Genomic DNA, 56,618 nt, shown 5'->3' with positions numbered 1-56,618 from the left:
AAATACTCGCGCACCCATTCGCGAACGGCGTCCGCGTCGTCCGACTCGATCGCCGCTTTGCACCGCTCGATCACGTTGAGGGCGTCGTGGTAGGCGGTTCTGCCCAGGACGTCGAAGATCTCGCGCTTGTCCTTGAAGTAGGTGTAGAAGCCAGCCCGGGAGATGCCGCACGCCTCGGTGATCGCGTTGATCGGGGTGCCGTTGAAGCCCCGCTGCAGGAACAGGTCGCGGCTGGCCTGCAGGATCGCCGAACGCGTCCGTTCACCGCGGCTCATCTCCAGCGCGTTCACCGTCATATTTGCACCGTAGCTGACACAGTCGTCGACAACCAGTGTTCCCTGCTCAAATAGTTCTTCAAAGGATTCTAGGCTAGCTACTTGACACTTCTGTCAAGTTACGAGAGGCTCGTGTTACGACCGAGATGGAGGCGTGATGACACAGTTCACCGAGGCACCGATCTTCGATGCTGACCAGCACATGTACGAGACGCCGGATGCGCTCACCACGTTCCTGCCCGACGAGTTCAAGTCCAAGGTGCAGTTCGTGCAGATGGGCCGCCACACACGGGTCGCGATCCTGGGCAAGATCAACGACTACATGCCGAACCCGACGTTCGAGCGGGTCGCCGCGCCCGGCGCGCACGAGAAGTTCTATTCCGGCCAGAACCCGGAGGGGCTGTCGATGCGGGAGATGTCCGGACGCGGCATCGACTGCCCGCCGGGGGCCCGCAATCCCGAGGACCGCGTCGCCGAACTCGACCGTCAGGGCGTCGAGACGTGCCTGAACTATCCGACGCTGGCCAATCTCGTCGAGCACTCTTCAGCCGAGGACCCAGACCTGACCGCTGCGATCATCCACGCGCTGAACCAGTGGATGCTGGAGAACTGGGGCTTCGTCCATGCCGGGCGGGTGTATTCGACGCCGGTGCTCAACCTCGGCCTGGTCGACGAGGCCCGCCGCGAACTCGAGTGGATTCTCGACAACGGCGCGAAGGTCGCGCTGATCAAGCCGGCCCCGGTGAAGGGTTACAAGGGATGGCGCTCCCCCGCGCTGCCGGAGTTCGACCCGTTCTGGCGCGACGTCGAAAGCGCCGGTCTGCCCATCGTTCTGCACGCCAGCCAGCCGCCGCTGCAGGAGTACATCGACAAGTGGGAGCCGCCGTCGACGGCAAACGCGTTCGAGATGTCGGCGTTCAAGTGGACCGCGCTGGGCCACCGCGAGATCGCCGACATGCTGACCAGCCTGATCTGCCACGGCACGCTGACCCGGTTCCCGAAGCTGCGGATCGCCAGCGTCGAGAACGGAAGCGCCTGGATCAAGCCGCTTTTCGACGATCTGCAGTCGACCTACAGCAAGATGCCGCAGAACTTCGAGGAGCATCCGCACGACGTGTTCCGCCGCAACGTGTGGGTCAGCCCGTTCTGGGAGGGCTCGGTTGCCGACGTCGTGCAGACCGTCGGCTGGGACAAGGTGATGTTCGGGTCGGATTGGCCGCACCCCGAGGGTCTGGCCGAACCGAAGCGGTACTGGCACTACGCCGAGGGTATGGACCGCAGGCGCACCTACGACTTCATGGGTGACAACGCGCGGCGGTTCATGGGCCTGCCGCTGGCCAACCCCGACCCCGACGCGGTGAACCCGCCGGTGCTGGAGACCGCGAGCGCCTAGCCCAGTTTGCGCCGAGATCTGCGCCAGGGTCGTGAACCCCGCGGTTTCATAGCCCTGGCGCAGATTTCGGCGCGCGGCGGAGTGCCGACAGTTGTCCGCGGGCGACCTTCCCGATCGCATTGCGCGGTAGCACCGCGACGACGAACTCGTCGGGCACCTCGCCGTGGGCCACCATTGCACGCGCCCGTTCCCGAAGAACGCTGATCCCGGTGCGGGCCCCACGAACGCCACGATGCGTTGGCCCAGCCGGTCATCCGCCTCGCCGATCACCGCGACATCGCGAACCTCCGCCAGTTGTCCGAGCACGCTTCCCTCCTCGGCGTCGGTACGAGCAGCAGAAGGCGCGTCGCCCCGGAATCGTGTACTGCCAGTACACCGGGTACGGCGCAACCGGTCCGTACGCGACGATCCCGACCCACGGTCAGATGATGGGGGCCGCAGAACTTCAACGGAATCGCTTCCGGTGGTGAGGGAACAGCCGCCGGAGCGTCTATGCCGCTATGCACATCGCGGCCGCGCTCGTGCAGCAGCAGCGCACCGGTGAAGGCTGCTATATCGACGTCTCGGCGTCGGAAGCCGTCGTCTCCTCCGCGTGGATCGCCGCGACCTACATCCTCAACGACACCCGGATCACCGACCGGCGCTCGCTGCCCGCCCCGATCGCCCCCGACGGAACGACGAGCGCCAAGTATCAGTTCTATCGCACCGCCGACGACAAGTTCGTGTTGTTCTGCTGCATCGAACCGGCGTTCTGGAAGACTTTCTGCACAGTTGCAGGCCGCGAAGATCTGATCGGTGACTCCAGTCTGGGTCCAGTCGATTTCGCGGTCACCGACGACCCCGAACAGACGCTGCGCCGCGAGATCCAGGGCATCATCGAAACGCGCACTCAGGCGGAGTGGACACGGTTGGCCGCCGAGCACGACCTGGCCATCGGCCCGGCCGTACAGCAGGACGAACTGCGGACCGATCCCCAGCTGGCCGCGCGCGGCGCGTTCGTCGACACCGTGCACCCCGTGGCCGGACCGTTCACGAATGTCACGCTTCCCGCCCTGGTCGACGGGCGCAGGTCGACGGAGATCCGCCATCACGCGCCGGCACTCGGCGAGCAGACGCTCGACATCCTCGCCGAGCTCTGGCTGTCCCCCGACGAGGTCGCCTCACTGCGTCAGTCCGGTGTCATCGGCAGCCCAGAAGCCTGAATCCGCTACCGTCAGCGGAAGACGTAATGGAGGTCCCGATGGCTGAGCAGATTCCGCTGGTCGACTACCTCGTGCTCGACGAGGGCGACCCGCACCTCGTCGCGCAGGAATGCACCAGCTGTGGAGCGCGGTTCTTCGACCGGCGTAACGCCTGCGCGGGGTGCTTCGCGACCGAGTTCACGAGCGTTCCGATCGCGACCGAGGGCACGGTGCGGGCATTCACCATCGTCACGTTCGCGGCACCCGGGATCCCGGTGCCGTTCGTGGCCTCGGTGGTGGACTGCGACGGCACCCACGTGCGGGCCAACCTCGTCAACGTCGCTCCTGACCCGGAGCACGTGCACACCGGCATGAAGGTGCGCCTCGCGACCTACCCGATCGGCAGCGACTCCAACGGCACCCAGGCCGTGGGTTTCGGCTTCGAGCCCGCTGCGTAACCAACCCGACAAGGAGCGACGATGAGCGCGAGTGACGACATCTGGATCGTCGGCATCCGGATGACCAAGTTCGGCAAGCACCCTAACCTCGACACCGTCGACTTGGCGGCCGAGGCTGCGCTGGGGGCCCTCGCCGACGCCGGCCTGACCATGGGCGACATCGGCGTGCTGGCTGCAGGCAACCTGATGAACGCCAGCGCGAGCATCGGCCAGCAGCTGCAGAAGCAGATCGGCCAGACCGGGATCCCGGTGTACAACGTGGCCAACGCCTGCGCCACGGGAGCGACCGCACTGCGCACCGCGATCATGGCGGTCAAGGCGGGCGAGGTCGACTACGGTATGGCGGTCGGCGTTGAAAAGCTGTCCGGCGCAGGCCTTCTCGCCGGTGGCGGCAAGGCCGACGACGGTGACGAGTGGAAGCCTTCAGGCCGCTACGGTGCCGTGGCACCCGTGGACGGGCGGATCGGCACCGAGACCATGCCGGGTGTGTTCGCCCAGATCGGGATGGAGTACGGCCACAAGTACGGTGGCACGAGTTTCGAGCTGTTCGCCAAGATCAGCGAGAAGAACCACGCCCACTCCACGCTCAATCCGCTTGCGGCATATCAGAAGCGGTTCACGCTCGAGCAGATCATGAACGACGTCATGATCGCCTACCCGAACACCCGGCCGATGTGCTCGGCCAACTGTGACGGTGCGGCGGCCGCGATCGTCTGCAACGGTGAGACGCTCAAATCGCTGTCCGCAGAACAGCGTCGGCGTGCGGTGAAGGTGTCGGCCTCGGTGCTGACCACCGACCCGTACGAAGAGGGATGCCAGGTGTTGCCCAACGTGAACACCCTGACCCGCAAGGCCGCCGCGCTCGCCTACGAGCAGGCCGGCGTCGGTCCTTCAGATCTGAACCTGGTGGAGCTGCACGACTGCTTCGCCACGGCCGAGCTGGTGCACTACGACAACCTGATGCTGTGCGACGAGGGCGGCGCCGCCGACTTTTTCAACTCCGGCGCTACCTGGCGCGACGGCTCGACACCGGTCAACGTATCCGGCGGGCTGCAGTCCAAGGGCCATCCGATCGCGGCCACCGGGATCGCCAACATCTGGGAGGTCTGCCACCACCTGCGCGGTGAGGCCGGTGACCGGCAGATCGAGAACGCGAAGGTCGGTCTGGCCCACGTGATCGGCCTCGGCTCGGCGTGCGGCGTGCACATTCTCGAGAAGTCGGCGGCCTGACCTCTTCACCGTCCCGCCGAGTGTGAAGCTGTGGCAAGAAATCGCCCGTTTCATCGCCACAGCTTCACACTCGGCGCAGCGAGTCAGCCCGCTTAAACTTACGACTGCGCCTTCAGCAGTTCGCCGTGGCGTTCGAACATCCGCACGGCGTCACGCTGCAGATCCTTCGGGACGTCCGGCAACAGTGCCGCACCCTTGTCGCGGCTGGGCAGGCTGATCGACGCCGACGCCTGCGCGGTGGTCTCGCCGCGTTGGTTCCGCACCTCCACGGCGACGTCGACGAGCGCCATGCCGTCTTCGTCGCGCTTACCGTCGACCCTTCCGGTCAGATACTGAATATCGCCCTGATAGTTGAACTTTCGAATCTCGTCGTGCTGACGCACCACGAATGCACCGTCACCCATCCAGTCGGTCAGGAAGTGGTGGATCCAGCACTCCCGCAGCACCCCGTAGTCATAGGCCCGCGGGTTGCCGATCGCCTTGGCCCACTCGGAATCCCAGTGCACCCGCTGAGCCACGTCGGGCACGCCGTACTCGTTGTCGATGAAGAAGGCGGGAATGCGCTGGCGGTTCTTCCACGCGAGCCGTCCGGTCTTCAGCCCGTAGGGCACGAACCCGTAGCCGCCGGCGTGGAACACCACCATGTCGGTCGTGGTGAGTGGTCCCTTGGCCATTTTGCCCATATCGTCGCCGACAACGACGTCTTCCCAGAACTGAGGCTCTGCGCCCCGGACTTTTTCGGCCGCGTAGATCTCGTCGAGTGCAGCGATGTCCTCTTTGGTGTAGGACGGATCTTCGATCGTGCTGTACTTGCCCTTCTCCCTGGCCTTTTTGCGCTCGGTGTAGATCACCAGCGTCCGGTAGACCCCGACCACCTCAGCGCGCTGATTCATCTTCACGTCGCGCAGCACCCGGATCACCGAGCGGCCGGCGAACTCGGACTCCTTCTCTTCCACCGACTCCAGCCCCGAGAAGCTGTACAGCGTGTCACCCGGATAGATCGGCCGGTACCAGTCCCACGTCCCCCCGGACACGAACGCGTGGATGCCGCGGTAACTGCCGCCGCGCAACTCCTTGGGAAGCTTGTCGCCGCGCAGCGGCGCATTCAGCACCGCGGCCATGATCTGGGGAGCGACCTGGCCGCCCCAGCGGGTGGCCTGACCGTACGCCGGATCGGTGTAGAGCGGGTTGTCGTCACCGTAGCCGTGGGCGAAGTTGCGAATCGCTTCCGGAGTCGCGGTGGAGAGCAACTCCTGGCTGCGTGACGCCGCCCAGACGCCGAGCGCGGCTCGATCCTTGGCGATGTCAGCATCGTCGATCTCCGAGGACGTCGCCTCCTTGAAGCGGTCCTCGGTCTTGGTTTCGGTCATAGCCTGCTCCTTCTCGGGAGGACCTGCTATCACAGCAGGACCACCGGACCTCGGTCACTTAGTTATACACGTCGGCGCGGTGAGAAGAAACGCCGAGTGTGAAGCCGCGGCGAAGAAAGACCCATTTCACCGCGACAGGTTCACACTCGGCGCGTCGGTGGAGCGTCAACACATCGCCGAAACCTGCGCCAGGGTCGCCAATCTCGCGATTTCACAGCCCTGCCGTGGAACTCGGCGCGCGAAGGCTACGAGCCGAACAACTTCAGCCGCGAGCGCACCCGGCGCTCGAGGAAGTCGTCGAGCACGTCCTCGAAGACCGCATTGTCGTCGCCGGCGACCATGTGGTGCGCGCCGGCGACCGAGGCGAACTCGGCGTGCGGCACCAGCTCCAGGAACCGCTTGGCGTCGTCGACCGACAGCACGTCGGACTCCCCGCCGCGCACCAAAAGCGTCGGCGTGCGCAGGTCGCGAGCGGCCGCACCCAGGCGGGCGGGGTCGATCAGCGGATCACGCTGAACGGCCTGGTCCGTCGGCAAGGCCATGAACTTCGGGTCCCAGTGCCAGTACCAGCGGCCGTCGCGGTGCCGCAGGTTCTTCTTCAGCCCCTCGAGATTGCGCGGCCGCGGCCGGTGCGGCACATAGGCCGCGACCGCGTCGGCGGCCTCTTCCAGTGTGGCGAAACCGGTTTCGGCGTGCGAGACCATGAAATCGCGGATCCGGCTGGTGCCGGCGGGCTGCAGGAACGGCGAGACGTCGACCAGCACCAGACCCAGCGCCAGGTCGGGCCGCACGCTGATTGCCGCCAGCGACGAGTTCCCGCCCAGCGAGGCGCCGACGTACACCGGTGGGCGCCCGAGGTAGTCGGCCACCTTGATCACATCGGCAGCGAACCGGTCCAGGCCGTAGTACCCGTCCGGAGACCAGGTGCTGTCGCCGTGGCCGCGCAGGTCGACGGTGACGGCGTACCAGTTCTTGGCGCCCAGATCGGCCGCCGTCGAGCCCCACGAATGCCGGGTCTGCCCGCCACCGTGCAGCAGCACCACCGGCGGATCGGACGGATCTCCGTAGGCGTCGGCGACCATCGTCACGTCGCCCGCCGGAATCTCCAGCGTTTCGCTCCGCTGTCCGGTCCCGTGCGTACCCTGATCGGCCATCGTCCTGGACTCCCGTCGACGTCAGATTCGATAGCTATAGGTTTACGCCATCACGTTGAAGGACGAGTCGGTAGGTCCCGCGTCGATTATTCTGCGTCACTCCCCCACGCAGAACAGGAACCGATGTGAACCTCACCGTGTTCGGCGCCAGTGGCCAGATCGGCCGTCTCGTCGTCACCGATCTGTTGGCCGGTGATCATGAAGTCACCGCGTACGTCCGCAATCCCGGCAAGCTCGAGATCACGCATCCGCGCCTCACCGTCGTCACCGGGGAGTTGTCCGATGCCCAGCGCGTTCGAGAAGCCGTTCGCGGTGCAGACGCCGTCATCAGCGCGCTCGGACCCTCGCTGAGCCGCAGCGTGAAAGGCACCCCGGTCACCGACGGCACCAGGAATATCGTCGCGGCGATGGAGGCCGAGGGCGTCCGCCGTTACATCGGCCTCGCCACCCCCTCAGTGCCCGACGTGCGCGACAAACCGACTTTGAAGGGCAAAGTCGTGCCGAAGATCGCACGGCTCCTGTTCCCCAATGGGCTCACGGAAATCGTCGGCATGACAAGGGCCGTCACCGAATCCGGCCTCGACTGGACGATCGCCCGCATCACCAGCCCGAGGAACGGGAAAGCCAAAGGCACTGTGCGCGTGGGCTTCCTCGGCCGCGACAAAGTGGGCTCGGCGATAAGGCGCGCCGACATCGCGCACTTCCTCGTCGCTCAACTCAGCGACGACACATATTTGCGCGCGGCACCGGCGATCTCCAACTGAAGCCGCCGCAGGACCGTCAGTCGCTGGCGGGCAGCGGCTTGGCCTCCTTGAGCGAAATCGGGGTTCCGCCGATGCTCAGCGTGCCGGCGCCGGCCTTGGTGACCAGCACCTCGGCGCCGCTGTCGTCGACGTAGCGCTTGCCCATCGCGCTGCCACCGGCCAGCGCCGGGTCCATATCGGCGTGCGGCGACTTCTCGGTGTCCAGCGTCACCATCGGCTCGCCGCCGCAGCGCAGGTCGTCGAGGGCGTCGGTGGACCGCACGACGATCACCTGGGTGTCGCAGACCTGGCTCTGCAGGCGGGTTCCGTTCTTGATCATGTTGCACTCCTGATGTTTTCGGACAGTCCTCGGATGATGTCGCGGCGCAGCACCTTGCCGGTGTCGGTGGTCGGCAACTGGTCGACGATCTCGACGCGGTCGGGGGTGCGCGAGCCGCGCAACGCCTTGTGCGCGAAGGCGCGCAGGTCCTCGGCGTCGACTTCGGAACCCGGTTCGGGTACCACGACCGCGACGATGATCTGACCCCACTGCGGGTCCTCGAGCCCCACCACCGCGACGTCACGCACCGCGGGATGTTCGATCAGCACGTCCTCGATCTCGGCGGGGGCGATGTTCTCCCCGCCGCGGATGATGGTGTCGTCGGATCGCCCGCCGATGAACAGGTATCCCTCGTCGTCGACCATCGCCAGATCCCTTGTGGGGAACCAGCCCTCTGCGTCGAGCACGGACCCGATATCGGTGTAGCGGCCGGAGACCTGCGGTCCGCGCACGAACAGCTCACCGGTCTCGCCGGGCCCGAGCACGGTGCCGTCCTCGGCGCGGATCTGAACCTCGATGCCGGGCACCGGCTGACCCACCGACCCGAGCCGTCGCGTCGCCGCCGGATCGTCGGCGGCGTATGCGGCCCGGTGGTCGTCAGGGGTCAGCACAGCGATCGTCGAGCTGGTCTCGGTCAGCCCGTACGCGTTGACCAGCCCCACCGACGGCAGCAGCTCGATGGTCTTGCGAACCAGGGGCAGGCCGACTTTCGAGCCGCCGTAGGCCAGGTTGCGCAGCGACGGCAGTTCGGTCGGCGTGGCTTCCAACTCGGCGACGATGCGGTCCAACATGGTCGGCACCACGGTCGCCGTCGTCACCTTCTCGTCGCGGACCAGCCGGACCCATTCGCGCGGGTCGAACCTGGGTAGGTACACGATCTTTCGGCCCGCGTAGAGGTTCGACAGCGCCGCTCCCACACCCGCGATGTGGTACGGCGGGACGCACACCAACGCCGCATCCTCGGGGTCGGCGGCCGCGAACTCGACCGTGCCGGTGACGTAGCTGGTCAGGTTGTTGTGGGTGAGTTCGACGGCCTTCGGGCGCGACGTCGTACCGGAGGTGAACAGCACGATCCCGACGGCGTCGGGGTCGGCGAACTCCTCGACCGGGTCAGCCGCGCGGGCGGCGGCGAGGAACTCGGCCGAGCTCATCACCTGTTTGCCCGCGCCGGCGACCATGTCGACGTACTCGTCGTCGACGACGACCAGCGGGTACGGCAGCCGGGCAAGCAGTTGCCGCAGCCCGTCGGCGCTGAGCCGGTAGTTCAGCGGGGTGAACGGCACCGCCGCCCGCGCCGAGGCGAAGATCAACAGGGGCAGCATCGCCCCGCCGGTGCCGACGTAGGCCACGTGCTGACCGCCGGATTCCGCGACGACGGCAGCGCCACCGCTGGCCAACGCGCTCAGTTCGGTGGTGGTGAACCGGTCGGCACCGTCGACGACCGCCGTCCGGTCAGGATCACCCGAGACCGCCATCTCGAGCAGCAGTGCAATGCTCAACGACTCAACCCTTCGCTAATCCGCTATATAGTTATATCCTTAGCAACCGGCCCGAGTCCACTTCACCCTAGGAGCCCCATGAGTACACCCGACATCGCGATCATCGGCGTCGGAATCCACCCGTTCGGCCGGTACGCAGACCGCTCGGCACTCGAGATGGGTGCGGTCGCGATCGGGCGCGCGCTCAAGGACGCCGGCGTGGACTGGTCCGACATCGGCAGCCTGTACGCGGGCAGCCTCGAGGTCGCCAACCCCGAGGCGATCACCGGCCTGGTCGGGATGACCGGCATCCCCGCGCGGGCCACGCTGAGCGGCTGCGCGACCGGCAACTCGCTGCTCACGCTGGCCGCGCGCGACGTCCAGCTCGGCGAAGCCGAGATCGCGGTGGGCGTCGGCCTGGACAAGCATCCGCGCGGCGCGTTCGGTGCGGATCCGGCGGTGGCGGGGCTGCCGCAGTGGTACGGCGATCAGGGAATGTTTCTGACCACCCACTACTTCGGCACCAAGATCATGCGTTACATGCACGATCACAACATCAGCGAGGAGACGCTGGCCCGGGTCGCGGCCAAGAACTTCTCCAACGGCGCGCTGGCCGACCACGCCTGGCGGCGCAAGGCCATGAGCGTGGAGGCGATCCTGGGCTCCCCGATCGTCAACGCCCCGCTGCGCCAGTTCATGTACTGCAACCCCAACGAGGGCGCCGCCGCGGTGGTCGTGTGCCGCGCCGACGTCGCCAAGAAATACACCGACACCCCGATCTACATCCGGGCCAGCGAGCTGCGCAGTCGCCGCGACGGCGCTTATGAGTTGCTGCGCACCTCGGTCGAACTGCCGATCCAGCCCGGCACCACCGCCGAGACCGCCAAGGCCGCCTACGAGCAGGCCGGGCTCGGGCCCGAGGACATCGACGTCGCGCAACTGCAGGACACCGACGCCGGCTCGGAGATCATCCACATGGCCGAAACCGGGCTCTGCAAGGACGGTGAGCAGGAGGCGCTGCTGGCCGACGGCGCGACCGGGATCGGCGGGCGGCTGCCGATCAACACCGACGGCGGTCTGCTGGCCAACGGCGAACCGGTCGGCGCGTCGGGCCTGCGTCAGGTGTACGAGCTCGTCCACCAACTGCGCGGCACCGCCGGTGACCGCCAGGTACCCAACAATCCGCGCGTCGCGCTGGCCCAGCTCTACGGGTCACCGGGATCAGCGGCCGTGGCGATCCTGTCGAGGTGACCACCGCGACCGTCGTCCTCGACGACGCGAGGATCGAGTACACGGACACCGGGGCGGGCAGCCCGGTGGTGTTCGTGCACGGTGCCTACGTCACCGGCGCTCTGTGGGACGACGTCATCGCGTCGCTGGCCCCACACCACCGGTGCATCGCGCCGACGTGGCCGTTCGGCGCGCAGCGGCAGCCCGTCGGCGACGGCGTCGATGTCGGGGTGGTCGCGGCGGGACGACGGATCATCGCGCTGCTCGACGAGCTGGACCTGCGTGACGTGACGCTGGTCGCCAACGACTCGGGTGGTGGAATTGTGTTGTCCGCCTTGGGAATTCTCGGCCTGGACTGGTCGAGGGTGTCGCGGCTCGTGTTCACCAACTGCGACAGTTTCGAGCATTTCCCGCCGAAGTCGTTCGCACCTCTGGTCAAACTGTGCCGGGCCAGCGGAACAGCCGGCGCCCTCGCGCTGCGGGCGCTGGCGACACCGCCGGGCCTGGCGTTCTTCAAGCGGGCCGTGACCGAGAACGGCATCGCCTCCGAACGTGATCCCGCGATCTTCGGCGGCTTCCTGCGCTCCGGCGAGGTGCGCCGTGACGCCGTCCGATTCAGCGCGGCACTGAACCCCCGCCACACTGCCGCCGCCGCCCCCGCCATCGAGAAGTGGTCCAAGCCGGTGCTGCTGGTGTGGGGAACCGAGGACGACCTGTTCCCCGTCAGCCACGCCGAACGCCTCGCCGGCGCCTTTCCTCACGCGACCCTGCGGCTCGTCGAAGGCAGCTCGACTTACGTCATGCTGGATCGTCCCGCCGAAACCGCCTCGGCCATCGCGGCATTCATTGCAGGACCATCGTGACGGGCACCATCGCCGAACTGCTCGACGACGCCGCGGCGACCCGGCCGGGTGACGGACTGCTGATCGACGTCGACGGCCGAGTGCTCACCGTGGCCGAGGTGGCGCGGCTTTCGGCGGCGGCGACGCGGTGGCTTGCGGACCGCGGGGTCCGCCCCGGTATGACCGTGGCGTGGCAGCTGCCGTCGCACAGCGCGGCCGCGGTGCTCATGCTGGCACTGGCACGCACAGCGACCGTGCAGGCGCCGGTGTTGCATCTGTACCGGCAGCGCGAGGTCCAGGCGGCCCTCGAGATCGCGACGGCCGACGTGCTGATCGTCGACGAATCCACCGTGGCCAACACCCCGCCCGGCATCCCGGTGGTGGAACTGCCCGACGACTTTCTCGAGGTGCTGCAGCGCATTCCGGGCGACATTGCGGTGGCCGGCACACGATCGCCGGACGACGCACACTGGATCTACTTCACCTCCGGGAGCACAGGGCAACCCAAAGGCGTCCGCCACACCGACGCCACCCTGCTCGCCGCGGCGCGCGGATTCACGGCGCATCTCGGACTAGGCGATCACGCCCGTGAGGTCGGCACCATCACGTTCCCGATCGCTCACATCGGCGGAATGGTGTATCTGGCCTGCGCCCTGATAGCCGGTCTGCCGGTGCTGATGGTGCCCAAGGTCGACGCCGCTCGACTGCCTCACCTGCTGGCCGAACACCGAGTGACGGTCACGGGGGGCAGCACCGCGTTCTACCAGATGCTGCTCTCAGCGCAGCTGGCATCCGGACAAAGTGAACCGCTCATCCCGACGCTTCGCATGTTGATCGGCGGTGGCGCACCGTGCCCACCCGAGTTGCATCAGAAGGTGCGTACGCACATGGGTGTACCCGTCGTGCATGCGTACGGCATGACCGAGGCGCCCATGATCTGCGTCAGCGAAGCCACCGACACCACTGAACAGCAGTCACACAGCTGCGGGCGGCCGATACCGGGCACATCCGTCCGCATCGGGGCGACCGGCGAGATCGAACTGTGTGGCGCCAACCTGACACCGGGCTATCTCGATGCCGAACAGTGGTCGAAGGTAACGACACCCGACGGCTGGTTTCGAACCGGCGACCGCGGGCATCTGCGGCCCGACGGACGCATCGTGATCACCGGTCGGATCAAGGACCTGATCATCCGTAAGGGCGAGAACATCTCTCCCGATGAGATCGAGAACGAACTGCTGGCCCACCCGCTGATCGACGAGGTCGCGGTGATCGGCCAGCCCGATGCGGAGCGCGGCGAAATGGTATGCGCGGTCGTGCGCCGGTCGCCGGGCCGCCGCGAGGTCACGCTCGGCGAGGTGTGCGAATTCCTCGACCAGCGGGGGCTGATGAAACAGAAGTGGCCCGAGCGCCTGGTGGTCGTCGACGAGTTCCCGTTGACCGGCCTCGGCAAGGTCGCGAAAAACGAGCTTGCAGAACAGATCACAGGAGGTTCACGGTGACCGTGCTGAGTGTCGACGAACGCCAGCAGCTTGCCCAGTCGGTGCGTGCGGCCTGCGAGCGGCTCTCCCCCGAGGACCGGGTGCGTTCGGTCGCCTACGACGGACGCCAGCAGGACCGAGGCTTCGACGCCGAGCTCTGGAAGGTGCTGTGTACCCAGGTCGGAGTGACCGCGATCGGCCTCCCGGAAGAACTCGGCGGGGCGGGATACGGCGCCTCGGCGCTGGCCGTCGTCGCCCATGAACTCGGACGGTCCCTGGCCCCGGTGCCGTTCGTCGCGTCGGCGGTGCTGGCAACCGGGTTGCTGCTGGAGACCGACGGCGCCGACGCTCGGCTGTCGGCGCTCATCGAGGGTGAGCGCACCGCCGCGGCGGTCCTCACCGATGACGGCGGGCTGTGGCGACCCGAGAACGTGGCGGTGTCCGCTGATGGCGACGCGCTGACCGGTGTCGCGCGCCACGTACTGCACGGCGCCGCGGCTGACGATCTGGTGGTAATCGCGAGCGCCGGCGGTGAGCTTGCGGTGTATGCCGTGGACGCCGGCGCGCCAGGCGTGTCGATTGTCGAGGAACGCGTGCTGGACGGGACACGCCCGATGGCCACCGTCACGTTCACGGATGCGCACGCGACCCGCCTGCCCACCGAGGCGCCGGTCTCCGAATTGGTCTCGCGCACAGTCGACGTCGCAATATCGGTGCTCTCCGCCGAGCAGGTCGGCGCGTGCGAGCGCGTGCTGGAGATCGCGACCGACTACGCGCGCACCCGCGAACAGTTCAACCGGCCGATCGGCAGCTTCCAGGCCGTCAAGCACAAGTGCGCCGACATGCTGCTGGACCTGGAGTGGGCCCGGTCGGCGTCGCAGGCCGCACTGGAAGCCGTCGACGACACCGACGAGTCGGCATGGCGGGCCAGCATGGCCAAGGCTGTGTGTTCGGAGTCGCTGCGCAACGCCGCCCACGCCAACGTGCAGATCCACGGCGGCATCGGCTTCACGTGGGAGGACTCAGCGCATCTGTATCTGCGCCGAGCCCGCACCGACGAGGTGCTGTTCGGTAAGCCCGCCGAGCACTGGGACCGACTCGGGGCGAAGGCAGACATACTGTGTCATGCCCACCCGTGACATGCCTTCAGAGCCCCCTGCCCTCGAAAACCTGATCGCCAAAGACGAGATCCGTGACCTCGTCCAGCAGTACTGCCGCGCGGTCGACCGCGGGGATCTGGCGCTGGCCGCAGCGCTGTACACCGACGACGCGCTCGACGAACACGGCTTCAACACCAGCAACACAGTCCGGGAGTTCCTCGACTCGCTCGAGGCGATGTTCTCCGGTCTGGCCGCGACCCAGCACAACATCACCAACCACCTGATCCGCCTCACCGGCGCCGACACGGCCGAGGGCGAGGCGTACCTGGTGGCCTACCACCGCGCCGAACGCAAGGGTGTCGCGCACGTGTTGGTCACCGGTGGCCGGTATCTCGACCGCTACGCCCGACGCGACGGGCAGTGGCGGATCGCGCACCGCAAGTGCGTCGCGGACTGGTCACACGAGTTCAAGGCACCTCTGAGGGCTCACGGTGACGATCCGGTGATCGGCAACCTCGCCGAGGGGCGGATGGACGGCGACGACCCGTCGTACGCGTTTCTCTCTGCGCTGCCGCGGGGACGCCGAGTGTGAAACCACGGCGAAATCTCGCATCGGATTTCGCACTGGCTTCACACTCGCGAGCCCATCATGCCGAAGTGCGAGGCGAAGCGCGTCATGTAGGTCTCTGCTGCCGAGGCCGACGCGGCGTCCACGTGCGCGAGGATCCGGGTGGCTCCCGCGTCACCGACAGCTGAGACGAATCCATCGAGCGCGCCGACTGCGGCGGTATCGTCGAAATCGACTGCGGGCACCGCTACCTGGACCTCGACCTCCGCGGGGTTACGGCCCGCCTCGGCGAGCAGCATCCGCAGCTTGTCCACCGCCCGCGCGAGATCGTCGACCGTCTCGATCGCCGTGGTGCGTACTGATGAGGCGACGGCGGCGGGGTTGACCATCGGGCACCATCCGCTGCCGTGCTCGGCTACGCGGCGCAGCGTGGCCAGGCTGTTGCCGCCGATCCACAGCGGCGGATGCGGCTTCTGCACTGGTGCGCTGACCGCCAGTTCCCCGGGCGCCGCGAATGTGCTTCCGGTGACCGGTTGTTCGGGATACAGCCAGATCGACCGCAGCGCCGCGAGGTGCTCGTCGAAAAGCGCCACCCGCTCATCGAAATCCACGCCGAGTGCGGCGAACTCCGAGCGCAGATAGCCGGCCCCGACGCCGGCGATCAGTCGCCCACCGGACACCTCGTCCAGTGAGGTCAGGGTTTTGGCGGTCAGGTACGGATTTCGGAACGGCAGCACCCACAGGTGCGTCATCAACCGGACCGCGGTTGTCGCTCCCGCGAAGAAGGCCAGCGCCACCGCCGGGTCGAACGTGTTGTGACCACCTGCACTACGCCACTTCGCCGACGGCGCAGGGTGATCGGCGAGCGCAATGGCGTCGAATCCGACCGCCTCGGCGTGCACCGCCAGCGAACGCATGACACCAGGCTCGCGGAGCTCGGGGGTGGCGGTGGGAACGTCGCTCGGATACTCGAGGGTGAACTTCACGTCAGTAGATCGATTGGGTAGCGCCACCGTCGAGGTGGAGGTTGATGCCGTTGAAGAAGTCGGCTCGCGGGCTCACCAGGAAGGCGACGGCATAGGCGACGTCGCTGATCTGCCCGATTCGGTGCACGGTCTGTCCGGTGCCCTTGAGCACGTATTCGGCGGCCTTGTCGATGTCGTCGCCCCAGCCACGCCGCTCGGCAAAGGTCCGCAGGAAGTCCTTGAGCCCCTCGGTCATGATCATGCCCGGCATCACCGTGTTCACCGTGATTCCGGTTCCTGCCAGCGCTTTCGACAGCCCCATCGACATGTTGATCATCGCGGCCTTGGACGGCCCATAGTCCGGCTGGCCGGAGGTCGGGATTATGCCTGCCGCGGACGCGATCTGCACGATGCGTCCCCACCCGTTCTCCTTCATTCCGGGCACCAGCGCATGGATCAGATATCCGGCGGACATGACGTTGCGTTGGTAGGTCACGCCCCACTCGGACACCGGCAGTTTGAACCACGACTGGACGTTGGTCTCCGAGGCGCCGCCGGCATTGTTGACCAGGATGTCGACGCCGCCGAACGCATTCGCCGCAGCCTCGGCGACCTGCGCCGCGCCGTCCTCGGTGGCCAGATCGCCGATCGCGGTAGCCGCCTTGGCGCCACGAGCCCGGATCCGGTCGGCCACCGATTCGGCCCGGTCTGCGTTGCGCCCGTGCACCACCACCGATGCGCCCTCGTCGGCCAGTAACGAGGCGATTCCCGCGCCGATACCCGAACTGCTGCCGGTGACGAGAGCACGCTTTCCGGTCAAATCGAAACTCATCGCAAGCCTTTGGTCGTCGGACGACCTCACCCTAGCGCGAATCAGATAAATGTTTGCCGCTTTGGTTCAGGAACTCCTCGAAGTCGCCGAACAGCGAACGCTCGACAATTTCGATCCGGATACCCGCCGAGTCAACGTGATACGCGAATGCCGCCGGCGAGCCGTCGTCGCCCAGTGCACAGGCCTCGCGCGCGAACCCCGCCTCGGTCAACCGACCGGACACCGCAGCCACGTCGTCAACGAAATAGCCGAGGTGATGCGCGGCGTTGCGGGGCGCGGGCGTCCAGATCGAGTCGGGAATCTCCTGCACCAGTTCCAGCCGCGGCGCCTGCAGTGAGTACGCGAACCGGAAATCCACTGTCCGGTCGTGGTCTCCGATGCGAACGGGAAGACTGAACGCCATCGGTGTCGTCCACTGGTAGCCGGCGACGGCGGAAAGCCGTTCCATCGCCGCGTCGAGGTCGGCGACAACGATCCCGGTGTGGTAGAGGTCTGATGCTCGAAGGGCGGTCACCTCGCCACCAGCCCCGCATCGACCGGCAGCGTGATGCCGGTGACGTAGCGCCCGTCCTCCGAGCACAGGTAGAGCATCGCGCCACGCAGCCCACCGCCGGCGAGGTGGACTACCTTGTTTCGTTCTGCCTGAAGGCAATCGACCCGGAGGTCCCACCGAGCGGCGTGACCCGCCCACGCCGCACCGGTTCCCGGGCACGCCGCCCGGCCGGGACGAAGCCGTAACCGGTACTTGTCGGACGTTTGCGCTGTGAGTAGACTCACATGCGAGAGAAATGGGTATATGTTTTTCTATTTAGCCCCACGAAGGAGCCACTGTGCCACTGCAGCCCCACATGCAGCTGATCTCTGTCGATGATCACCTGATCGAGCATCCGAAGGTCTGGAGTGACCGGCTGCCGCAGAAGTACCTGGAGGCCGGTCCCAAGATCATCGAGTGGGAGCGCCCCGACAACGGGCAGATGTGCCAGGTGTGGCAGTACGAAGGCCGCATCTACCCCTACATCGGGCTCAACGCGGTGGCCGGCAAGAAGCCCGAGGAGTACGGCATCGAACCGGTGCGCTACGACGACATGATTCCCGGCTGCTACGACCCCAAGGCTCGCGTGGCCGACATGGACATCGACGGGGTGCAGGCGATGACGTGCTTCCCGTCGTTCCCCCGCTTCGCCGGCGCGGTGTTCGCCGAAGGCGAGGACAAGGAACTGGCGCTGCTGTGCTCGCAGGCCTGGAACGACTTCCACCTCGACGAGTGGGCCGCGACCGCCCCGGACCGGTTCGTGCCGGTTTCCATGTTGCCGTTCTGGGATCTCGACGCCAGCATCAAAGAGCTTCACCGCGTCGCCGCGAAGGGCTCGAAATGCGTAACCTTCCCCGATCTGCCTGACCGCCTCGGACTGCCGTCCCTGCACAGCGACCACTGGGATCCGCTGTGGTCGGCGTTCGAAGAAACCGATCTGGTGCTGGCCCAGCACTTCGGTTCCGGCGGGTTCCCGCCGCCGATCGCCTCGGACGCCCCGTTCGCGGTGTTCATCGTGCTGATGGGCACGATCAGCATGGGCGCGCTGACCGACTGGCTGTTCTCCCCCGCCCTGCATAAGCACCCGAAGCTCAAGATCGGGCTGTCCGAAGGCGGGATCGGCTGGATCCCCTACATCCTCGAACGCTGCGACAGCGTCTGGCGCAAGCACCGCTTCTACCAGAACATCAACCAGGAAGTGCTGCCGAGCGACCTGTTCCGCAAGCACTTTCACGGCTGCTTCATCGAGGACGACTTCGGTGTCGAGGCCCGCGACAAGATCGGCATCGAGAACATCACCTGGGAGTGCGACTACCCGCACTCGGACTCGTACTGGCCGCAGAGCCGCGAGCGCGCCGCCAAGGCATTCGAGAACGTCCCCGACGACGAGGTGCACCAGATGGTCGAGTTGAACACGCGCAAGCTGTACAACTTCCCTCGAGCCTCATGACCCCTGAGGACGGCGGCCCGGTCGAACAGCTCCCGCTGGACGACTGGGCCGACCAGGATCTGTTGACCAAAGACGAAGCGCACGAACGCCTTCTGATCGAGATCGACCGCACCAAGGCACGGCTGGCCGAACTCGACGAGAACTCCCCCGACGACGATGCGGAAATCACCTTGCTGACACGGCGACTCAACGCGATGGAGTCCACCCGCGACGAGTACGACTCCTACCTGCGCGAGAAGTGACCGTGGGTGATCGTCGCAACCTCGTAATCGGCGCCAGCGGCTTTCTCGGATCGCACGTCACGCAACGTCTGGTCGAGCGTGGCGAATCGGTGCGGGTGATGCTGCGGCGGACCAGCTCGACAAAGGCGATCGAGGGTCTGGATGTCGAGAAGCACTACGGAGACATCTTCGACACCGAGGCGCTGCGCGCCGCAATGGACGGGTGCGACAACGTTTTCTACTGCGTGGTGGACACCCGCGCGTGGTTGCGCGATCCACAGCCGGTGTACCGCACCAACGTCGACGGGTTGCGCAACGTTCTGGATGTGGCGAAAACGGCGGATCTGAACAAGTTCGTGTTCACCAGCACGATCGGCACCATCGGAATCCCCCATGACCGGCCCGCGACCGAGGACGATGCAAACGAATGGCAGGACCTCGGCGGCGGCTACATTCGCTCCCGGGTCGAAGCCGAGCGATTGGTGCTTCGTCACGCCGAAGAGGACGGACTTCCCGCCGTTGCGATGTGCGTCGCGAACACCTACGGCGCCGGTGACTGGCAACCGACACCGCACGGGTCTCTGGTCGCGGCGGCGGCAGCCGGACGAATGCCCTTCTACGTCAACGGGTTGGCTACCGAATCCGTGGGCATCGACGACGCTGCCGAGGCGTTGATCCTCGCCTCCGAGAAGGGGCGACCGGGACAGCGCTACATCATCTCCGAGCGCTATCTGAGCCTTCGCGATCTGCTGACCACGGCGGCCGAAGCCGTCGGAGCCCGGCCACCGAAGGTAGGCCTGCCCCTGCCCCTGGTGTACCGACTCTGCGCGCTCGGTGACGTCGCGGCTCGTGTGCTGCGACGGGACCTGTTGCTCTCGACAACCAGCGTGAGACTGCTGGACGTGTTACCACCGATGGACCACACGAAGGCCGTTCAGGAGTTGGGCTGGAGCCCAGGGTCGACACTGGCCGCGGTGGAGCAGGCCGCGCGATTCTTCCGGGACCGGGATTCGTCCCGGGCATAGCCGGCGTCGCGCACGAGATCCGCGGTCGATCTACAAGCGACCATCGATCCTCAGATCGGGGTGCACCCAGTTCGGCGAACGCTTCTCCTTGAACGCAACGAAGCCCTCGATCGCTTCCGGACCGTCAAGACTCACCTTCATGCCGATGCGGTCGTAAAGCCCGATGTAGTTGTCGAGGCTGGCCTTGACGAGCGCGCGCGCCTGGGGTGCGGTACGACAGCATTGGGCGAGGACCTCACGCGCCGCCGACATCAGTTCGTCGTGGGGTACCACCCGTGAGACGAGGCCCCACTCGAGCGCCTCCTCAGCTGACAACACGCGACCCGTGAACATCAGGTCGCGGGTTCGCACGGGACCGATCAACCTCGCGAGCATATGGCTGTAATACGTGTCGGCGATACCGCGGTAGAGCTCCGGCACCCGAAACGTCGCCCGCTCGCTGACGACGGCCATGTCACTACAGATGGCGATCTGCAGTCCGCCGCCCTGAGCGAGTCCGTTGACGGCCGCCACCACCGGCTTGGCCGACTGGCGCAGCGTGTCGAACGGAGTCACGTCCATGCCCATCGTGGTGGCGAAATCCATCCAGTTGTCCGCCGCGCGTTGACCCAGATCCCCGCCGGGCGCGAATACATCACCGGTACCGGTGATCAACAGGCCGGCAAGGCTTTCATCGGAATTCACCCGTTGGATCGCGTACCGAATCCCGAAGTACATCGCGGGCGTCATCGCGTTGCGCGCCTCCGGGCGGTCGAGCACCAGTACGGCGATCGCGCCGTTCCGCTCGAACCTCAGATACGGAGTGCCCAGCCAATCTCCGTCGGGCGGTCGTGGGCTGACGTCATTCGGTTGGGCCGACATGGCACTCCTTGATCTGGCCCGGGAGCCGATGGGGTAAGGGAAGGGCGGATCGCACGATCCCAGAGGACGGACCGCCCAAATATGGCAGTTCACTGTCGTAATTGTCAACCGAGTTGAGCCAGGGCGAATCCGGGTTGAACCGCTATGGCGAATGGCCGGACTTCACGCGAGAAGATCTGGCAGAGCCGCGAATTCGTCGCGAATGAGTTCGTCGAGACCGTGGCCGGTGGTGGCCAACCACGCCCGGATCGCGCGGTCGAGCAACATCATGCCGACGGCCGCGAGCAGCCGGCAGGCGTTGTCGGGCGCATCCGAGCCGCGCCGCCGGGCAATCACCTCGGCCACCGTTTCGGCGTTGTCGGCATGATTCTGCTGTTCCCGGCCGCGCAGGACGAACGACGAGGCGACTGCTTCGTGATACTGCGCGATGCGCTGGCGGTACCTTTTCAGTCCCGGCGCCAGGAGCGCGAAGGACTCGGCCATCGCCCGGTAGTCCGACAGACTTTCGTCCTGCGCGAGATAAACGCCGCTGAACGAATGAATGAAGCCGTACTCCCCCGAGAACAGCACCGACTCCTTGGTCGGGAAGTACCGGAAAAACGTCCGCGGCGACACCCCGGCCGCTTCAGCGATCTGTTCGGTGGTGGTCTGGTCGTAGCCCTGAGCACTGAACAGGTCCATCGCCGCGTCGAGCAATGCCGTACGCGTTCGCGCCGCATGCTCGTTGCGCGGGGAGCGGTCACCACGCGCCACCAGTCACCGCCTTCCGCTCAGCCAACTCATGAGCCACCTCACCCTCCACCACCGCACGCTATGACAGTCATCTGCCAAACACAATTATTGGTCGAGGCGAGGGCGCCCGCCGTGTGTGCCGTTCTCGTCGTCGAACGACATCCTCAATGCCCGCCTCAGCACTTCTAGCATCAGATCCGCGCTGTCGTAATCGGTATCGACATTGCGCTTGGTCATTGTCAATTCGGTCAGCCGGCCGAGCACGGACAAAAAGATCGCTGCGCCCACCCGAATGTCGATGCCGCGCGGCAGGCCCGAACGGGCGAGCAGCGCGGTGGCAGCTTCTTGGAAGGGCCCGATTCCAGTACCCACCGCGTCCGCGAGTTGGCGGTTGAGCCCGCCGTCGTACCACGTCTGGATGACGCTGCCGTAGGCACGGTGGAATCGAACGTACCTACCGAGCCACGCGTGCAACGAATCTCGGGTGAAGCCAGAGTCGGCGAGGCCCTGGAGATCTGCGGCGAGACCGGCGCCCTCGACGACGGCCCACTCGGTCAGCTCCGACAGAATCGCCACCTTGGTCCGGAAGTGCCGGTACAGGGTCGCCCGGCTGACTTTCGCCGCCGATGCGATGTCATCCATCGCCACGGCGTAGTAGCCGCGCTCGGCGAACAGCGCCGAGGCCGCGGCGACGATATCGGAGCGGACGGGTGACACCGGCGTCGACGGCGCAGCGGCAGTCGGCCCCGCCGGCGCTGCCGATGTGGTCGGCGTCGAACCACCTGGAGGGCCTACGGTCTCGAGCACGGCGTGCGGCGTATCGGGAAACAACAGCAACTGCAGCGCCACCGTCAGAGACGCGGTCACGGCATCGGCGCTCGGCAGGTCCCACATGCCGCGATACCGGTAGAGGTTGACCATGTGCGCGATTCGCACGACCGCGGCGGCTACGTCCTCGGGCGAGACGGCCCCCACGGGGGCAGTGCTGATACGGTCGAGCACCCTCGACACATACTGATCTGCGATGTAATCGGTTGTCTCGATACCGGCCGAAGGTCCCAGACCCGGAAACCCCAGCAGCACGACCGCGTGGTCTTCATAGAGCGCGGCCCACTGTTCGAGCCAGTCGAACAGGTTGTGCATCCCGTCCGCGTCGGGACCAAGCGGTCCCAGCCGGTTCGCGTGGTCGAGCACAGCGGGCACGCACTGTGCGGCCAATTCCCGGTAGATGCCTTCCTTGTCTTCGAAGTACTGATACACCGTCGCTCGCGAACTGCCGGCCGCCCTGGCGATGGCGTCGATGGACGTACCGTGAAAGCCTCGCTCCAGGAACAGCCGGGCGGCGCTGCGCACGATTGATTGCCGGGTGTGCAGGCCGCGGCGTCCCACTTCGACGTTCATGGGTGCGTAACCCGCGCGACGGACCTTCTCCGGCTCGTACATGACGCTCACATGATGACCCGTCCAGATCTCGCGGGCGCCGTTACCTGCCGGATTCGTCGACGGGCAGATTGCGCCGGGCCTTGCCGCGGTATCCGAAGAAGCGTTCGAAGTTGTCGTCGTTGATCGGCTGGGCGGAGTTGCGCCCAACCGCAGCGCGCAGCCCCTCGAGTCGCCGCCGAGCCTTCTCCAGCTCGCTGCCGTCACCGTGTTCGGCCAGTTCAGCGACCTGGCGTTCGGCGGCGGCGATCTCGATCCGCAACCGCTCTCCCGCTTCGCCGAAGGTCAGCAGATCGTGGTCGTCTTCCGCGAGCTTCTCCCGCTCGGGCGCCGGCTGTTCTGTCACTCAACTCTCCTTGCTTTACGAATGTGGCACACCTCATATACTGTGAGACGAAGCGTCAGAAATCAAGACACGCCGTCAGAAAGGCCCTGGCTATGCCGTTGCGCGATGAGCATCAGATCGTTTCCGTGGACGACCACCTGGTCGAACATCCCCGCGTGTGGCAGGACCGCCTGCCGGAGAAGTTCCGCGAGGCGGGTCCGCGCATCATCGAGAAGGACGGGATGCACCTGTGGAGCTATGACGGGGAAATCTTCCCCACCATCGGCTTGAACGCCGTCGCGGGCAAGCCGCCCGAGGAGTGGGGACTTGATCCGGTGCGCTACGAGGACATGATCCCCGGCTGTTACGACCCCGTCGCGCGGATCGCCGATATGGATCTCGACGGAGTGCAGGCTGCGCTGTGCTTCCCGTCGTTCCCCGGTTTCGCCGGCGGCACCTTCCAACGAGCCGCCGACAAGGAACTGGCGTTGTTGTGCGTCAAGGCCTGGAACGATTTCTACATCGACGAATGGTGCGCAACCGCACCCGAGCGGTACATCCCGCTCGCAATCCTGCCGACCTGGGATATCGATGCGTGTGTCGCCGAAGCCCAACGCGTGGCGTCCAAAGGGGCCCGCACGGTCTCCTTCCCCGACAGCCCGGTGCCGCTGGGTTTGCCGTCGTTCCACTCCGACCACTGGGACCCGCTGTGGGAGGTGTGCAGTGAAGCCCGTATGCCGGTCTCGCTGCACTTCGGTTCGGGCTCATACGTTCCCGGCTTCTCGTTCTCCTCGGTCAAGCCGATTCCCGGACAGCTCTTCGTTCCGGACGCCCCCTTCGCGGTCGCCACGGCGCTGTTCTCCACCAACCTGATGTGGACGACGGTCGACCTGCTGCTCTCCGGCAAGCTGCAACAGTTCCCCGACTTGCAGTTCTCTCTGGCCGAGGGCGGGATCGGTTGGGTGCCCTACATCCTCGAACGCACTGACTACGTATGGGAACGCCACCGCTACTACCAGTCGATCGACTTCGACACCAGGCCCTCGGATCTGTTCCGGAAGCACTTCTGGGGCTGCTTCATCGACGACGAACACGGGCTGGCCAACCGCCACCAGATCGGCGTCGACCGCATCATGCTGGAAATCGATTTCCCGCACTCCGATTCGAACTGGCCGAACTCACGCAAGCGGGCGGCGGAGGTTCTCGCCAACGTGCCCGACGAGGAATGCACATTGATCGTCGAGGAGAACGCCCGGCGCATGTTGAACTTCCCCCGCGTGGCAGCAAGCGAGCCCGCGCTGGTGGGCTGACCGCCTCCGCCGAACTCCCGGGCCCGGTGTCGCCGACGGCGGCACCGGGCCCGTTCACTCGTCTGCGTACGGCTACCAGTCGCATCCGGTGAGCTCGGCCGACAGTTCCCAGAGACGGCGGGAGCTTTCCGAATCACGCGCTTTCGTAGCCGGTTTTGTCGGCTTCGGCCTACCCCACTGATGCAGTGGCCCGCGCGGCGCGATATAGGTTCCATTCGGCAGGTCGGTCGAGATGGCTTGGATGGTTGAGCGGGCACCGTCTTCCGCCGTCTGCGCGATACGGGGAGCGACCACCCGTCCGGCCCAGCGCAGTGGCCCGGGCCCGTCCCTCGTGATGTCGGTGTCCGTCATCCCGGGATCCGACACGTAGGCAGTACGCCCCCGCTGCACCAACTCGTGCACGAACAGCATGTTCGCCAACTTCGACTCGTTGTATGCCGCCAGCGGACTGTACCGACGTCGGCGCCAGTTGAGATCGTCGAAGTGCATGCGCGCCAGCGCATGGTTACTGCTGGACACGACGACCACCCGATCGCGAATCCGATCACCGAGCAGACATGTCAGTGCGAAGTGACCGAGATGGTTGGTGCCCATGTGGGCTTCGAAGCCGTCGACGGTTCGTGTGAGTGGGAGGCCGAGCACGCCGGCGTTGTTCACCAGAACGTCCACTTGGTCGACCGAGTCGGCGAACCGGCGCACGCTGGCCAAATCGGCCAGGTCCAGTTCCGCGAGCTCGACGTGCCCCTTCATGGAACTTACGGCGTCGCGGCCCTTCGACAGCGAACGGCACGCGATGACGACCTCGTGACCGGCGGCCGCCATCGCCGAGGCCGTCGCCTTGCCGACCCCGCTGTTGCCGCCCGTGATGATGATCCGCACGTGTCTCCCTTCCTGCGGAGCCTTGCTCGACAGTCGGACCTGTGCTTACATTACCGCTAAATAACTAAACATTTGTCGGTTTAGGACTATTCTGAGGCATGGGATGGTCACGACTCAACGCGATGGAATCGGTTCTTGACGAAAACGGCACGTAGCTCGAAGCCGACGGACATGTCGGGAGTCTCTGAGGCGTCCGAGGACGTCGCGGGACTGCGGTCGCAGTTCCGTGCGTTTCTGGAGAATGCACCCAAACCGCCGGGGCTTCGGAACTACGGTCCGACCCCGACCGCCGATGACATAGAGCCCGGCCGCGCCTGGCACAAGTACCTGGCCGCCAACGGATACGTGTGTCTGCACTGGCCCGTCGAGCACGGCGGCGCAGACGCCTCGGTGGCCTTTCAGGCCGCGTTCGCCGAAGAATGCGCGCGGGCGGGAGTCCCCCGCCAACTCGCCATCACCGCAATCGATCTCGTCGGCCCGGTGCTGATCAAGTTCGGTACCGACGAACAGAAGACGCGGTATCTGGAGCCGATCAGGCTCGGCGACGACGTTTGGACGCAGTTGTTCAGCGAACCAGGTGCCGGCTCGGACCTCGCCGGTGTTCGGACAAAAGCCGAGAAGACGCCGACGGGGTGGCGCATCAACGGCCAGAAGGTGTGGAGTTCGGCGGCCAATTCGGCAAAATTCGGATTGTTGCTCGCCCGCACCGGCCCGGAATCGCATCGCGGGCTTTCCATGTTCATCGTCCCGATGGACGCCGACGGCGTGTCGGTTCGCCCCCTGCAGCAGATGGACGGCGAGAGCAAGTTCAACGAGGTGTTCTTCGACAATTGCGAACTGGCCGACGATGCGCTGATCGGCGAGCCCGGGCAGGGTTGGACGATCGCGATCATGACGCTCGGGCGCGAGCGGTTGACGCTGGGTTCACAGGCCGTCGCGATGTTCAAACTGCACGAGAAGATGGTCGCGGCGGGCGAGGCCAGGGATGCGCTGGACCCCGTGCTGCGTCGGTCGATGGTCAAACTCTGGGCGCGGATGTGGCTGCTGCGCTACACCTGGCAGCGCGCCATCGACGAAGGTGACACGACGTCGGCGGCGTTCTCGGTCCTCAAGCTGATGACCTCGGAGACCGACCGCGATCTCGGTGACATGGCCACCGAGGTGCTCGGCACCGACGCCTGCATCGATCCCGGCGAAGGCTCGGAGGACGCCGAACTGGTGCGGGCCATGCTCGTCGGCCGCGCGCAGACCATTCTCGGCGGCACCAGCGAGATCCAGCGCAACATCTTGGGTGAACGGGTGCTCGGTCTGCCCAAAGAACCCCGGTGAGGGCCGTTCTGCGCGGACACGTGCGGCCGGGAATGACGGTGGCACTGGGCGACGGCGTCGGTGCATTGAGATCTGCCGACGACGGCACCTCGGTCTGTGCGGCAATTTCCGCACTGGCCGCGGAACTCGGCGATATCCGGTTGATCGTAGGGTGGTTGACCGCGCCACTGGACGGACTGACCCCCGAAGCATTCAATGAGGTCGTTGCGTTGATGCCGGGGTGGGGTGTGCGTGACATCCTGACCGCATCCAACGCCCGTTTCGTTCCCGTCCGGCTGAGCGCCATCCCGGCGCTGCTGCGCGACACCCTGCGCCCGGACGTGCTGGTGACCCGGCTGGTCGAGGACCATGGGCAGTACTTCTTCGCGACCGAAGTGTCGTGGCAACGCGAACTCGTCGAGGCGGGTGTGCCGGTGCTGGGCATCGTCGGCGACGGGCCGGGCGCGGACGCCGGTCCCCCGTTGCCCGGTGTGCAGGTGATCGGCCGCTGCGGCGACGCACCGTTGGCGACAGCAGCGCGGGCGGCCGAACCGGTCCACGAAGCGCTCGCCGCCGCGGTGCTCGAGTTCGTCCCGCAAGACGCGCGGTTACAGTACGGTCCCGGCCAGTTGGGCACCGCGCTGCTGGACCGCATCCGCCAGCCCGTCGCCGTCGACACCGGGTTGTTGACCGATGCGGTCATCGGCCTGGAGCGACGCGGCCTGCTGGCCGAAACACCATCGGCCACATACCTTCTCGGTACCGAGGAACTGTATGCATGGGCCGACGGCCGGCCGATTCTGCGGGGCATCGACTACACGCACAACCTCACCCGGCTCTCCCGCGGCGCCCCGCTGATTGCGGTCAACACCGCGATCGAGATCGACCCCTTCGGCCAGGTCAACGTCGAAGGCGTCGGCGACAAGATCGTCGGAGGAATCGGCGGCCATCCGGACTACTGCGCCGCCGCCGCGATGAGCCGGGGTGGCCTGTCGATCATCGCGGTCCCGTCGTCGGTCAACGGCCGCTCCCCCTATGTCGAGCGGCTGAGCAGGCCGGCGTCGACGCCCGCACACGACGTCGATCTGATCGTCACCGAGAAGGGCCACGCCGATCTGCGCGGGGCCGACTGGGACCAACGCCGCCGACTGATCGCGGCATTGTTCGAGTGAAAGGATATGCATGACAGGCGCATTGGCCGGACGAGTCGTGCTGGTGACCGGCGGAGGTCGCGGTATCGGGCGTGGGCACTGCCTGGCGCTGGCCGCCCACGGCGCCGCGGTGGTGGTCAACGACCCCGGCGTCGGGCGTGACGGCACCGCCGGCGACGCCGGCCCCGCGGCAGAGGTCGTCGCCGAGATCGAGGCCAGCGGCGGTAAGGCGGTGGCGCACACCGGCTCCGTCGCCTCCTGGGACGACGTCGCCGACATGGTGCGCACCGCGGTCGACACCTTCGGCACGCTGACCGGCGTGGTCAACAACGCCGGCATCGTGCGCGACGCCATGGTGGCCAACGCCACGGAGGCCGACTGGGACGCCGTGATCGCGGTGCACCTCAAGGGCACGTTCGCCGTCACCAAGCACGCGTGCGAGTACTGGCGGGGTCAATCCAAGGCCGGTAACCAGATCGACGCGCGCATCGTCAACACCGTGTCGGGTGCCGGGCTGTGGGGCAACGTCGGCCAGAGCGCCTACGGCGCGGCGAAAGCCGCGATCGCGAACCTGACGGTGGTCACGGCGATGGAAGGTCGACGCTACGGCGTTGTGGCCAACGCGATCTCACCGCTGGCCGTCACCCGTATCAGCGAGGACTTCTTCAAGGGCGACCGCGCCGCCGACCCGGCGCTCGATCCCGCCCGCAGCTCGGAGGTCGTGGCGTGGTTGCAGTCGGCCGAGTCGGCGTGGCTGACCGGCCAGATTCTGCGTGTCGACGGCCACAAGCTCAGCCGCATCGAGGGCTTCACCGAGGCGTCCGGCCGCTACCACGCCAAAGACGGTGCCTCACTGGAGTTCTCGGAGATCGGGCAGGCCGTCAGCTGGCTGTACGGTACATCGCCCCGCGGCCTGGTCGGTCCGCTACCGACGGGGTGAGTTTCCACGGCGAGCAGACGCAAACTGCCCTACATCTCGCGGATTTCAGGGCACTTCGCGTCTGCTCGCCGATGAAAAATCACCGGAAACCGAGGCCGCGCAGCACGAAACCCAGCAGCTGCTCGACGTCCTCGGTGACGTCGCCGGTGGACTTCTGCTTGAACCGATCGAGTAGTGCCGCCTCGACAGCGGCCCGTATCGACCGAGCATCCGCCTCCGGGTTGCACTTCGTGAAGACACCCTGCGCTTTGCCGCGGTGCAGGATCGCGGCGATCGACGCCTGGTCGGTCGCGCTGACAATCTCCAGTTCGCGGGCATAGCCGGGAGTGCGCCGCAGCTCTTCGGAGTAGAAGGTGGCCATTCTCTTGCGCTTGCGTGGATTCGACGTCAAATCGAGCATGTGCGTCATCCAGGACCGCAACGCGTCGACCGGCGTTTCGGCACGCGCCACGACCTCCCGCAACTGCGCCTGCACGGCCTCCTGGTCCCGTCGGAACATCTCCAGCAGCAGGTCGTGTTTGGTGTTGAAGTTGCGGTAGAACGCCCTGGTGCCCAGCCCGGCCTCGTCGAGGATCTCGGTGATGGAGGCCGACGAGCCGGAGTTGCGATCCAGGCATCGGTAGGCAGCGTCGATGATGTGCTGCCGCTCCGACGAGCGATCGACCGTCTTACTCTCAGCCACAGTGAATTACACCGGCATCCTTCCACTTCGCGATGGTCGCGTCATCGTAGCCGAACTCTCGCAGCACCGCGGCGGTGTGCTGACCGGCCAGACAACCGCCGGGCGCCCTGGTTGCGGATCGGCTCATGCCGACCAGGGGCGAGAACCGTAGGTGCTCATCGAACACCGGGCTGACGGCAGGCACGGTGTACTCGGCGGTCAGCTGCGGATCGGTCTGGATCAGCCGCGCAGGGGCGCCCTCGTACAACTGGACACATCCGACCCCTGCCGCACTGAGGCGCTTCTCCCAGAACCCGGCCGGCTCCTTGCTGAAAACCGCCTCGAGCCGACCCGCGAGATCGTCGTCAGTCAGAGAGCGCCCGTCGGTCAAATCGGTGTAGTCCCGCAATGCTTCGACGAGAGGGTCCCATTCCTTGGGCTGCGGCGCGGCCAGGAAGATGTGCCCCTCGCTGGCGTCGTAGATCCGGTACAGCGCCGACAGGCCCCGGCCGCTGTGCACGGGCGTCGGAGCCGCGGGCGCATCCGGATAGTCCACCACCCAGTCGGTGAGAACGTGCGTGGCCGTGGCGAGCATCGACGTGCGCACATCGTTGATCGGTCGGCCGCGGTCGCGTCCGATGAGCGCGGTCAGGATCGCCGACGCGACCGCGAGGGCGGCCAGGCCATCGCTCTGCAACTCCGGTGCGGTGCCTGCGCTGGTGACCCGTGGCGCGTGGTACATGACTTCGTCCAGACAGGACGTCGCGCAGGCCGCGTCCGGTGTGTTGGTCAGTGCCACTCCACCGGCGGCGCCGATGCTGGGCGCATAGGAGGGACGCCCACCGTAGGGCCCGTCGACGCCGTAACCGGGTGCCGACACGTAGATGAGCTCGGGGTTGATCGCCTGCAGCCTCTCCGCCCCGATCCCCAGCCGCTCGGCCGCGCCGGCGCGCATGGACTGCAGCACCACGTCGGCGGAGGCGACGAGCCGGTGAGCGACCGCCTGCCCCTCTTCGGTGTGCAGGTCCACCTGGATGCTTTCCTTGCCCTGCATGACTTTTGCGCCGGCGGCTTCGGGGAACTGCAGCAGGTTGCGGATGTTGTCGCCGTTGACGTTCTCGAACTTGATGACACGGGCACCGAGATCGGCGAGCACGCTGGACGCGTAAGGTGCGGCGAACATCTCGCCGAACTCGAGGATCGTGACTCCGGTCAGCGGCGGCGTCGAACCGTCGCCCCCACCGGAACTCGCGGCCGACGCGTCAGCCGACCAGCCGTCCGGTCCGTCTCCCAGTCGAGGCGCGGGCGAGGGGTGGCGCAAAGCGCCATTCGGAGTGTGGATGAGGGTGCTGGGCTGGCGGACCGGCCCGACGTCGGGGTCGTCGACCACGATGGAACGGCCGTCGTGGATGAGCTGAGGATGGTCGAAGACCTGCGGGCCGGACCGGAAAAGCTCGGCACACAAGTTGGGATTGTCGTCGAAACACTGTTGCCACTCGGCGAGTGTGCGCTCGCCGACCTTCGAGAGCAGGATCGACCAGAATTCCCGGTACAGCTCCGGACTCTCCAGCGCGGGAAAGCCTTTCCACTTCGGGTCGGCGAGCAATTCCATCATTCCGAACTCGGTGAGCATCGCCGCGAACAGGTGCGGCGAGACCTGAGCGAACTGCAGCCAGTGCCCGTCCTTGGTCGGTGCGGCCAGAAGTGCCAGCAACATCGGGCTTTGCGGAGTGCCCTGTTCGGTCCACGCTTCGACGGTCTGGTATGCCTCCGGCCACCGGATGCCGACCATCTCCCCGAACCAGTTCCACGCGTCGATCGCGTGCACCCCGCGCACCAGGTCGGCATCGACGATCTGCCCCAGCCCGCTGCGGTCGCGCTCATGCAGCGCAGCAAGGATGCCGTGCACTGCAATGTGTCCTGCCGCGAAGCTGGCGTAGGGAACGGTGACATACGACGGCCGCGGCGGATTCGCCATCCGGCGTACGGCCTGGGAGAGACCGGCCTTGGCAAGCACCAGACCCTCGTAGCCCTTGAAGTCCCGCCATGGTCCGCTTCGGCCCCATCCGGTGATGTGCGCGATCACCAGTCGGGGGTGGCGGGCCGAAAGCACCTGCGAGTCGATGCCCAGTGCGGCGAGTGCGGCCGGGCTGTACGTCGTCACCATGACGTCGGCGTCGCGCAGGACCTCATCCAGTTCGGCCGCCCCGGACTGGGACTTGAGGTCGACGACTCGGCTGCGCTTGCCGCGCCCCAGCGCAGGCCAGCCTCGAAGCGAGCGCAATGGGCTACCGCCGGGTGCCTCCACCATCAACACGTCTGCCCCGGAGTCGGCGAGGAACTGCGTGCAGTACGCACCGGGCAACGCCGTGGACAGGTCGACGACGCGGATACCGGCCAACGGCGCCGTTGTATCGACACGGGCCTCGCCAGGGAAAGCGGCTGACATCTGATGCAACTCCTTCGAAAAGTTCATTTTCGCGCCAAATCACGTTGCGCCTGCGCTTGTGATGTGGGTCGCATGCTAACCCAGCTGCGGCGGCGAATCCAGGCCCGAAGTGCACCCATCATGGTTGACATGCGCGCAGCGGGACCCATAACCTGGTGAAAATCAATTTTTCGCGCTCGCAGCACGATGGAGGACCGATGACCAAGATCTGGACGAACTCGGGCGACTCACATTTCCTGGAACCCGACGATCTGTGGCAATCGCGACTGCCCAAGCGACTGGCCGACCTGTGCCCGCGATCGGAGAAGGATCCAGACGGCGAGTACGAGACCGTGTACGTCGACGGTCAGATCTTCCGCCGCAAGCTCCCATCGTCGGCGATGGTCGCCTTCGCCGAACTGAGCTCGAAGCCACAGGGGGTACGAGACGCTCGTGCGCGCCTCGGAGACCTCGACACCGAAGGTGTCTGGGGCGAGGTCATCTTCCCCTCACTCGGGATGTGGGCGTCGACTTTCCGTACCCCTGAACTGCTCAAAGCGTGCATGCGGGCCAGCAACGAGTGGGCGCTCGAGGAGATCGCAGCGGTCTCACCCCGATACGTGGTGACCGCGCAGGTGTCGACCCTGGTCGTCGAGGACGCCATCGAGGAGTTGCAGTGGGCAGCCGACCACTCCTACAAAGCCGTGTTCCTGCCGACGACGCCCCACCCCAGCGCCCCGGACTGGCACCGCAAGGAATGGGAACCGTTCTGGGCCGCCGCCGAAGAGGCCGGCATGGTGATCGCGTTCCACATCGGCACCGACCCGGTGGACGTCGAAGCCGGTAACAGCGCGACCGGTGGCGCCGGGCAGGTCTACCGCGGTCCCGGTGGCGCGATCATGAACTACGCCGAGACGACCTTCTCGGGTCAGCGTGCCGCGATGAAGATGGTCGCGTCGGGGGCGCTCGACCGCCATCCGGACTTGAAGGTGCTGATCTCGGAGGGCGGCGCGACGTGGGTTCCGTTCCTGGGGGACCGGTTGCTCGAGGGGTACCGCCAGCATCACCTGGCGGTCCGGCCCAAACTCAGCCGCAATCCCAAGGAGATCCTCTTCAGCCAGGTGTACGCGTCATTCCAGCACGACGAGACCGCGGTCGCAGCTTTCGACCACATGGGTTATCGCAACGTCATGTTCGGAAGCGATTATCCGCACATGGAGGGCACGTTCGGTCACACGCAGGACACCCTGAAGACGCTCTTCGACGGTGTGAGCGACGAGACGCGGTTGCGAATCACGCAGGGCACGTTCTTCGAGCTGTTCCCTGATGTCCCGCCCGTTCCGGCCGAAAGTATCTGAGCTGTGACCAATTCGAACGGGCTTCGTGACGCCGCCATCGTGGGGGTCGGCGCAACGCCGTACTACAAACGGGGTGGCTCGCTGCCCAAGACAATCACCGAACTCGGCGGCGAGGCGATCCTCGCCGCCTGCGAGGACGCTGGTCTGTCTGTCCGCGACATCGATGGTTTCGCCTATTACTCGGGTGCCAGTGCCGGTTACACCGAGAAGATGGACACCGCCGATTTCATGGAGACCCTCGGCATCCCCGAGGTCCGCTTCACCGCTGCCCTCACGTCGGGGGGCGGCGGATCGGCGGGCGCCATCGGGTTGGCTCGGGCCGCGATCGTCGCCGGTGACGCGTCTGTCGTAGTCACGGTCATGGCGCTACAGCAGGCCAAACAGCGTCTGGGTTCGGTCTTCTCGGCAATGGACCCCGATCCGATCAACTCCTTCCTTCAGCCGTCGGGTCTGTTCGGGCCCGGTCAGCTGATGTCGGTGTTGGCGCGTCGGCACATGCATCTGTACGGCACCCGCAGGGAGGCGTTCGCCGAGATTGCGATCTCGACCCGGAAGAACGCGCTCAACCGGCCCAAGGCGATTCACCGGGAACCGCTCACGCTCGAGGACTACTTCAACGCACGGATGATCGCAGAGCCGTTGTGCCTCTACGACTTCTGCCAGGAGACCGACGGGGCCGTCGCGGTGATCACGACGAGCATGGACCGCGCCAAGGCTCTCCGCCAACCGCCGGTCCCGGTCGTCGCCGCGGCCCACGGCGGCGTCAAGGATTGGGGCCGCGCGTTCGCCTGGATGGGGATGCCCGACGAGTACTTCGCGTCCTCGGGTAACAAGCCGATCGCCGACCGGCTCTACCGGCAGGCCGGCATCACCTCCAAGGACATCGATGTGGCGCTGCTCTACGACCACTTCACCCCGATGGTGCTGATGCAGCTGGAGGACTACGGATTCTGCGAAAAGGGTGAAGGCGGTCCCTTCGTCGAGAGCGGAGCCATCCGGTACGACGGTGGCTCAATCCCGCTCAACCCTCACGGTGGCCAGCTTTCGGAGGCCTACATCATCGGCATGACCCACATCATGGAAGGAGTCGAGCAGATGCGCGGCACCGCGATCAATCAAGTGGCCGACGCCGAACTCGCGTTGGTCACCGGCGGGCCGGCCAGCCTGCCGGTCAGCGGACTGATCCTGGGACGTGCCGCATGAGCACGGCTGAAGCCACGTTGGCGACCACGCTGCCCGGTGAGCACGTCCGGATCGCGGTCAACAAGGACACCGAACCGTTCTGGCAGGCGGCCAAGGAAGGTCGGCTGGTCGCGCCGCAGTGCGCCGACTGCGGCACCTTCCGTCTGCCGCCGACGCCGTTCTGCCCGAATTGTCAGTCCAGAGGTGTCAATTGGATTGAACTCAGTGGTGAGGCGACGGTGTACAGCTTCGCTGTCGTGCACGGCATCCCCGGGATCCCGGAGTTGACGTTGGTGCCAGCAGTGGTGGATCTACCTGACGCGCCCGGCGCCCGGCTGGTGAGCAACGTCGTCGACGTCAGGCCGGCTGACGTGACGATCGGAATGGCGCTGCGCGCGGACTTCTCACCTATCGCGGACGGCTGGATGCTGCCAGTCTTCCGGCCCGCCGACGTCCGGAAGGGGTGACGCGCCATGGCCGACGACGACAGCGCGCTACACGAGAAACCGCTCGAATTCCTCACCAGCATCGCGAACTCCGGCGGCGACTGTGATGGCCAGTCGATCCTGCCGGAGAACGGCCACTACCGTGCCTCTTGCACGTGCGGCAACTGGAGCGTCGAGGTCGACGACTCCGATGAAGGTTTGAGATTGGCACGCATCCACACCGGCCACGCGCCGGACTGACAAAGGAGACAGTTTCGTGGGGAATCTGGAAGGCAACGTCGCCTTCATCACCGGCGCCGCTCGCGGCCAGGGCCGCGCCCATGCGGTCCGGCTCGCGAGCGAGGGCGCCGACATCATCGCGCTCGACATCTGCGCCGACATCGATTCGATGGACTACCCGAACGCGACGCCCGCCGAACTCGAGGAGACGGTGAAGCTCGTCGAGGACCGAGGCCGGCGAATCGTGGCCCGGCAGGCCGACGTACGCGACGCGGATGCTGTTGATGCCGTGGTCAAGGAAGGCGTCGATCAGTTCGGCCGCCTCGACATTGTGGTGGCGAACGCGGGGATCGTGCGGCTCAGCCCGGGTTCCGCCCGGCGTCAGATCTTCCGCGACATCATCGACGTGAACCTCGTCGGCGTCTGGAACACCGTCGAGGCGGCGATTCCCCACCTCATCGAGGGCGGCCGCGGCGGATCGATTGTGATCACCAGTTCGAGTGCCGGCCTCAAGGCCACGGGCACCGACCGCGCCGGCGGCCAAGCCTATGCCGCCGCCAAGCGCGGGCTGGTCGGCCTGATGCAGGTGTGGGCTAATCACCTTGGCCCACAATCGATCCGAGTCAACACCATCCACCCCACGGGAGTGGCGACGGGCATGGTGATGAACGAGACGATGGCGAAACTGTTCGAAGAGGGCGACGAGGCGCTCTCGGCTATGCAGAACGTCCTACCCATCCAGATCCTGCAACCCGAAGACATCGCCGAAGCCGTCGCGTGGCTGGTGTCCGATTCGGGCAAATTCATCACGGGTACCACCTGGCCGCTCGACGCCGGCTTCGCGGTGCGCTGACTTCACGGGAAGACACATGACCGCTTCAACGATCGACACCACCCGCCCCGAAGTCACGTTACGAATCGGCGGTGAGAAACGGCGTACCGCTTCCGGCGGCACGTTCGACCACGTCAACCCGTGCACCGGGACCCCGGACGCCACGATTCCGATGGCCGGGCCCGCCGAGATCGATGAGGCAGTTGCCGCGGCACACAACGCCTATCAGAGTTGGCGCCAGACGAACCCCTCGGAGCGCCGGCGTCTGCTGCTCCGCTTCGCGGACTTGATCGAGCAGCACGCCGACGACTTCACCCGCCTGGGTACCTTCGACAACGGCACCGCGTCGGGCCTGGTGGCCGGGTTGGTTGCGACGTCGGTGGAGTGGACGCGGTACTACGCGGGCTGGGCCGACAAGATCACCAGCGAGGTATCGGGTTCCTACCGCGCAAACGGTGAGTTCAGCTACACGCTGCGTCAGCCGTACGGGGTCATCGGCGTCATCATCACCTGGAACGGTCCGCTCATCTCGTTGGCGATGAAAGTCCCTGCCGCCCTTGCCGCGGGAAACACGGTCGTGATCAAGCCGTCCGAGCTGACCCCGTTCAGCGCCGATTTGTACGCCGACCTGGCCGCCGAGGCCGGAATACCCGACGGCGTCCTCAACGTGCTGCCGGGCTCCGCCGAGGCAGGTGCTGCGCTGGTCGCACATCCGTTGGTCAAGAAGGTCAGTTTCACCGGAGGGCCTGATACCGCGCGCAAGATCCTGCACACATGCGCCGAGCACATCAAACCGTCCGTCATGGAACTGGGTGGCAAGTCGGGAAACATCGTCTTCGAGGACGCAAATCTCGACGCGGCCTGCGGGGTCGGCACTCTGCTGTCGGTCGGGTTCATGACCGGTCAGGGCTGCGCCTTACCGACGCGGATGATTGTGGCACGGCCGGTGTACGACGATGTCATCGCGCGCGTCGAAGCGATAGCTTCGATGATCAAGGTCGGCGATCCCTTCGAGCCGGACACTGTTTCCGGACCAGTCGTGAATGACGCCGCACTACAACGCATCACAGGCATGATTGAGCGGGCCAAGGGGGACGGCGCACGTTTGCTCACCGGCGGCGAACGCCTGGGTGGCGACCTCGCGGACGGATATTTCCTGCAGCCCACCGTATTCGCCGACGTCGACCCTCAGTCGGAGTTGGCGCAGAAGGAGGTCTTCGGGCCGGTGTTGTCGATCATCCCGTTCGACAACGAAGAAGAAGCCATCGAGATCGCCAACAGCACACCCTACGGGTTGTCCGGGTATGTATTCACCAACGAGCTCAAGCGCGCTCACCGGGTCGCCGAGGCCCTCGAGACGGGCGAGGTGCTGATCAACGGCGCGATGAACCTGTCCGTGCACCGCCCGTTCGGTGGTATCGGGATCAGCGGCATGGGCAAGGAAGGTGGCCGGGAAGGTCTCGATGAGTTCCTGCAGACCAAGAGCGTGAGCATCGCTTGAGCCGATTGCCATGACGACGAACTCGGGTGACCATGACGCGACCGCAGACGTTCTTGAGGGCGCCGGGGCGTTCCTCACCTTCCACGTCAGTGATCTCGAGGCTTCGATCCGCTGGTACTCCGCAGTTTTCCGATGCGAACCGCGCAGCCGCGGAGCCGACGCCAGCCTGGCCGGGCAGATCACCGAGTTCGCGCTGTTCCGCCTGGCAGGGATGAACGTCTTCCTCAGTGAGGACAGCTCAATGCAGGGTCCGCGTGACCCACATTCGCCGACACTGGTCTTCATGACCCGCCAGCGGCTGGCGCAGCTCCGCCATGAGCTCGCCGGCCGAGGTGCGTTGTTCAACGACGGTGAGGTCGTCGAGGGGTTCCCGGCTGATGCCGACGGTGTGCGCGCCGGCCGTAACGCCGAGTTCCTGTGGTTCTACGACCCCGATGGAAACAAGATGGAGTTCTGCCGCACACTCCCGGCCGCACCGGGTGGGGCGGCGGGCGCTGGGTGACACCGCGATGAGCGTGACCGGGCTGGGCACACCGGATTTCGGCTTGCATCCCCTGCACGGCATCCACGAGCCGACGCGGGGCACACCGAAGCGGCGCCCGGATTCGGTCAGGCGGACGAGTTCGATCGACATGACCCGTGATCCGGGCTCGTTGGATCCGGTGTATCTGGCGGGCCGGGCACGCGATCTCAAGACCGCAGGCGACGGCACTGCCACCGAGATCGGCCGCGCCACCATGCAGGCGACCGTCGAGTTGATCGCTCGGGTGATCCAGCGCATGGATGTTGTCCCGGCGGTGCCCGGCATGCACCTCGTCGGCGCACCGGCGATGAGCGGGTTCCGAGCAGCGGTCGACAAAGCCGCCCCGCAACTTCGACCACCGCGCGATCTGCGCTACACCCTTCTCGACGACGTTCCGGTGGCCACCCTGATATCGGGTCACGCGCTTTCCGCGTCAGGTGCATTGGGCAACACCGCCAAATCGGGTTACCTGCCGGTGGCCGATCAGTGCGCCGGCTTCGTGACGGGCGGCCTGCTGATGTCGTCGTTCGAAGCCGGTGATCCCGCGGTGGTCACAGGTCCCGAGGCACCCGAGCTCGACGACCCCGTCGATCCGTTCGCCTGGCATGAGATGGTTCCGCTGCCGGCTCATGGTATGCGGCGGCGTCGCAGGCTCGATGTGTACCGCAACCCAGATGGCTCGGATGTGTTGATCGACGCGATGTTCCGTGACAGCTACGTACGGGACGACGGCATCGAGACCATCATTCACGAGTACACGCTCGAAGCAGCCGTCGATTCCGACACCGGGACCATCCTGCGTTCGAAAGCCGTACCCCGGGTGCTGCCCTGGCAGGAATGTCCTGGGGCGGTCGCCAGTGCGAGCCGTCTCACCGGAATGCGGTTGGACGAATTGCATTTCCGTGTCCGCCACGAACTTCACGGCACGTCGACGTGCACGCATCTCAACGATCTACTGCGCAGCATCGCCGACGCCGCGGCGCTGATCCCACTCCTTCAAGCCGCCTGAGCCCTCGACGAACTGGAGCACCGATGCCCCTGTCCCTGACCTTCGATGTCTCCGAGGCTGTCGGAAGCGGCGAGCGACTCACTCAGGCGGCCTGGGCGTTCCTTCCCGAACGCCCCACCGATGCACCCGCGATCCTGGTGTGCCTGGCGGGCGGTCTGTACGACAAGCACTACTGGCACATGGAGATTCCCGGCCATCCGGGTTACAGCTTCGGTGAGCACATGGCAGCCGCCGGTTACATCGTGATCGCCGTGGATCATCTGGGAGTCGGCGACAGCACCGATCCGATCGGATCGGGTTCAGTCGGCTTGGAGCTGCTGGCGACCGGTGACGCCGAGGTGGTGCGTCAGATCCGCGCCAGGGCCGCTGCGGGTGGTCTGGTCGACCGCCTACCTCCCATGCAACTTCCGGTCGTCGGTGTCGGACACTCCATGGGCTCCTGCCTGACCACGATGGTGCAGGCGCGCGAGGGTGGTTACGACGCGGTGGCGCTTCTCGGGTACGGGGTGCAGATCACCAACGTCCACGAGCAGGATGCCGATGCCGACGATCTCGAAGCGCGCCTCCAGCAGAGCCTGGAGATTGCTTATCAGGTCACCGGAGCCAAGCCTGGTGACAGCTTCGTCGTCGCACCCAGGTCGTACCTTGCGGACATGTTCTACGGCGGCGAGGTACCGCAGGAGGTGATGGACGCGGACACCGCCGTGCAGAGCCGGGTGCCGTTGCGGTGCGCGGCGGAGGTGACGACGCCCGGGTTCGTCGAGCAGTACACACCGAAGTTGGAGGTACCGGTGTTCCTTGCTTTCGGTGCCGCGATCGATGTGTCGCCCAACCCCTACGGCGAACCGGCCAACTACACCGGATCACGCGACGTCACGCTCTATCTGGTGCCGAAGGCCGGACACTGTCATAACTTCGGCAGCCACCGCGGCGCCTTGTGGGACCGTATCGCCGCGTGGGTCCCGACGGTGGTCAGATGAGGATGCCGTGACGAAAAAGTTCCGATTCGGCGTGGCACTGTCGACGTTGAAATCCCGTAGTCAGTGGCGCGAAGCCGTTCGCCGCGCCGAAGGCTTCGGCTACGACGTGCTCCATCTGCCTGACCACCTCGCAACCCCTGCTCCTTTCCCGGCGCTTGCTCTCGCCGCTGAGATGACGAACATGCGGGTCAGTCCATTCGTCCTCAACGCGGGCTTCTACCGGCCCGCCCTGCTCGCTCGCGACGTCGCGGCGCTCGACTTGCTCACCGATGGCCGTTTCGAACTCGGTTTGGGCGCAGGCTACGTCAAAGAGGAGTTCGAGGCGGCGGAGCTAGTTTTCCCCAGCGCTGGCGAGCGCGTCGACCACCTCGCACACACCACCGGCTATCTGCGCGAGCACGTCCCGAACGTCCCGATCATGGTCGCCGGATCCGGCGATCGAGTGCTGACCATTGCCGCAACCCAAGCCGACATCGTCGCGTTGAGCGGTAGCCGTCCGAACAGCACCGCTGACGATCCGCTCGCCGAGCTGGTCGACTTCGTTCGCGAGCGGGCGGGTGCGCGCTTCGGTGATCTGGAACTGAACCTCACTATCACCGCACTCCCCCACGACGGCAGCGGCGTACCAAAAATACTCCGCACGACCGGCTTCGGACAGAGCCTCACCGATGAACAGATCCTCAAGTCGCCGACGACGCTGACAGGAACGCCGAGGGACATGGGCGATACCCTGCGTCACTACGCCGAGAAGTACCGCATCACCTACATCAGCGTCCCGCAGTTGCACGCGGAGGCTTTCAGCAAGGTGATCGCCTTGCTCCGCTGACCACTGGAGTCGAAATGGAAGATGTCTGCACCGAATGTGGGTTCGACCAGTCCTCGACGCCGGCGGCCGACGTCGGTCCCGCACTGGAGCGCACGGCGACTGAGGTGGCGGATGCCGTGCGGTCGGTCCCGCTGGAACTGCTCCGCCGACGACCTGAGCCCCGGACCTGGGCGCCGATCGAGTATCTCGGTCACCTGCGGGAATCCATGGCGTTCCATCGCTGGCTCATCGAACAAGCTGTAGCACAGGACCATCCGGAGGTCCCGATGGTCGACCCGGACGAGTCGGTCGCCGCAGCCGACTACCGCGGAGCAGATGTCGAGGACCTCCTCGGGCAGTTCCACCGTCGCGTTATGCGGCTGGGCGCGCACCTCGCTGCACTGCCGCCCGGCGCCGCTGCGTGCAGCCTCACCCTCGGCGACCGGCCCATCACCGTGGCGCTGATCGCCAGAAGTGCATGGCACGAGTGTCACCACCATCTCGGCGACATTCGCCGGCCCGGCGGACTTTAGCGTCTGAGCCGCCGTAGCACCGGCGCGACATCCGATCAGCTTTGACAGACAACTGCCAGGACCAGGGGCGGCCCTGCCGCGCGTCCGTCGCAAATTGCTGTCGCGATGAAGGTATGTGGACACCGCACCCAGCGCCCGTTGACATCATCTTGCAGTCGTGTGACAGTCAACTGACAGTTAATCCAGCTGACATCAGGGGCGTCGCCTCGAATGCGGGTGGCCGCGACGAGTCCGGCACCAATAGGCAGTCGCGTAGGAAGGAGCACGACCCTTGGGCACGGAAGCCGATGAGGCAGGGCGAGGGTACGTCGAGGTCCCGACGAAGCGTCAGGTTCGCGACCCGGCGGCGGCGTGGGAGGCGATCGAGGAGTGGCTGCGCCAGCACGTCGGGCGTGACCTCGAGGTGGAGGATGTTGCGCAGCCGAACGCAGCGGGGGTGGCCAATGAAACTCTGCTGATCAAGGCCAGCCGCACGGTGGGAGGCACGCGGGTGTCATCGGGTTACGTTGCGCGTGTCGGTGCGACCGAGCACCTGTACATGGACCTCGATATCGAGACCCACTATCTGATGTACGACGTGCTCTCGCGAGAACCAAGCGTCCCATCACCTGCGGTGGTCGGATTCGAGTCCGACACAAGTATTTTCGGTGAGCCCTTTTTCGTCATGGAGTGGGTCGAAGGCCAGGTGCCTTCTGACAATCCCCCATTCAATGCGGCCGGATGGGTACTGGAACTGGCGCCGGAGCAGCAGCACGAAGTGTGGCGCGGCGCGGTCGAGGTCATGGCCGAGTTACACAAGCTGGACGTGGCCAAGTTCGGCTTCCTGCAGCGGCCCGATCTGGGTAGCACAGGCTTGGAGCAGGAGCTGAACTACTGGTTGGCGTACGCGAAATGGTGTGGAGGTGATCGTCTTGCGACCGTGCAGACTGCTACGGACTGGCTCGTCGAACATCTACCTCGCGACGCGCCACCGGGGCTCTCGTGGGGCGACTCGCGACCGCCGAACATCATCTACCAGGGCACCCGCGTAGCCGCTGTCCTGGACTGGGACATGGTGTCACTCGCCGGTCCGGAGTGTGACCTCGGCTGGTGGGCCTGCATGGATCATGCCTTCACCGTCGGACGAGCCTTGCCGCCCGCTCCCGGCTTCGGCTCGCGGCGCGACACGATCGACTTGTGGCAAGAGTTGATGGGCCGTCCGCCCGAGTACCTCGACTGGCACCTCGTCTTCAATGCACTGCGCCTGCAGCTGGTGATGGTGCGACTGCCGGCCCTGTTGGTGGCCGCGGACCAGGTCACCCCGGAGCAGGCCGGCCAACTCACCGCGATCGGCGGCATGGAGTGGCTGGACGGCCTGCTGGAGGGACCGGCACCCGCGCGGTTCGGATCCCGCTGGCCCGGTTGGGAGCAGTAGAGGTGGCCCGCGCAACGCAATTGACCAGACATCCGGCAGCAGAACCGTTCCGCGCTGAGATCCCCGACGAGGTGCTGGCCGACTTACGCGAACGTCTCGCACGCATCCGTTGGCCCAAACCGGCCCGGGGTGGTGACTGGGCGATGGGAACGAGTCTGCCCTTCATGCGCCGTGTTGTCGCCCGATGGTTGGATGGTTACGACTGGCGAGCCTGGGAGGCACGCTTCAACAGCTTCGAGCAATACCGGATCGGCGTCGGAGGCGTGAGGATCCATGCTCTCGTCGAACGCGGCAGCGGTCCGGCCCCGATGCCGATTGTCTTGACCCACGGCTGGCCGGGTTCACCGGTCGAACTGCTCAAGATGGTGGAACCACTGGCCCACCCCGAGAGGTTCGGCGGTACGGTCGACGAGGCGTTCACCGTCGTTATCCCGAGCCTGCCCGGCTGCGGGTTTTCTGACGCGCCGACTGAACCCATATCGCCTCGCGAGGTCGGCCGCCTCTGGGCCGAAATGATGGGCGAAGTCTTCGGATTCGAAGGCTACATGGCCCATGGCGGGGATTGGGGCGCAGTGATCACGTCCTGGATGGCAGTCGACCGGCCACGCGGATTGCTGGCTGCGCACCTCAACACAGCCGTTCTTGCCGCACCTTCGACCTTTGTCAGCGATCCACCCACGCCTGAGGAGGGAGCGCACGTCGAACGGCTCACCACCCTGCCGGAAGAGGAGAAGGCCTACCAACTCGTGCACGGCTATCGACCGCAAAGCTTGGCGTTCGCGGTCCACGACTCACCCGTCGGGTTGGCAGGTTGGATCCTCGAGAAGTTCCACAATTGGACAGTTGGTAAAGCGGAGGTCGACCCCCCGTTCGATCTCGATGACCTGATCACCAACGTCATGCTCTACTGGCTCGGCGACGCCCAAGCGGTCAGCTGGATGTATCGCTACATGGTTGACTGGAGCGCGTTCACGCTGGCTGAGGGCGAATATGCAAGCGTGCCTTGTGGTTTCTGCCTATTCCCCGATGACATCGCCCCAGTGCCGCCGGAGGCGTTCGCGCGCCGCTCGTACAACGTCGCCCATTATCGGCTAGAGCCACACGGCGGACATTTCCCCGGGCTCGAACATCCGCGTGAACTCGTCGACGATATTCGCAGATTTCGCACCGGGCTTGGTCTGGGCTGAATTTCGTCGACACACATGCGGCATCGCACAGCACACGGGAAGGAAAGTATGACCGTCCAGGATTTCTCTAGCGGACTCCCGATCGAGAAAGAGAGCATCGTCTCGGAGCGGCCCACCGAACCGTTCTGGGCGGAGAACCTTCTGTTCACGCTTTACGACCCCGACACCGATATGGGCTTCTGGCTGCACCTGGGCAGCGTGCCCAACGAGTGGGATATGTGGGAGGACCGGCTGCTGGTCTGCCTGCCCGGCGACGACGGTGTCCTGACCATGTGGGGCTACTACCGGACCCCCCAGGAGAACAAGCCCGCGGGTCCGAACATGGCTTTTCGCTGCGTCGAGCCGTTCAAGCGTTGGCAGGTGACCTTCGACGGCTTCGCCCAGCACGTCAGCAACGCCGACATGCAGAACGGACTCGCCCCGGACAGCCTTCGCAAACGACTCGTGATCGACCTGGAGGTCGAATGCGCGACGCCGGTCTGGGATGCGCACACTTCAGCCCACGGCGAGGGCGGCAAGGGCGAGATGACTGCCCAGGGTTGGGCCAAGGAGCACTATGAGCAGCTCCATCGTGCGCGCGGCCGGGTACGGGTGGACGAGCGGTCCTACGAGATCAACGCCACGGGATGGCGCGACCATTCGCGCGGGCCTCGCGGGGGCGGTACCGGCGAACCCTGGGGCGGCCACGTGATCGCGGGGTGTCTTTTCGACACCGGCAAGGGATTCGTCTTCTCGAGTTATTGGCGACCAGACGGGCGGATCACCCTGCAGGGTGCGGCGGTGATCGATGCCGGCGGAACCTTCCATCCGGCCGAGGTTCTCGACACACCCCGGCTCAAGACCCTGCAGATGGAGGGCGAACGTCTGCCGATCCGCCTGCGCTGGGACGGCGGGCTGATCGACACTTTCATGGAGACCCGGCGTTCCATCTGGACGTCGATGCAGAAGTTGCTGGCGGTCGGCAAAGATCTGGAAGGACCGGGTCTGATGTACGTGCTGAACTTCGGCCCGTGCGAGTGGGACGGGGAAGTGGGCCAGGTCTACATCGAACGGTCCGATTCAATCAACGCCCCACCCGAGCGCATCTGGTCGGGATCGTGAGTGGCGCTGCTCTGCTCAGTCCCCCTCACACAGTGGGAATGCCGATGACCGACCGCGCGCCTTGACTGAAACCCCGGGGACGTTGTCCGCGTCGACGCTCAAGTCATACTCATGCCGGCATCGAGCATCAGCGTCGGGCAACGACATCCGCGCCTTTTTCGGCAAGCCGGACGGACACGTCCGTCCATCGTGCCCATGCGCTGCTCCTACAGCTTGGTATCGACGACGAATTCGGGTATGCGATAACCACTATCGCCGAGATCGGCGATACGCAGCCGCACCCGCTGCCCGATACGCACGTCCCCGGGATCCACATCGATCACCGCGTTGATCCGCAGTCCCGGTTGCTCGTCCAGCTCCACAAGCCCGACGACAAAAGGCGGGACCCGCCCCGGGACCAGCGCTTGTCGGACGACGATGAAGCTGAATATGGACCCATTGCCGCTGACCTCCTCGAAATGCACTGGGCCGCCGGTAAACCGGCTGCGCTCCAGCGGAGGGTGGATCCACTTCCCGGTGTCGTCGCAGCGACAGAGCATGAGCTTGCCGTTCCGCAGCCCCTCCCAGTACTGCTCGGTGTCGGGGTCCGGCACCGGGACCGGCGGTAAGAGTGCGGGATTGGTCATGGCTTCTCCCTGCTGTAGACATTCGCGCCCCCGAAGGGCCCGCCCCCCGCGGTGACCAGGGCCAGCTGTGCACCGTCAACCTGTCGCACACCGGCGGCGTGGCGCAGCTGCAATGCCGCCTCGTAGTGATGGTTGAGGCCGTGGATATAGCCCTCGGACAGCAGTCCCCCGTGCGGGTTCACCACCACGTCGCCGCCGTAGGTGGCGCGCCCGGTGGCGAAGAACTTGCCGACCTCGCCCTTCTCACAAAAGCCGAAGCCCTCCATGGTGGCCATCACCGTGTAGGTGAAGCAGTCGTACATGCACGCCACGTCCATGTCTGCGGGTTTGAGACCCGTGTTCGCCCAGACCTTGGGACCAGCTGTGCGCGAATACATCTCGGTGGGATCATCCCATTCGGTCCAGCCCGCTCCGCCCTGGGAGTTCGACGAGCCGACCAGCCACATCGGGTCCTGCTTACAGTTTCGGGCAATGTCTTCGCCGGTGATCAGAATGGCAACCGCGCCGTCCACCTCCGACGTGCAGTCCAGCACCCGGAAGGGTTCGTTGATCCACCGAGCGGCCAGATAGTCGTCCATCGTCAGCGGCTCCCGGCGCACGGCATGCTCGTTGGCACCGGCGTGCATGCGTTGCGTGATCGCGATGTGACCGAGGTCTTCCGATGTGGACCCGAACTCGTGTTGGTGACGACGGGCCCACATGGCGAACCACTGCGGCGGCACCATGAATCCCGACGCGGTATCGAACTGATCGTGATGCGGCACTTGCATGGGGCCGTCGATGTGGCCGAATCGATGGCCGGATCGGCCGTTGAGCGAGCGATACACCAGGACTGCCTTGCACATGCCCGCCTCGATGACCGCTGCCGCTGTGGCGATCTGGTCGGCCACCAGGTTGCCGCCGCCATACATGGCATTCGCCCAGGCCAGCTCGTCGATACCCAGGGCCCAGCCGACGAAGATGGGCTGCTCGGAGTCGTTGACCATGAAAGTGCAGATGCCGTCGATATCCGACGCCGACAGACCAGCGTCCTCGATGGCGTCGCGGCACGCCGCCACAGCCATACCGCGGGTGGTGCGCCCGGAATTACGAGAGTAGGTGGTTCGGCCGATCCCGACGATCGCACAGGTCATGTGGCTTTCCGTTCTACTTTCGGCTCGCGCGGCAATCCGAGGATCCGTTCGGCGATCAGGTTGCGGACAATCTCCGAAGTGCCGCCGGCGATGGTCAGACAGCGGCTGAACAGGTAGTCGTGCACTACCTGCTGTTCTTTCCCGACCAGCACGCCCGGGCCGGCGATGGCCAGCGCGAGTTGAGCGACCCGCTGCGCGTGCTCGGCCCCGAAAAGTTTGGCGATGTTGCCCTCGATACCCGGACCGGAGTCGAACACCGCGCGCGCCGCTTGCCGGAGATTGAGCGCCGTAAGGGAATACGCTTCGGTCAACAAAGCTCCGACGTCGCGGGCAAAACCCGTGTCGTCGCGGCGATGACGCGCGAGCAGCTCGATCAACTCCTCGGCCACCATGGTCACCGAACCACCGCCGATGGAGACCCTCTCGTTGCCGAACGTCGCCATCGTGACGGCCCACCCGCCGTTGACCGCACCCACCACATCGCTGTCCGGCACGAAGACATCGGTGAAGAAGACCTCGTTGAACAGCGTCTCACCGGTGATCTCGGTGAGGGGACGGATCTCCACACCGGGATGGGTGAGATCGACGATCATCGTCGTGATGCCCTTGTGCTTGGGCGCATTCGGGTCAGTACGGACGGTGGCCAAGCCCCGCTGGCAGTTCATCGCGTCGCTGGTCCAGACCTTCTGCCCGGTGACCGACCATCCGCCGTCGACACGAGTGGCCTTGGTCGATACCGCTGCGGCGTCCGACCCCGCACCGGGCTCGCTGAACAGCTGACACCAGCGCAACTCGCCCTCGAGGCTGGGCCAGATCAGTCGTTCGATCTGCTCGGCGCTGCCGTGCTGCAACAGCGTCGGAATCACCCAGGTACCGAGACCGAGGCTCGGTCTGTCCAGGCCGTCGAGAACCTCCTCGATGATGAGTTGCTCGGCGGATCCCGCAGCCCGGCCATACGGCTCGGGCCAGTGCGGCTGGAGGTAGCTGCTGCGGGCCCACACCTTTTGCCTGCCTTCGTCAGGGCTGCGCTCGAGTTCTGCACGGAAGTCCTCGGCGGCGCGACGGAAGTCCTCCGCCTCGGGCGGCAGGTCCACCGAGTGTGAGCGTCGCACTCCGCCGACCTGAAGTTCGACCACCTTGTCTCGCAACGCCTCCGCGCCTCCTGCGAAGGTAAGCAGCACCGTCGCACGTCGGAGGTACAGGTGGGCGTCGTGCTCCCAGGTATAGGCGATACCGCCATGCACCTGGATGTTCTGCAGCGCGACGCGCTGATAGGCCGGCAGCACATGTCCGGCGGCCATGCTCGCAGCCAGCTCGGCCTCTCGTCCGGAGGCCCGGGCCGCGTCCCAGGTGACGGCCACCGCCAGTTCCGTGTCGACCAGCATGTCTGCGCAGTGGTGTTTGACGGCCTGGAACGATCCGATGGGCCGGCCGAACTGCTCGCGGGTTGCGGCGTACGCGGTAGCCATTTCGGCGCATGCGGCGAGTCCGCCGGCCGCCTCTGCGGCGGCGAGCAGCCTCACGATCCGGACCGCGCAGTCCGCCGCCCCGGGGAACACGTCGACGACGGGTGCGGACGACAGTCCCAACACGGTCACTGATCGCATCAGCTGGTCGACGGAATCGATTGCCTCGGCTGTGACGGCCTCGCCCGCTTCGATGAGCACCAAGTCATCGCCCACCGGCAGCATGAACAAATCGGATGCTGACTCGCCCAGCGTCGCGACCGCATCGGCGCTCACCGTCGAATCCTGTTGCACTGCAGCGCTGGCAGTGCCGATGCCCACGACGACGTCACCGGAAGCAAGCCGCGGCAGCCACCGCTTGCGTTGTTCGTCGGTGCCGACTTCTGCGATCACCGTCGAAGCGGCGACCGTCGGAAGGAAGGGCCCGCCGACCGCCGCGCGACCGAGCTGTTCCAAGACGATGGCCAGTTCGGGTAGGCCGTATCCCTGGCCGCCGAAGCGTTCGTCAATGTGCAGACCGAGCCAGCCGGTTGAGACGATCTCTTTCCACAGAGCGTCGGTGGCCCACCAACGCCCACTCAACGACTTGTCGAGGAGAATCCGGCGCGCCCCCGCAACGCCGGCCCGGCCGGTCACCATCGCCTTGGCGACGTCGGAGAGTGCGCGGTGATCCTCGGTTAGCGCCAATGGCATTGTGGGACCTCACTGATTCGGAAAGTGGGTTCGATCACCAAGCGGCGCCGAACTTCTCGCGGTAGGTGACCTCGGTCGCGGGGCGGCGACGAGGCGGTGACAGTTTACGCACCGGCCGGCCGACGTACACCGCCGCCATGGGTATCAGGTTCTGCGGAAGCGCGAGAAGCTCGCGCACCCGATCCACCCCGAACGTGGTCAGTCCGGTGGTCAGGCACGACCCATAGCCGAGGTCGGCGGCGGTCAGTAAGAGATTCTGCACCGCCGGGTAGATCGATGACGGAGCATAAATCTCGGCAACCCGGTCGGTATCGGCACAGACGACCACCACGACGGGTGCGGCCGCGAATCCTCCCTTGTTGAAGCCATATTCGAGATCGGCGACCAGCGCACGGTCCTGCACGCTCTGCCGGATGAAGTCGCCACCCCCCGCGTTCCAGGTCTCCGTCCACCAATCAGCCAGCAATTTTCGGCTCTGCTCGTTGCGAACCACGACGAAGGACCAGGGTTGGGTGTTCTCGGCGCTGGGTGCGTGTACCGCGGCCTGCAACATCTGCTCGATGTCGGAATCGGCTACCTCGCTGTCGGGGTCGAAGCGCCTGCAGGCACGTTGGGACTGCAGCACCGCCCGCAGTTCAGCCATTCAGTCCGCCAACCGTCGATCGCCCCTGGCCGTCCAGCCGGTCAGCGACACCGTCGACAGGTCAAGTGATTCATGCAGCGGCATCTTCCCGGTCACCACCCGCTCGAGAAACTGGGCCATGACGGCTTCCGGTTCGCGGTCGAGCTCGTAGATCACCATGTACCGGTGCGTGGGCGGAGGCAGTTGGGCCGGCAGGTCCTCATCATCGGGAATGGGCAGCTCGGCGAGGTCGTAGCGCTGCGCTGCGACCACCCCGGGAACATCGAGGACGTCGGGCACATGAACCTCGTCGTACCACGTGTTGAACGTGTCGTCTGCGCCGTCGACAGGGTTGCTCAGGACCACAAACCGGTTTCCCGTCACGAGAAGGCCTTTCCGCTGGGCTGCACCACGATTGTTGTCACAGTATGACAGTCGACTGTCATCGTCAACGCCGGCGGGCAATGGCGATCATTCCGGCAATAGTAGCTGAGCGACATCTGTGAGCTGGATACGATCATAGATTACTTTTGACAGTTAACTGTCATAGCGTGCCGGACAAGGGGCGTCGATGTGGCGCACCGTCCCCCGCGATGACAGGCAGGTTATGGAACTGAAGGACATGTGATCACCCAACCTGGACACGTGATGCAACATTCGCATCCGCTGGTGGTTGCTCCTCGATGGTTCGACGGAACTGCCGCGCGAGATCCTCGGGAACAAGGCGCACGGCATCAACGTCATGCGCCACTACGGATTGCCGGTGCCGCGAAGGCGCGACTATGCCGGCTTGACCTTCAACGGAAGAGCATTCAACGTCAAGGTGCCTGCGGGCCATTTGACCTGCGGCGAGCCACCGGGTGCTACCGCGTAGTCCCCGACTCGGGAGTGCCATTCCTCGAGAATGATTCGAAGTTCCAGGCGGGCCAGGTGCGAACCGAGACAGCGGTGCGGACCTCGCCCGAATGCGAAATGGACGTTCCTGCTGTCAAGGTCAATGTCATCCGGATTCTGGAAACGGCGGGGATCACGGTCTGCGCTGCCGTAGGACATCATGACGGTGGTGTCCTTCGGTATCAGTTGGTCGGCAACGACCACGTCCCGGGTCGTCACCCGAGGCGCGAACGGTACCGGCCCGTCCACTCGCAGCAGGTCCTCGATGAACGCTGGAATAAGCGAAAAGTCTTCACGTACACGAGTTTGCAGCTGAGTATCGGTTGCCAACTTGGCCAACGCGAAACCGACGGCGGAGGTCACGGTGTCCAGGCCGGCGAGGACGAACATGAAACACAGACCCAGGAGCTCGATGTCGGTCATAGCACCGGCGTCGGTGTCAGTCATCAAGGCGGTCAGCATATCGCTACCGCTGGTGTCACTACGCCGGTTGCTGATGTGTTCGGTGAGATACGCGAACAACTCGGCGGCGTGGGTCAGGACCTCGGGCGTTGGCTCGACACTGCCGGGGTCGGTGAACTCGAGTATCGCGTCTTTCCATCGCACCAATCTGTCCCGGTCAGTCAGGGGCAGACCGAACAATGTCAGGAAGACCTGCGTCGGAAACGGCGTCGCGAGATCAGAGACGACGTCACATTCGCCCTTGGCGACGATCGCGTCGATGAGCTCGCTGGCCTGCCTTCGTAATTCCGCCTCCCGTTCGGCCATCCGTTTCGGGCCGAAGAAGGGGTCGAGAATCCGCCGGAAGCGTGTGTGGTCAGGTGGATCGATTGCAATCGGAATCATGGGGACCGGACTGCCTAGACGATCGAAAGCCCTCGCGGACGAGAAGGTCTCGGGGGCTTTCGCGGCGAGTTCAACGGCGGCCGCCGAGGTCAGAATGACCTCCTGCCCGGAAACAACGACCTCCCCGGCCTCGCGAAGTTCACGCCAGGCCCGGGTGCGATCCTGCGCGAAGGGCAGTTCGTTGACGCTGACCCCGCCGTTGGTGACTACCTCTGCCATGAACCAGGCCCCTTTGCCGCTCGCAACACAACTTGCTGACAGTGGACTGTCATTGCGGACGAGTATCGCCGGTGCGGATGTGCGTGTCAACGGTCGCGACGCGGTGCGTTGAGTCGGCGGCAGGATCACGCCTGAGCGATCCTTGTCGACTGGTCCACAGGGCTGCGGGTTCTGTTCAGATCAAAGCGATGGCTTACGGCAGGTGACGGCGCGTCGATGGAAGACGTGGATGACCTCACGTGTTCCGCCGAATGCCAGCTCGTCCCGAGTACGTTTGTTACGCTTCAGCGCTGGCAGTTCACTGCCATAAATGAAACTCGGCAAGGTTTGCGACACATGAGCCTTGACGGGCGACTCACCGCCGGCGAGCGAATCGAAGGACCAGGACCTGATGAAATTCACTGTTTATCTCCCGAACTGTATGGACGTCGCGGCAATTACCCAGCCATGGGAACGCAACCTCACCGGCCGCGACATCGCCGGCGTGGCGAAACGGGCAGAAGAGCTCGGATATTCAATGGTCTTTCTGCCCGAGCATTTCCTGACACCCACCAGCCATGTCCAGCTTTCGGGCAACCATTACTTCGACGCGACCACCGCACAGGCATACGTCGCCGGGGCCACCTCCACCATCACCGTGGGCTCGATGGTGACGATTCTGCCGCTGCACAATCCGATCGTCGCCGCGAAGTCCATCTCGACACTGGACTGGATGAGCGGCGGACGAGCCCAGGTCACCGTCGGCGTCGGCTGGCTGAAAGAAGAGTTCGACATCCTGGGTGTGCCCTTCAACAAACGCGGTCGACTGACCGACGAATGCCTTGCCGCCATGTACGAGTTGTGGACCAGCGAGAGCCCAAGCTTCGACGGTGAGTTCGTGAAATTCGACGATGTCGCGTTCGGGCCCAAGCCGATTCGGCAACCGCGTCCGATTATCTGGATGGGAGGCGACGCCGATCCAGTGCTGCAACGCGCGGCACGTTTCGCCGACGGGTGGGCCCCGTGGCTGACCAGGCCCGAAGAGCTACCAGCCAAACTGGACTACCTGCGCAATCAGCCAGGCTTCGACGACAGGCCGTTCTCGGTGTTCTACAGCCTGGCGGTGCTCTCGATCGGTCAGGAGCACGCTGTCGTCGACGACCCCAACGCTCAGTTCGGCCAGAGCGCTCAACAGGTGATCGACAATTGCGGGATGCTCGCCGAACTCGGCGTCACCGACACCTGGGTGAATCCCCCGCCGGTCGACAGCTTCAACGCCTATCTGGACCACTTGCAGTGGGTAGCTGAAGAGATCGTGCCCAAAGTCGGGTAGTCCGGCGAAACAGCCGGCGTGTGTCTGCGCGTAGTGGAACGAGGGACACGTGTCATCTAACATTGGTGTCACTATCGCGTGAAGGAGTGCTCCCCCGTGCCATCGGATCGACTGGTCGTCTGCGCGAGCCACAGCCCCGGCATGGAGCGTGATACCGAGCGACGCCTCGGACTCGACTTTCGCGGCGGCCTGGCTGAGGCGGCCGAGCGGGTAGCGCGCTTCGACCCCGACGTTGTGGTCGTGTTCGGTGGAGACCACCGCCGCGCCTTCCGCCATGTCGTGCCCACCTTCGCGGTGGCGCTGTCCGCGTCGATCCTCGCCGAGGGGGGGCACCAGGCCGGTGAACTGACTGTTCCGTCGACAACGGCGCGTGACCTCGCCGAGCATCTCCTGGTCGAAGGGGTCGACATCGCGGTCTGTCGTGACATCTCTTTGGATCACGCTTTCGCGCAACCACTCCGCGACCTGCTCGGCGGCCTGGATACCATCCCCGCCATCCCCGTAGCGGTCAACTGCGCAACCGCTCCCCTACCGACAGGCCGGCGCGTGCTCGACTTCGGCGCGGCGGTCGGGCGGTTCCTCGAGCGGCTGGACCAACGGATCCTGCTGATCGGCACCGGCGGCTTGTCCCACTCACCGCCGAGCCTGGAGGTCGACACCTACGACATCAGCGATGAGGAACGCGCACGGATCATCGCTGAGGGCATGGCCGAAGCACGCACCAAGATTCGTCCCGAGTGGGACAACGAAGTACTCGATGCGATGGCAAGCTGGGATGTCGACGCCCTTGTCCGTCTCGTCGATACGGCGCACGCGCGGGCAGGCGCCGGCGCCAACGAGGTCCGCACCTGGGTTGCCGCAGGGGCCGCAGGCGGCGGCCGGCCGGTCACACCGCTGTCGTATCAGCCGGTGCCGGAATGGATCACGGGAATGGCGGTGGCGACCTCGGCCTGAGGTCAGTCGGCCAAACCGAAAAATCCCCGTTTGATGCACTGCACCAGCAGGTCGAGGATCTCGTCGGCGCCGAGAGGTTGCGGCATCTCGGTTGCCGCCTGCGGAACCCGTGTCACCAGTGCCCGCAACACCAGCGCCGAGACGACCGGGTCGAAAGCGAATGGTCGCGGACGCCGCGTGAGCATCTTGGCTGCCGCCACGTCCATCAGCACCTGGCCGTTCTCTCCTACCGCGATGACGGTGGGTTCGTCAGTGGTGCCCTCCACCCACGCGTCGATACAGCCGGAGTAGCGGTCGTAGAAATCGACGTAGGTGGCGAGCCATTCGCGTAGTCGCGGCTCGTCGGCGACAGGGTCGACAGTCGCGATCCTGTCAGCGAAAGCAACTGAGGGACTGTAGATTTCCGCGGCGATTGCGGTGAGGAGATCCTGCTTGTCGCTGAAGTACTTGTAGAAGGTCCCACGGGCGACGTTGGCAGCGGCGACGACGTCGTCGACGCTGGTTCGTCGATACCCCTTGGCGCGGAACTGCTCTGCTGCCGCCGCCGCGAGCGCATTCACGGTGTTGACTGCCCGCTTACTCAGGTCCGCGGTGCGATCACGGATGGTCAGGCCCTCGATGTCGGGCGGTGACGGAATGTTGATCGCGTCCACTTCCGCCGCGGGGTCGTCGACGGTATGCAGCCGGAAGCGATCGAACACCGCGGGCGGGGTTTCGGGAAACAGCGTGAGCTGGAGGAACACCGACAAGGTGTCGACCACATCCTTGGCGCTGCGTCCGTACGCACGGCCGGTGTGCACGAACAGGTTCAGCCGGTGCACGAGCGCGGTCATGGTCATCGCCGCCACATCCGCGTCGATCCCCCGTAGACCCGATGCGGCGAGCCGCTCGGCGATGCGGTGGTTGTAGCTACGAACGAAGCGGGCGATCTCCGGGCGAACCTTGGTATCCGAGGATGCGATCGCCGTCCACTGGATGAACATCGTCGAGTACTTCTCGAAGACCCAACTCCACTCGCCCAGCCACCAGTTCAGGTTGTCGAACCCGACCTCATCGGGACCCAGGGGGCCGATGCGTCGCGCCACCCGGAACAACGCGCCGCCGCATTCGTTGAGCAGCTCGAGAAAGATCTCGTCCTTGCCCTGGAAGTACTGGTACAGCGCGGCGCGCGAGACTCCCGCCGCCTTGGCGATCGCGTCGACTGACGTGTCGAAGAAACCCAGCGTCCCGAACAGCTCCAGGGAGACCTCGGTGATCCGGCTACGCGTGGTAGCCCCTCGCACCCCGACCGCGGGGCTGGAAGGGCCGTAGCTGGTGCGACGCACGATCGGCGCTTCGGACATGACAATCCAGCTTAGGGTGGATCCGTGAGGCCCGCGCCACCCGCGCCGGTGTCCCCGGCCAGAGAGAACTCCGCTGTCCCCGTGACCGCGATCCCTCCGGTCTGTCGCGTCGCAGCGAATTCCGCCGTCACCCGATCGCCCTCGACCGCGACCACCCTGCCTGTACAGGTGAGCACGTCCCCGGGCCAGACCTGCTCGCGGAACCGGACCCCGAACCGCCGGACTGCGTCAGCGCCCAGCCAGTCCGTCGCGAAAGTCGCCAGCAGACCGGCGGTGAACATGCCCTGACCGAACACAGACGGATAGCCGGCCGAACGTGCCAACTCGTCGTCGTAGTGCATCGGGTTGAGGTCACCGGAGGCCCCCGCGTAGCGGACGAACATCTGACGCGTCAGCGGGCCGAACTCCCGCGGGGTCGCCTCCGTTCCCACCTGCAGGCCCGAGATCGCAGTCATCGCGGCGCCCTCTCGATGAACGTCGCTCTCGCCTCGGCGACCAGCGTTCCATCCGTAGCGCGATACTCGGTGACCACGGTCGCGAATTGCATCTCCCCGCCGCGCTTGCCGGGCTTGGAGTAACGGTCGACAATCCGTTCCTGCGCGGTGATGACGTCACCGGCTTTCAGCGGACCGGCATGAAACGTGTACTCCTGCTCGCCGTGTAGCAGGCGCTTCCGCTCGAAGCCGACGTCCACCCGCACGCCCGGCGGCGCCCAGCGAGCGGCGGTCGTCAGAAAGGTAGCCGGAGTGATGGCATCGGCACCGCGGTAGGCGGGATTGTCCGACTCGGTCGCGACGGCGAACTCGGCGATCTTGCCGCGCTCGACCACGATCTCCCATGGCTGGCCGATCTCGGGTGCCCGATTCGCCGCCGGTACAGAACTCATAGTGACCAATACTGTCAGAAATATGGCGTCAGCGGTAGCTGGAATCGCATCTTCAACGCTAAGCGCCTTGTACGAAGATGACATTACTGCCAGAATCAGCTCTCATGGCCACCCCCACGATGTCACTGTCTGCTGCCTACGTCGCGGGCAAGTGGATCGACAGCAACGAGCCGGCACTCGATGTCCTGTCGCCGAGCACAGGTGAGCGACTCGGTGAGGTCGGCGTCTCCGGCTCCCCCGAGGTCGACGCCGCCGTAGCGGCGGCGCGCTCCGCGCTGCATACGTCGGCCTGGCGCGACGCTACGGCCGCCGATCGAGGCGAACTGCTCGGCCGGTTGGCAGACGCGCTCACTGCCCGCAAATCCCAGTTGGCCGATCTCACCACCGCGGAGATCGGCTCGCCCCGGTCCTGGAGCACCTTCGGTCAGGTGCTGACGGCGGTCGGTGCCCTGCGCGCCTACGCCGACCTCACCCCCGCCTACCCGTTCGTGTCCACCCGACCATCGGCGACCGGGGGCACCGTCGACGTCCGCCAGGTGCCCGTCGGGGTGGTGGGCGCGATCATCCCCTGGAACACGCCGCTGTTCATCGCCGCGCTGAAGCTGGGGCCGGCACTTGCCGCCGGCTGCAC

The 56,618-nt window shown here is 65.8% G+C and carries 57 protein-coding genes and 2 pseudogenes (2 of these 59 cut by a window edge); 35 read left to right on the top strand and 24 right to left on the bottom strand.

The annotated features are described in order from the left end of the window. Positions 1-296 carry the 5' portion of a TetR/AcrR family transcriptional regulator gene (locus BHQ18_RS15295; RefSeq protein ID WP_069414469.1) on the bottom strand. It extends 286 nt beyond the left edge of the window, so the window shows 296 of its 582 coding nt (coding positions 1-296); it begins with the start codon at positions 294-296; the stop codon falls past the left edge of the window. Positions 297-432: 136 nt separating this feature from the next. Between BHQ18_RS15295 and BHQ18_RS15290 the strand changes: the two genes are divergently transcribed. From BHQ18_RS15290 to BHQ18_RS15275, 4 genes and pseudogenes are all read left to right on the top strand, one after another. Continuing rightward, positions 433-1,668: an amidohydrolase family protein gene (locus BHQ18_RS15290; protein ID WP_069414468.1), complete on the top strand. Its 1,236-nt coding sequence runs from the start codon at positions 433-435 to the stop codon at positions 1,666-1,668. 209 nt (positions 1,669-1,877) lie between these two features. Further along, a pseudogene (locus BHQ18_RS15285) lies at positions 1,878-2,870 on the top strand (CoA transferase). Between the two features lie 38 nt (positions 2,871-2,908). Further along, positions 2,909-3,307: a Zn-ribbon domain-containing OB-fold protein gene (locus tag BHQ18_RS15280; RefSeq protein ID WP_069414568.1), complete on the top strand. Its 399-nt coding sequence runs from the start codon at positions 2,909-2,911 to the stop codon at positions 3,305-3,307. A 21-nt stretch (positions 3,308-3,328) separates the two neighbouring features. Next, entirely contained in the window at positions 3,329-4,537 is a 1,209-nt protein-coding gene (locus BHQ18_RS15275; protein ID WP_069414467.1) for a thiolase family protein, read from the top strand. Positions 4,538-4,635: 98 nt separating this feature from the next. Here the strand turns inward: BHQ18_RS15275 and BHQ18_RS15270 are convergent, their stop codons facing one another. Together BHQ18_RS15270 and BHQ18_RS15265 are read right to left on the bottom strand one after the other, a co-directional pair. Continuing rightward, the gene (locus BHQ18_RS15270; protein ID WP_069414466.1) at positions 4,636-5,907 is read right to left on the bottom strand and encodes an FAS1-like dehydratase domain-containing protein; all 1,272 of its coding nucleotides are present in this window, start codon (positions 5,905-5,907) and stop codon (positions 4,636-4,638) included. A gap of 245 nt (positions 5,908-6,152) precedes the next feature. Next, a complete protein-coding gene (locus BHQ18_RS15265) occupies positions 6,153-7,061 on the bottom strand; it encodes an alpha/beta fold hydrolase (protein ID WP_069414465.1) in 909 nt (302 codons plus the stop codon). A 125-nt stretch (positions 7,062-7,186) separates the two neighbouring features. Between BHQ18_RS15265 and BHQ18_RS15260 the strand changes: the two genes are divergently transcribed. Then, a complete protein-coding gene (locus tag BHQ18_RS15260) occupies positions 7,187-7,825 on the top strand; it encodes an NAD(P)-dependent oxidoreductase (RefSeq protein ID WP_069414464.1) in 639 nt (212 codons plus the stop codon). Between the two features lie 16 nt (positions 7,826-7,841). On the opposite strand, the gene BHQ18_RS15255 is transcribed toward BHQ18_RS15260, so the two are convergent. Both BHQ18_RS15255 and BHQ18_RS15250 read right to left on the bottom strand, forming a co-directional pair. Continuing rightward, positions 7,842-8,144, bottom strand: coding sequence for a hypothetical protein (locus BHQ18_RS15255; RefSeq protein WP_069414463.1), 303 nt, complete (start codon positions 8,142-8,144; stop codon positions 7,842-7,844). Continuing rightward, positions 8,141-9,643, bottom strand: a complete 1,503-nt coding sequence (locus tag BHQ18_RS15250; RefSeq protein WP_069414462.1) for a class I adenylate-forming enzyme family protein — start codon at positions 9,641-9,643, stop codon at positions 8,141-8,143. The genes BHQ18_RS15255 and BHQ18_RS15250 overlap by 4 nt, the downstream gene beginning before the upstream one ends. Positions 9,644-9,721: 78 nt before the next feature. On the opposite strand from BHQ18_RS15250, the gene BHQ18_RS15245 reads away from it, so the two are divergent. The 5 genes from BHQ18_RS15245 to BHQ18_RS15225 are packed head-to-tail and all read left to right on the top strand — an operon-like array spanning position 9,722 to position 14,867. Continuing rightward, positions 9,722-10,873, top strand: a complete 1,152-nt coding sequence (locus tag BHQ18_RS15245) for a thiolase family protein (protein WP_069414461.1) — start codon at positions 9,722-9,724, stop codon at positions 10,871-10,873. Continuing rightward, positions 10,870-11,715, top strand: coding sequence for an alpha/beta fold hydrolase (locus tag BHQ18_RS15240; RefSeq protein ID WP_069414460.1), 846 nt, complete (start codon positions 10,870-10,872; stop codon positions 11,713-11,715). The genes BHQ18_RS15245 and BHQ18_RS15240 overlap by 4 nt, the downstream gene beginning before the upstream one ends. Continuing rightward, a complete protein-coding gene (locus BHQ18_RS15235; protein ID WP_205866116.1) occupies positions 11,709-13,196 on the top strand; it encodes a class I adenylate-forming enzyme family protein in 1,488 nt (495 codons plus the stop codon). Before BHQ18_RS15240 ends, BHQ18_RS15235 begins: the two co-directional genes overlap by 7 nt. Beyond that, positions 13,193-14,314 (top strand): acyl-CoA dehydrogenase family protein, encoded by a 1,122-nt coding sequence (locus BHQ18_RS15230; RefSeq protein ID WP_069414458.1) that lies wholly within the window; start codon positions 13,193-13,195, stop codon positions 14,312-14,314. The genes BHQ18_RS15235 and BHQ18_RS15230 overlap by 4 nt, the downstream gene beginning before the upstream one ends. After that, positions 14,301-14,867 (top strand): nuclear transport factor 2 family protein, encoded by a 567-nt coding sequence (locus BHQ18_RS15225; RefSeq protein WP_084294087.1) that lies wholly within the window; start codon positions 14,301-14,303, stop codon positions 14,865-14,867. Before BHQ18_RS15230 ends, BHQ18_RS15225 begins: the two co-directional genes overlap by 14 nt. A 38-nt stretch (positions 14,868-14,905) precedes the next feature. Here the strand turns inward: BHQ18_RS15225 and BHQ18_RS15220 are convergent, their stop codons facing one another. Genes BHQ18_RS15220 through BHQ18_RS15210 form a run of 3 tightly spaced genes read right to left on the bottom strand, consistent with a single transcriptional unit; the run spans position 14,906 to position 17,154 of the window. Then, positions 14,906-15,829: a TIGR03619 family F420-dependent LLM class oxidoreductase gene (locus tag BHQ18_RS15220; RefSeq protein ID WP_069414457.1), complete on the bottom strand. Its 924-nt coding sequence runs from the start codon at positions 15,827-15,829 to the stop codon at positions 14,906-14,908. A 1-nt stretch (position 15,830) separates the two neighbouring features. Then, positions 15,831-16,640, bottom strand: coding sequence for an SDR family NAD(P)-dependent oxidoreductase (locus BHQ18_RS15215; RefSeq protein WP_069414456.1), 810 nt, complete (start codon positions 16,638-16,640; stop codon positions 15,831-15,833). A gap of 31 nt (positions 16,641-16,671) precedes the next feature. After that, on the bottom strand, positions 16,672-17,154 hold the full coding sequence (locus BHQ18_RS15210; protein WP_069414455.1) for a VOC family protein: 483 nt from the start codon (positions 17,152-17,154) through the stop codon (positions 16,672-16,674). A gap of 316 nt (positions 17,155-17,470) precedes the next feature. Between BHQ18_RS15210 and BHQ18_RS15205 the strand changes: the two genes are divergently transcribed. Genes BHQ18_RS15205 through BHQ18_RS15195 form a run of 3 tightly spaced genes read left to right on the top strand, consistent with a single transcriptional unit; the run spans position 17,471 to position 19,868 of the window. Then, positions 17,471-18,622, top strand: coding sequence for an amidohydrolase family protein (locus BHQ18_RS15205; RefSeq protein WP_205866110.1), 1,152 nt, complete (start codon positions 17,471-17,473; stop codon positions 18,620-18,622). Then, positions 18,619-18,864: a hypothetical protein gene (locus BHQ18_RS15200; protein ID WP_069414453.1), complete on the top strand. Its 246-nt coding sequence runs from the start codon at positions 18,619-18,621 to the stop codon at positions 18,862-18,864. The genes BHQ18_RS15205 and BHQ18_RS15200 overlap by 4 nt, the downstream gene beginning before the upstream one ends. A gap of 2 nt (positions 18,865-18,866) precedes the next feature. After that, positions 18,867-19,868: an NAD-dependent epimerase/dehydratase family protein gene (locus BHQ18_RS15195; protein ID WP_069414566.1), complete on the top strand. Its 1,002-nt coding sequence runs from the start codon at positions 18,867-18,869 to the stop codon at positions 19,866-19,868. Positions 19,869-19,898: 30 nt separating this feature from the next. On the opposite strand, the gene BHQ18_RS15190 is transcribed toward BHQ18_RS15195, so the two are convergent. The 4 genes from BHQ18_RS15190 to BHQ18_RS15175 form a co-directional block, all read right to left on the bottom strand. Then, complete coding sequence (locus BHQ18_RS15190) at positions 19,899-20,729, bottom strand: enoyl-CoA hydratase/isomerase family protein (RefSeq protein WP_069414452.1); 831 nt, start codon at positions 20,727-20,729, stop codon at positions 19,899-19,901. A gap of 162 nt (positions 20,730-20,891) precedes the next feature. Continuing rightward, complete coding sequence (locus BHQ18_RS15185; protein ID WP_069414451.1) at positions 20,892-21,482, bottom strand: TetR family transcriptional regulator; 591 nt, start codon at positions 21,480-21,482, stop codon at positions 20,892-20,894. A gap of 84 nt (positions 21,483-21,566) precedes the next feature. After that, a complete protein-coding gene (locus BHQ18_RS15180; RefSeq protein ID WP_069414450.1) occupies positions 21,567-22,904 on the bottom strand; it encodes a TetR/AcrR family transcriptional regulator in 1,338 nt (445 codons plus the stop codon). A 40-nt stretch (positions 22,905-22,944) separates the two neighbouring features. Continuing rightward, positions 22,945-23,247, bottom strand: coding sequence for an acyl-CoA synthetase (locus BHQ18_RS15175; protein WP_069414449.1), 303 nt, complete (start codon positions 23,245-23,247; stop codon positions 22,945-22,947). A 92-nt stretch (positions 23,248-23,339) separates the two neighbouring features. Between BHQ18_RS15175 and BHQ18_RS15170 the strand changes: the two genes are divergently transcribed. After that, the gene (locus BHQ18_RS15170; protein ID WP_069414448.1) at positions 23,340-24,536 is read left to right on the top strand and encodes an amidohydrolase family protein; all 1,197 of its coding nucleotides are present in this window, start codon (positions 23,340-23,342) and stop codon (positions 24,534-24,536) included. Between the two features lie 72 nt (positions 24,537-24,608). Here the strand turns inward: BHQ18_RS15170 and BHQ18_RS15165 are convergent, their stop codons facing one another. After that, the gene (locus BHQ18_RS15165) at positions 24,609-25,415 is read right to left on the bottom strand and encodes an SDR family NAD(P)-dependent oxidoreductase (protein ID WP_069414447.1); all 807 of its coding nucleotides are present in this window, start codon (positions 25,413-25,415) and stop codon (positions 24,609-24,611) included. A gap of 171 nt (positions 25,416-25,586) precedes the next feature. Here BHQ18_RS15165 and BHQ18_RS15160 point away from each other — a divergent pair, with 171 nt between their 5' ends. The 3 genes from BHQ18_RS15160 to BHQ18_RS15150 are packed head-to-tail and all read left to right on the top strand — an operon-like array spanning position 25,587 to position 28,814. Continuing rightward, positions 25,587-26,744, top strand: coding sequence for an acyl-CoA dehydrogenase family protein (locus tag BHQ18_RS15160; RefSeq protein WP_069414446.1), 1,158 nt, complete (start codon positions 25,587-25,589; stop codon positions 26,742-26,744). A 32-nt stretch (positions 26,745-26,776) separates the two neighbouring features. Continuing rightward, positions 26,777-27,895: an acetyl-CoA hydrolase/transferase C-terminal domain-containing protein gene (locus tag BHQ18_RS15155; RefSeq protein ID WP_069414445.1), complete on the top strand. Its 1,119-nt coding sequence runs from the start codon at positions 26,777-26,779 to the stop codon at positions 27,893-27,895. 10 nt (positions 27,896-27,905) lie between these two features. Next, positions 27,906-28,814: an SDR family NAD(P)-dependent oxidoreductase gene (locus BHQ18_RS15150; RefSeq protein WP_205866109.1), complete on the top strand. Its 909-nt coding sequence runs from the start codon at positions 27,906-27,908 to the stop codon at positions 28,812-28,814. A 79-nt stretch (positions 28,815-28,893) separates the two neighbouring features. On the opposite strand, the gene BHQ18_RS15145 is transcribed toward BHQ18_RS15150, so the two are convergent. Both BHQ18_RS15145 and BHQ18_RS15140 read right to left on the bottom strand, forming a co-directional pair. Beyond that, positions 28,894-29,496, bottom strand: coding sequence for a TetR/AcrR family transcriptional regulator (locus BHQ18_RS15145; RefSeq protein ID WP_069414444.1), 603 nt, complete (start codon positions 29,494-29,496; stop codon positions 28,894-28,896). After that, on the bottom strand, positions 29,489-31,924 hold the full coding sequence (locus BHQ18_RS15140; RefSeq protein ID WP_069414443.1) for a CaiB/BaiF CoA transferase family protein: 2,436 nt from the start codon (positions 31,922-31,924) through the stop codon (positions 29,489-29,491). The genes BHQ18_RS15145 and BHQ18_RS15140 overlap by 8 nt, the downstream gene beginning before the upstream one ends. Before the next feature lie 197 nt (positions 31,925-32,121). On the opposite strand from BHQ18_RS15140, the gene BHQ18_RS15135 reads away from it, so the two are divergent. The 14 genes from BHQ18_RS15135 (at position 32,122) to BHQ18_RS15070 (ending at position 44,993) form a co-directional block, all read left to right on the top strand. Further along, on the top strand, positions 32,122-33,261 hold the full coding sequence (locus BHQ18_RS15135) for an amidohydrolase family protein (protein ID WP_069414442.1): 1,140 nt from the start codon (positions 32,122-32,124) through the stop codon (positions 33,259-33,261). 3 nt (positions 33,262-33,264) lie between these two features. Beyond that, entirely contained in the window at positions 33,265-34,464 is a 1,200-nt protein-coding gene (locus BHQ18_RS15130; protein WP_069414441.1) for a thiolase C-terminal domain-containing protein, read from the top strand. Next, positions 34,461-34,910, top strand: coding sequence for a Zn-ribbon domain-containing OB-fold protein (locus BHQ18_RS15125; protein ID WP_069414440.1), 450 nt, complete (start codon positions 34,461-34,463; stop codon positions 34,908-34,910). Before BHQ18_RS15130 ends, BHQ18_RS15125 begins: the two co-directional genes overlap by 4 nt. Positions 34,911-34,916: 6 nt before the next feature. Beyond that, entirely contained in the window at positions 34,917-35,129 is a 213-nt protein-coding gene (locus tag BHQ18_RS15120; RefSeq protein ID WP_069414439.1) for a hypothetical protein, read from the top strand. Between the two features lie 16 nt (positions 35,130-35,145). Continuing rightward, positions 35,146-35,961, top strand: a complete 816-nt coding sequence (locus tag BHQ18_RS15115; protein WP_069414438.1) for a mycofactocin-coupled SDR family oxidoreductase — start codon at positions 35,146-35,148, stop codon at positions 35,959-35,961. 16 nt (positions 35,962-35,977) lie between these two features. Next, positions 35,978-37,441: an aldehyde dehydrogenase family protein gene (locus BHQ18_RS15110; RefSeq protein ID WP_069414437.1), complete on the top strand. Its 1,464-nt coding sequence runs from the start codon at positions 35,978-35,980 to the stop codon at positions 37,439-37,441. 10 nt (positions 37,442-37,451) lie between these two features. Continuing rightward, on the top strand, positions 37,452-37,943 hold the full coding sequence (locus BHQ18_RS15105; protein WP_069414436.1) for a VOC family protein: 492 nt from the start codon (positions 37,452-37,454) through the stop codon (positions 37,941-37,943). Between the two features lie 13 nt (positions 37,944-37,956). Next, positions 37,957-38,973, top strand: coding sequence for a DUF2889 domain-containing protein (locus tag BHQ18_RS15100; RefSeq protein WP_205866115.1), 1,017 nt, complete (start codon positions 37,957-37,959; stop codon positions 38,971-38,973). Between the two features lie 23 nt (positions 38,974-38,996). Continuing rightward, positions 38,997-39,953 (top strand): alpha/beta hydrolase, encoded by a 957-nt coding sequence (locus tag BHQ18_RS15095; RefSeq protein ID WP_069414435.1) that lies wholly within the window; start codon positions 38,997-38,999, stop codon positions 39,951-39,953. Between the two features lie 7 nt (positions 39,954-39,960). Next, positions 39,961-40,779: a TIGR03621 family F420-dependent LLM class oxidoreductase gene (locus BHQ18_RS15090; RefSeq protein ID WP_069414434.1), complete on the top strand. Its 819-nt coding sequence runs from the start codon at positions 39,961-39,963 to the stop codon at positions 40,777-40,779. A gap of 14 nt (positions 40,780-40,793) precedes the next feature. Next, entirely contained in the window at positions 40,794-41,291 is a 498-nt protein-coding gene (locus BHQ18_RS15085) for a DinB family protein (RefSeq protein WP_069414433.1), read from the top strand. Between the two features lie 271 nt (positions 41,292-41,562). After that, entirely contained in the window at positions 41,563-42,705 is a 1,143-nt protein-coding gene (locus BHQ18_RS15080) for a phosphotransferase family protein (protein WP_069414432.1), read from the top strand. A 2-nt stretch (positions 42,706-42,707) separates the two neighbouring features. After that, positions 42,708-43,892 carry an epoxide hydrolase family protein gene (locus BHQ18_RS15075; RefSeq protein WP_165614566.1) on the top strand — a complete coding sequence of 395 codons (1,185 nt, stop codon included), beginning with the start codon at positions 42,708-42,710 and terminating at the stop codon, positions 43,890-43,892. Positions 43,893-43,940: 48 nt separating this feature from the next. After that, positions 43,941-44,993 (top strand): DUF7064 domain-containing protein, encoded by a 1,053-nt coding sequence (locus tag BHQ18_RS15070; protein WP_069414431.1) that lies wholly within the window; start codon positions 43,941-43,943, stop codon positions 44,991-44,993. A gap of 206 nt (positions 44,994-45,199) precedes the next feature. Here BHQ18_RS15070 and BHQ18_RS15065 read toward each other — a convergent pair whose 3' ends face one another. From BHQ18_RS15065 to BHQ18_RS15045, 5 genes are read right to left on the bottom strand one after another with little or no spacing between them, the layout of a single operon-like run. After that, on the bottom strand, positions 45,200-45,619 hold the full coding sequence (locus BHQ18_RS15065) for a Zn-ribbon domain-containing OB-fold protein (protein WP_069414430.1): 420 nt from the start codon (positions 45,617-45,619) through the stop codon (positions 45,200-45,202). Then, positions 45,616-46,752, bottom strand: a complete 1,137-nt coding sequence (locus tag BHQ18_RS15060) for a thiolase C-terminal domain-containing protein (RefSeq protein WP_069414429.1) — start codon at positions 46,750-46,752, stop codon at positions 45,616-45,618. Before BHQ18_RS15060 ends, BHQ18_RS15065 begins: the two co-directional genes overlap by 4 nt. Next, the gene (locus tag BHQ18_RS15055) at positions 46,749-48,911 is read right to left on the bottom strand and encodes an acyl-CoA dehydrogenase family protein (protein WP_069414428.1); all 2,163 of its coding nucleotides are present in this window, start codon (positions 48,909-48,911) and stop codon (positions 46,749-46,751) included. The genes BHQ18_RS15060 and BHQ18_RS15055 overlap by 4 nt, the downstream gene beginning before the upstream one ends. 34 nt (positions 48,912-48,945) lie before the next feature. Next, entirely contained in the window at positions 48,946-49,554 is a 609-nt protein-coding gene (locus BHQ18_RS15050; RefSeq protein WP_069414427.1) for a nitroreductase family protein, read from the bottom strand. After that, positions 49,555-49,917, bottom strand: a complete 363-nt coding sequence (locus BHQ18_RS15045; protein ID WP_069414426.1) for a DUF4286 family protein — start codon at positions 49,915-49,917, stop codon at positions 49,555-49,557. 289 nt (positions 49,918-50,206) lie between these two features. On the opposite strand from BHQ18_RS15045, the pseudogene BHQ18_RS30940 reads away from it, so the two are divergent. Beyond that, positions 50,207-50,302, top strand: a pseudogene (locus BHQ18_RS30940) (hypothetical protein); the annotation flags it as partial. A gap of 11 nt (positions 50,303-50,313) precedes the next feature. Here the strand turns inward: BHQ18_RS30940 and BHQ18_RS15040 are convergent. After that, a complete protein-coding gene (locus tag BHQ18_RS15040; protein WP_069414425.1) occupies positions 50,314-51,492 on the bottom strand; it encodes a cytochrome P450 in 1,179 nt (392 codons plus the stop codon). Between the two features lie 391 nt (positions 51,493-51,883). Between BHQ18_RS15040 and BHQ18_RS15035 the strand changes: the two genes are divergently transcribed. Together BHQ18_RS15035 and BHQ18_RS15030 are read left to right on the top strand one after the other, a co-directional pair. Then, positions 51,884-52,804 carry a TIGR03619 family F420-dependent LLM class oxidoreductase gene (locus tag BHQ18_RS15035; protein WP_069414424.1) on the top strand — a complete coding sequence of 307 codons (921 nt, stop codon included), beginning with the start codon at positions 51,884-51,886 and terminating at the stop codon, positions 52,802-52,804. A 96-nt stretch (positions 52,805-52,900) separates the two neighbouring features. After that, on the top strand, positions 52,901-53,758 hold the full coding sequence (locus tag BHQ18_RS15030) for a 3-carboxyethylcatechol 2,3-dioxygenase (RefSeq protein WP_205866114.1): 858 nt from the start codon (positions 52,901-52,903) through the stop codon (positions 53,756-53,758). A 2-nt stretch (positions 53,759-53,760) separates the two neighbouring features. Here BHQ18_RS15030 and BHQ18_RS15025 read toward each other — a convergent pair whose 3' ends face one another. The 3 genes from BHQ18_RS15025 to BHQ18_RS15015 are packed head-to-tail and all read right to left on the bottom strand — an operon-like array spanning position 53,761 to position 55,987. Continuing rightward, the gene (locus BHQ18_RS15025) at positions 53,761-55,101 is read right to left on the bottom strand and encodes a TetR/AcrR family transcriptional regulator (RefSeq protein WP_069414423.1); all 1,341 of its coding nucleotides are present in this window, start codon (positions 55,099-55,101) and stop codon (positions 53,761-53,763) included. Between the two features lie 11 nt (positions 55,102-55,112). Beyond that, on the bottom strand, positions 55,113-55,556 hold the full coding sequence (locus tag BHQ18_RS15020; protein ID WP_069414422.1) for a MaoC/PaaZ C-terminal domain-containing protein: 444 nt from the start codon (positions 55,554-55,556) through the stop codon (positions 55,113-55,115). Continuing rightward, complete coding sequence (locus tag BHQ18_RS15015; protein WP_205866108.1) at positions 55,553-55,987, bottom strand: FAS1-like dehydratase domain-containing protein; 435 nt, start codon at positions 55,985-55,987, stop codon at positions 55,553-55,555. The genes BHQ18_RS15020 and BHQ18_RS15015 overlap by 4 nt, the downstream gene beginning before the upstream one ends. Positions 55,988-56,064: 77 nt before the next feature. On the opposite strand from BHQ18_RS15015, the gene BHQ18_RS15010 reads away from it, so the two are divergent. Beyond that, positions 56,065-56,618, top strand: the 5' portion of a protein-coding gene (locus tag BHQ18_RS15010; RefSeq protein WP_069414421.1) for an aldehyde dehydrogenase. It continues 919 nt past the right edge of the window; only the first 554 of its 1,473 coding nucleotides appear in the window; it begins with the start codon at positions 56,065-56,067; its stop codon lies beyond the right edge, outside the window.

This window comes from Mycolicibacterium flavescens, assembly GCF_001722335.1.
Lineage (GTDB): Bacteria > Actinomycetota > Actinomycetes > Mycobacteriales > Mycobacteriaceae > Mycobacterium > Mycobacterium flavescens.
This window is presented reverse-complemented; position numbering and strand designations above follow the sequence as displayed.

Bases quoted from the DNA above. Each gene is read 5' to 3' on its own strand.
- BHQ18_RS15270 (WP_069414466.1), bottom strand. From the start codon at position 5,907: ATGACCGAAACCAAGACCGAGGACCGCTTCAAGGAGGCGACGTCCTCG.
- BHQ18_RS15280 (WP_069414568.1), top strand. From the start codon at position 2,909: ATGGCTGAGCAGATTCCGCTGGTCGACTACCTCGTGCTCGACGAGGGC.
- BHQ18_RS15190 (WP_069414452.1), bottom strand. From the start codon at position 20,729: ATGTCGGCCCAACCGAATGACGTCAGCCCACGACCGCCCGACGGAGAT.
- BHQ18_RS15160 (WP_069414446.1), top strand. From the start codon at position 25,587: ATGTCGGGAGTCTCTGAGGCGTCCGAGGACGTCGCGGGACTGCGGTCG.
- BHQ18_RS15055 (WP_069414428.1), bottom strand. From the start codon at position 48,911: ATGCCATTGGCGCTAACCGAGGATCACCGCGCACTCTCCGACGTCGCC.
- BHQ18_RS15095 (WP_069414435.1), top strand. From the start codon at position 38,997: ATGCCCCTGTCCCTGACCTTCGATGTCTCCGAGGCTGTCGGAAGCGGC.
- BHQ18_RS15245 (WP_069414461.1), top strand. From the start codon at position 9,722: ATGAGTACACCCGACATCGCGATCATCGGCGTCGGAATCCACCCGTTC.
- BHQ18_RS15150 (WP_205866109.1), top strand. From the start codon at position 27,906: ATGACAGGCGCATTGGCCGGACGAGTCGTGCTGGTGACCGGCGGAGGT.
- BHQ18_RS15025 (WP_069414423.1), bottom strand. From the start codon at position 55,101: ATGTCCGAAGCGCCGATCGTGCGTCGCACCAGCTACGGCCCTTCCAGC.
- BHQ18_RS15125 (WP_069414440.1), top strand. From the start codon at position 34,461: ATGAGCACGGCTGAAGCCACGTTGGCGACCACGCTGCCCGGTGAGCAC.
- BHQ18_RS15135 (WP_069414442.1), top strand. From the start codon at position 32,122: ATGACCAAGATCTGGACGAACTCGGGCGACTCACATTTCCTGGAACCC.
- BHQ18_RS15060 (WP_069414429.1), bottom strand. From the start codon at position 46,752: ATGACCTGTGCGATCGTCGGGATCGGCCGAACCACCTACTCTCGTAAT.
- BHQ18_RS15255 (WP_069414463.1), bottom strand. From the start codon at position 8,144: ATGATCAAGAACGGAACCCGCCTGCAGAGCCAGGTCTGCGACACCCAG.
- BHQ18_RS15290 (WP_069414468.1), top strand. From the start codon at position 433: ATGACACAGTTCACCGAGGCACCGATCTTCGATGCTGACCAGCACATG.
- BHQ18_RS15140 (WP_069414443.1), bottom strand. From the start codon at position 31,924: ATGTCAGCCGCTTTCCCTGGCGAGGCCCGTGTCGATACAACGGCGCCG.
- BHQ18_RS15275 (WP_069414467.1), top strand. From the start codon at position 3,329: ATGAGCGCGAGTGACGACATCTGGATCGTCGGCATCCGGATGACCAAG.
- BHQ18_RS15050 (WP_069414427.1), bottom strand. From the start codon at position 49,554: ATGGCTGAACTGCGGGCGGTGCTGCAGTCCCAACGTGCCTGCAGGCGC.
- BHQ18_RS15105 (WP_069414436.1), top strand. From the start codon at position 37,452: ATGACGACGAACTCGGGTGACCATGACGCGACCGCAGACGTTCTTGAG.
- BHQ18_RS15040 (WP_069414425.1), bottom strand. From the start codon at position 51,492: ATGGCAGAGGTAGTCACCAACGGCGGGGTCAGCGTCAACGAACTGCCC.
- BHQ18_RS15170 (WP_069414448.1), top strand. From the start codon at position 23,340: ATGCCGTTGCGCGATGAGCATCAGATCGTTTCCGTGGACGACCACCTG.
- BHQ18_RS15155 (WP_069414445.1), top strand. From the start codon at position 26,777: ATGACGGTGGCACTGGGCGACGGCGTCGGTGCATTGAGATCTGCCGAC.
- BHQ18_RS15225 (WP_084294087.1), top strand. From the start codon at position 14,301: ATGCCCACCCGTGACATGCCTTCAGAGCCCCCTGCCCTCGAAAACCTG.
- BHQ18_RS15265 (WP_069414465.1), bottom strand. From the start codon at position 7,061: ATGGCCGATCAGGGTACGCACGGGACCGGACAGCGGAGCGAAACGCTG.
- BHQ18_RS15215 (WP_069414456.1), bottom strand. From the start codon at position 16,640: ATGAGTTTCGATTTGACCGGAAAGCGTGCTCTCGTCACCGGCAGCAGT.
- BHQ18_RS15200 (WP_069414453.1), top strand. From the start codon at position 18,619: ATGACCCCTGAGGACGGCGGCCCGGTCGAACAGCTCCCGCTGGACGAC.
- BHQ18_RS15120 (WP_069414439.1), top strand. From the start codon at position 34,917: ATGGCCGACGACGACAGCGCGCTACACGAGAAACCGCTCGAATTCCTC.
- BHQ18_RS15070 (WP_069414431.1), top strand. From the start codon at position 43,941: ATGACCGTCCAGGATTTCTCTAGCGGACTCCCGATCGAGAAAGAGAGC.
- BHQ18_RS15015 (WP_205866108.1), bottom strand. From the start codon at position 55,987: ATGAGTTCTGTACCGGCGGCGAATCGGGCACCCGAGATCGGCCAGCCA.
- BHQ18_RS15065 (WP_069414430.1), bottom strand. From the start codon at position 45,619: ATGACCAATCCCGCACTCTTACCGCCGGTCCCGGTGCCGGACCCCGAC.
- BHQ18_RS15035 (WP_069414424.1), top strand. From the start codon at position 51,884: ATGAAATTCACTGTTTATCTCCCGAACTGTATGGACGTCGCGGCAATT.
- BHQ18_RS15085 (WP_069414433.1), top strand. From the start codon at position 40,794: ATGGAAGATGTCTGCACCGAATGTGGGTTCGACCAGTCCTCGACGCCG.
- BHQ18_RS15180 (WP_069414450.1), bottom strand. From the start codon at position 22,904: ATGTACGAGCCGGAGAAGGTCCGTCGCGCGGGTTACGCACCCATGAAC.
- BHQ18_RS15110 (WP_069414437.1), top strand. From the start codon at position 35,978: ATGACCGCTTCAACGATCGACACCACCCGCCCCGAAGTCACGTTACGA.
- BHQ18_RS15020 (WP_069414422.1), bottom strand. From the start codon at position 55,556: ATGACTGCGATCTCGGGCCTGCAGGTGGGAACGGAGGCGACCCCGCGG.